Origin of the sequence: Arenibacter sp. P308M17, assembly GCF_003426735.1 — a bacterium.
Classification (GTDB): Bacteria; Bacteroidota; Bacteroidia; order Flavobacteriales; family Flavobacteriaceae; genus Arenibacter.
Genome location: NZ_QVON01000009.1, coordinates 115,344 through 173,014 on the forward strand (window position 1 = coordinate 115,344; position 57,671 = coordinate 173,014).

51 protein-coding genes (2 of these 51 cut by a window edge) are annotated in these 57,671 nt (G+C 41.0%); 18 read left to right on the forward strand and 33 right to left on the reverse strand.

Annotated elements, in window-relative coordinates:
* Together D0S24_RS18560 and D0S24_RS18565 are read right to left on the reverse strand one after the other, a co-directional pair.
* Positions 1-505, reverse strand: the 5' portion of a protein-coding gene (locus D0S24_RS18560) for an NTP transferase domain-containing protein (protein ID WP_117021329.1). 182 nt of this gene lie to the left of the window's left edge; 505 of the gene's 687 nt are visible here — the first part of the coding sequence; it begins with the start codon at positions 503-505; the stop codon falls past the left edge of the window.
* A 111-nt stretch (positions 506-616) separates the two neighbouring features.
* Positions 617-853: a hypothetical protein gene (locus tag D0S24_RS18565; protein ID WP_117021330.1), complete on the reverse strand. Its 237-nt coding sequence runs from the start codon at positions 851-853 to the stop codon at positions 617-619.
* Between the two features lie 63 nt (positions 854-916).
* Here D0S24_RS18565 and D0S24_RS18570 point away from each other — a divergent pair, with 63 nt between their 5' ends.
* The gene (locus tag D0S24_RS18570; protein ID WP_117021331.1) at positions 917-1,744 is read left to right on the forward strand and encodes a glycosyltransferase family 2 protein; all 828 of its coding nucleotides are present in this window, start codon (positions 917-919) and stop codon (positions 1,742-1,744) included.
* On the opposite strand, the gene D0S24_RS18575 is transcribed toward D0S24_RS18570, so the two are convergent.
* Positions 1,723-2,517: a glycosyltransferase family 2 protein gene (locus D0S24_RS18575; RefSeq protein WP_117021332.1), complete on the reverse strand. Its 795-nt coding sequence runs from the start codon at positions 2,515-2,517 to the stop codon at positions 1,723-1,725. The two genes, D0S24_RS18570 and D0S24_RS18575, sit on opposite strands and share 22 nt — an antisense overlap.
* A gap of 391 nt (positions 2,518-2,908) precedes the next feature.
* Between D0S24_RS18575 and D0S24_RS21260 the strand changes: the two genes are divergently transcribed.
* The gene (locus D0S24_RS21260; RefSeq protein ID WP_220377790.1) at positions 2,909-3,541 is read left to right on the forward strand and encodes an adenylyltransferase/cytidyltransferase family protein; all 633 of its coding nucleotides are present in this window, start codon (positions 2,909-2,911) and stop codon (positions 3,539-3,541) included.
* A 2-nt stretch (positions 3,542-3,543) separates the two neighbouring features.
* On the opposite strand, the gene D0S24_RS18585 is transcribed toward D0S24_RS21260, so the two are convergent.
* Both D0S24_RS18585 and D0S24_RS18590 read right to left on the reverse strand, forming a co-directional pair.
* Positions 3,544-4,077, reverse strand: coding sequence for a LicD family protein (locus D0S24_RS18585; RefSeq protein WP_181938141.1), 534 nt, complete (start codon positions 4,075-4,077; stop codon positions 3,544-3,546).
* A gap of 445 nt (positions 4,078-4,522) precedes the next feature.
* Positions 4,523-5,338, reverse strand: a complete 816-nt coding sequence (locus D0S24_RS18590) for a 2,3,4,5-tetrahydropyridine-2,6-dicarboxylate N-succinyltransferase (protein WP_117021334.1) — start codon at positions 5,336-5,338, stop codon at positions 4,523-4,525.
* 176 nt (positions 5,339-5,514) lie between these two features.
* On the opposite strand from D0S24_RS18590, the gene ruvX reads away from it, so the two are divergent.
* From ruvX to D0S24_RS18610, 4 genes are all read left to right on the forward strand, one after another.
* Complete coding sequence (gene ruvX, locus D0S24_RS18595; protein WP_117021395.1) at positions 5,515-5,928, forward strand: Holliday junction resolvase RuvX; 414 nt, start codon at positions 5,515-5,517, stop codon at positions 5,926-5,928.
* Between the two features lies 1 nt (position 5,929).
* Positions 5,930-6,520 (forward strand): peptide deformylase, encoded by a 591-nt coding sequence (def, locus tag D0S24_RS18600; RefSeq protein ID WP_117021335.1) that lies wholly within the window; start codon positions 5,930-5,932, stop codon positions 6,518-6,520.
* A gap of 57 nt (positions 6,521-6,577) precedes the next feature.
* Positions 6,578-7,006, forward strand: a complete 429-nt coding sequence (locus D0S24_RS18605) for a DUF5606 domain-containing protein (protein ID WP_117021336.1) — start codon at positions 6,578-6,580, stop codon at positions 7,004-7,006.
* Positions 7,007-7,202: 196 nt separating this feature from the next.
* Positions 7,203-9,782, forward strand: coding sequence for a prolyl oligopeptidase family serine peptidase (locus D0S24_RS18610; protein WP_251795832.1), 2,580 nt, complete (start codon positions 7,203-7,205; stop codon positions 9,780-9,782).
* A 266-nt stretch (positions 9,783-10,048) separates the two neighbouring features.
* Here the strand turns inward: D0S24_RS18610 and D0S24_RS18615 are convergent, their stop codons facing one another.
* The 6 genes from D0S24_RS18615 to D0S24_RS18645 form a co-directional block, all read right to left on the reverse strand.
* Positions 10,049-10,630 (reverse strand): hypothetical protein, encoded by a 582-nt coding sequence (locus tag D0S24_RS18615; RefSeq protein ID WP_147321480.1) that lies wholly within the window; start codon positions 10,628-10,630, stop codon positions 10,049-10,051.
* 1,170 nt (positions 10,631-11,800) lie between these two features.
* Positions 11,801-13,420 carry a family 20 glycosylhydrolase gene (locus D0S24_RS18625; protein ID WP_117021340.1) on the reverse strand — a complete coding sequence of 540 codons (1,620 nt, stop codon included), beginning with the start codon at positions 13,418-13,420 and terminating at the stop codon, positions 11,801-11,803.
* A gap of 50 nt (positions 13,421-13,470) precedes the next feature.
* The gene (locus D0S24_RS18630; RefSeq protein ID WP_251795833.1) at positions 13,471-14,115 is read right to left on the reverse strand and encodes a GDSL-type esterase/lipase family protein; all 645 of its coding nucleotides are present in this window, start codon (positions 14,113-14,115) and stop codon (positions 13,471-13,473) included.
* Positions 14,116-14,301: 186 nt separating this feature from the next.
* Positions 14,302-15,210: an SMP-30/gluconolactonase/LRE family protein gene (locus D0S24_RS18635; RefSeq protein ID WP_220377791.1), complete on the reverse strand. Its 909-nt coding sequence runs from the start codon at positions 15,208-15,210 to the stop codon at positions 14,302-14,304.
* Positions 15,211-15,330: 120 nt separating this feature from the next.
* Positions 15,331-16,356: a DUF3500 domain-containing protein gene (locus D0S24_RS18640; RefSeq protein WP_117021342.1), complete on the reverse strand. Its 1,026-nt coding sequence runs from the start codon at positions 16,354-16,356 to the stop codon at positions 15,331-15,333.
* Between the two features lie 53 nt (positions 16,357-16,409).
* Positions 16,410-17,900 carry a DUF5050 domain-containing protein gene (locus D0S24_RS18645; protein ID WP_117021343.1) on the reverse strand — a complete coding sequence of 497 codons (1,491 nt, stop codon included), beginning with the start codon at positions 17,898-17,900 and terminating at the stop codon, positions 16,410-16,412.
* Between the two features lie 106 nt (positions 17,901-18,006).
* Here D0S24_RS18645 and mazG point away from each other — a divergent pair, with 106 nt between their 5' ends.
* From mazG to D0S24_RS18665, 4 genes are all read left to right on the forward strand, one after another.
* Positions 18,007-18,780, forward strand: a complete 774-nt coding sequence (gene mazG, locus D0S24_RS18650; protein WP_117021344.1) for a nucleoside triphosphate pyrophosphohydrolase — start codon at positions 18,007-18,009, stop codon at positions 18,778-18,780.
* 87 nt (positions 18,781-18,867) lie between these two features.
* Positions 18,868-20,256: an MATE family efflux transporter gene (locus D0S24_RS18655; protein ID WP_117021345.1), complete on the forward strand. Its 1,389-nt coding sequence runs from the start codon at positions 18,868-18,870 to the stop codon at positions 20,254-20,256.
* Positions 20,257-20,329: 73 nt separating this feature from the next.
* Positions 20,330-20,557 (forward strand): hypothetical protein, encoded by a 228-nt coding sequence (locus D0S24_RS18660; RefSeq protein ID WP_111624748.1) that lies wholly within the window; start codon positions 20,330-20,332, stop codon positions 20,555-20,557.
* 3 nt (positions 20,558-20,560) lie between these two features.
* A complete protein-coding gene (locus tag D0S24_RS18665) occupies positions 20,561-21,130 on the forward strand; it encodes a phosphatase PAP2 family protein (RefSeq protein WP_117021346.1) in 570 nt (189 codons plus the stop codon).
* Between the two features lie 134 nt (positions 21,131-21,264).
* Here the strand turns inward: D0S24_RS18665 and D0S24_RS18670 are convergent, their stop codons facing one another.
* The 7 genes from D0S24_RS18670 to D0S24_RS18700 form a co-directional block, all read right to left on the reverse strand.
* Positions 21,265-21,945 (reverse strand): hypothetical protein, encoded by a 681-nt coding sequence (locus tag D0S24_RS18670; RefSeq protein ID WP_251795834.1) that lies wholly within the window; start codon positions 21,943-21,945, stop codon positions 21,265-21,267.
* Positions 21,942-23,585 carry a glycosyltransferase family 39 protein gene (locus tag D0S24_RS18675; RefSeq protein WP_117021348.1) on the reverse strand — a complete coding sequence of 548 codons (1,644 nt, stop codon included), beginning with the start codon at positions 23,583-23,585 and terminating at the stop codon, positions 21,942-21,944. Before D0S24_RS18675 ends, D0S24_RS18670 begins: the two co-directional genes overlap by 4 nt.
* The gene (locus D0S24_RS18680) at positions 23,566-24,204 is read right to left on the reverse strand and encodes a lipid-A-disaccharide synthase N-terminal domain-containing protein (RefSeq protein WP_117021349.1); all 639 of its coding nucleotides are present in this window, start codon (positions 24,202-24,204) and stop codon (positions 23,566-23,568) included. Before D0S24_RS18680 ends, D0S24_RS18675 begins: the two co-directional genes overlap by 20 nt.
* A complete protein-coding gene (locus tag D0S24_RS18685; RefSeq protein WP_117021350.1) occupies positions 24,205-24,918 on the reverse strand; it encodes a glycosyltransferase family 2 protein in 714 nt (237 codons plus the stop codon).
* 184 nt (positions 24,919-25,102) lie between these two features.
* Positions 25,103-26,137, reverse strand: a complete 1,035-nt coding sequence (meaB, locus tag D0S24_RS18690; RefSeq protein ID WP_251795835.1) for a methylmalonyl Co-A mutase-associated GTPase MeaB — start codon at positions 26,135-26,137, stop codon at positions 25,103-25,105.
* Between the two features lie 2 nt (positions 26,138-26,139).
* Positions 26,140-26,700 (reverse strand): DUF2911 domain-containing protein, encoded by a 561-nt coding sequence (locus tag D0S24_RS18695; RefSeq protein WP_117021352.1) that lies wholly within the window; start codon positions 26,698-26,700, stop codon positions 26,140-26,142.
* Between the two features lie 28 nt (positions 26,701-26,728).
* Positions 26,729-27,637, reverse strand: coding sequence for an aldose epimerase family protein (locus tag D0S24_RS18700; protein ID WP_117021353.1), 909 nt, complete (start codon positions 27,635-27,637; stop codon positions 26,729-26,731).
* 142 nt (positions 27,638-27,779) lie between these two features.
* Here D0S24_RS18700 and D0S24_RS18705 point away from each other — a divergent pair, with 142 nt between their 5' ends.
* From D0S24_RS18705 to D0S24_RS18715, 3 genes are read left to right on the forward strand one after another with little or no spacing between them, the layout of a single operon-like run.
* On the forward strand, positions 27,780-28,322 hold the full coding sequence (locus D0S24_RS18705; RefSeq protein ID WP_117021397.1) for an RNA polymerase sigma factor: 543 nt from the start codon (positions 27,780-27,782) through the stop codon (positions 28,320-28,322).
* A complete protein-coding gene (locus D0S24_RS18710; RefSeq protein ID WP_117021354.1) occupies positions 28,306-28,902 on the forward strand; it encodes a hypothetical protein in 597 nt (198 codons plus the stop codon). Before D0S24_RS18705 ends, D0S24_RS18710 begins: the two co-directional genes overlap by 17 nt.
* 35 nt (positions 28,903-28,937) lie before the next feature.
* Complete coding sequence (locus D0S24_RS18715) at positions 28,938-30,458, forward strand: hypothetical protein (RefSeq protein WP_117021355.1); 1,521 nt, start codon at positions 28,938-28,940, stop codon at positions 30,456-30,458.
* A 500-nt stretch (positions 30,459-30,958) separates the two neighbouring features.
* Here D0S24_RS18715 and D0S24_RS18720 read toward each other — a convergent pair whose 3' ends face one another.
* From D0S24_RS18720 to msrA, 3 genes are all read right to left on the reverse strand, one after another.
* The gene (locus D0S24_RS18720) at positions 30,959-32,287 is read right to left on the reverse strand and encodes a Gfo/Idh/MocA family protein (protein ID WP_117021356.1); all 1,329 of its coding nucleotides are present in this window, start codon (positions 32,285-32,287) and stop codon (positions 30,959-30,961) included.
* Positions 32,288-33,679, reverse strand: a complete 1,392-nt coding sequence (locus D0S24_RS18725) for a DUF1080 domain-containing protein (protein WP_117021357.1) — start codon at positions 33,677-33,679, stop codon at positions 32,288-32,290. It abuts the gene before it with no gap.
* A gap of 217 nt (positions 33,680-33,896) precedes the next feature.
* Complete coding sequence (gene msrA, locus D0S24_RS18730) at positions 33,897-34,562, reverse strand: peptide-methionine (S)-S-oxide reductase MsrA (protein WP_117021358.1); 666 nt, start codon at positions 34,560-34,562, stop codon at positions 33,897-33,899.
* Positions 34,563-35,162: 600 nt separating this feature from the next.
* Between msrA and D0S24_RS18735 the strand changes: the two genes are divergently transcribed.
* From D0S24_RS18735 to D0S24_RS18745, 3 genes are all read left to right on the forward strand, one after another.
* Positions 35,163-35,399 (forward strand): hypothetical protein, encoded by a 237-nt coding sequence (locus D0S24_RS18735; RefSeq protein WP_117021359.1) that lies wholly within the window; start codon positions 35,163-35,165, stop codon positions 35,397-35,399.
* 811 nt (positions 35,400-36,210) lie between these two features.
* A complete protein-coding gene (locus D0S24_RS18740) occupies positions 36,211-38,856 on the forward strand; it encodes a PAS domain S-box protein (protein WP_117021360.1) in 2,646 nt (881 codons plus the stop codon).
* Positions 38,857-38,862: 6 nt separating this feature from the next.
* Positions 38,863-39,279, forward strand: a complete 417-nt coding sequence (locus tag D0S24_RS18745; RefSeq protein ID WP_117021361.1) for a response regulator — start codon at positions 38,863-38,865, stop codon at positions 39,277-39,279.
* 336 nt (positions 39,280-39,615) lie between these two features.
* Here the strand turns inward: D0S24_RS18745 and acs are convergent, their stop codons facing one another.
* The 10 genes from acs to D0S24_RS18800 all read right to left on the reverse strand — a co-directional run bounded on the left by acs (position 39,616) and on the right by D0S24_RS18800 (position 54,590).
* A complete protein-coding gene (acs, locus tag D0S24_RS18750) occupies positions 39,616-41,523 on the reverse strand; it encodes an acetate--CoA ligase (protein ID WP_117021362.1) in 1,908 nt (635 codons plus the stop codon).
* 376 nt (positions 41,524-41,899) lie between these two features.
* On the reverse strand, positions 41,900-43,597 hold the full coding sequence (locus tag D0S24_RS18760) for a sodium:solute symporter family protein (RefSeq protein WP_117021364.1): 1,698 nt from the start codon (positions 43,595-43,597) through the stop codon (positions 41,900-41,902).
* Positions 43,598-43,696: 99 nt separating this feature from the next.
* Positions 43,697-43,957, reverse strand: a complete 261-nt coding sequence (locus tag D0S24_RS18765; RefSeq protein ID WP_103442245.1) for a DUF4212 domain-containing protein — start codon at positions 43,955-43,957, stop codon at positions 43,697-43,699.
* A 78-nt stretch (positions 43,958-44,035) separates the two neighbouring features.
* Positions 44,036-45,112: an anhydro-N-acetylmuramic acid kinase gene (locus tag D0S24_RS18770; RefSeq protein WP_117021365.1), complete on the reverse strand. Its 1,077-nt coding sequence runs from the start codon at positions 45,110-45,112 to the stop codon at positions 44,036-44,038.
* 45 nt (positions 45,113-45,157) lie between these two features.
* Positions 45,158-45,820, reverse strand: a complete 663-nt coding sequence (locus D0S24_RS18775; protein ID WP_117021366.1) for a bifunctional 2-polyprenyl-6-hydroxyphenol methylase/3-demethylubiquinol 3-O-methyltransferase UbiG — start codon at positions 45,818-45,820, stop codon at positions 45,158-45,160.
* Positions 45,821-45,825: 5 nt separating this feature from the next.
* Positions 45,826-47,391, reverse strand: a complete 1,566-nt coding sequence (locus tag D0S24_RS18780) for a glycoside hydrolase family 3 protein (RefSeq protein WP_251795836.1) — start codon at positions 47,389-47,391, stop codon at positions 45,826-45,828.
* Positions 47,381-48,655, reverse strand: a complete 1,275-nt coding sequence (locus D0S24_RS18785) for an MFS transporter (protein WP_117021367.1) — start codon at positions 48,653-48,655, stop codon at positions 47,381-47,383. Before D0S24_RS18785 ends, D0S24_RS18780 begins: the two co-directional genes overlap by 11 nt.
* Before the next feature lie 71 nt (positions 48,656-48,726).
* The gene (locus D0S24_RS18790; protein WP_117021368.1) at positions 48,727-50,241 is read right to left on the reverse strand and encodes a glycoside hydrolase family 10 protein; all 1,515 of its coding nucleotides are present in this window, start codon (positions 50,239-50,241) and stop codon (positions 48,727-48,729) included.
* A gap of 79 nt (positions 50,242-50,320) precedes the next feature.
* Positions 50,321-51,664, reverse strand: a complete 1,344-nt coding sequence (locus D0S24_RS18795) for a hypothetical protein (protein WP_117021369.1) — start codon at positions 51,662-51,664, stop codon at positions 50,321-50,323.
* Positions 51,665-51,680: 16 nt separating this feature from the next.
* Positions 51,681-54,590, reverse strand: coding sequence for a SusC/RagA family TonB-linked outer membrane protein (locus tag D0S24_RS18800; protein ID WP_258922841.1), 2,910 nt, complete (start codon positions 54,588-54,590; stop codon positions 51,681-51,683).
* 258 nt (positions 54,591-54,848) lie between these two features.
* Here D0S24_RS18800 and D0S24_RS18805 point away from each other — a divergent pair, with 258 nt between their 5' ends.
* Together D0S24_RS18805 and D0S24_RS18810 are read left to right on the forward strand one after the other, a co-directional pair.
* A complete protein-coding gene (locus D0S24_RS18805; protein ID WP_117021371.1) occupies positions 54,849-55,598 on the forward strand; it encodes a DeoR/GlpR family DNA-binding transcription regulator in 750 nt (249 codons plus the stop codon).
* 294 nt (positions 55,599-55,892) lie between these two features.
* A complete protein-coding gene (locus D0S24_RS18810) occupies positions 55,893-56,708 on the forward strand; it encodes an N-acetylmuramic acid 6-phosphate etherase (protein ID WP_117021372.1) in 816 nt (271 codons plus the stop codon).
* A 1-nt stretch (position 56,709) separates the two neighbouring features.
* Here the strand turns inward: D0S24_RS18810 and D0S24_RS18815 are convergent, their stop codons facing one another.
* Both D0S24_RS18815 and D0S24_RS18820 read right to left on the reverse strand, forming a co-directional pair.
* A complete protein-coding gene (locus D0S24_RS18815) occupies positions 56,710-57,114 on the reverse strand; it encodes a cytochrome c (RefSeq protein ID WP_117021373.1) in 405 nt (134 codons plus the stop codon).
* 144 nt (positions 57,115-57,258) lie between these two features.
* Positions 57,259-57,671, reverse strand: the end of a protein-coding gene (locus D0S24_RS18820; RefSeq protein WP_117021374.1) for a PQQ-dependent sugar dehydrogenase. Its footprint extends 709 nt past the window's final position; 413 of the gene's 1,122 nt are visible here — the last part of the coding sequence; its start codon lies beyond the right edge, outside the window; it ends in the stop codon at positions 57,259-57,261.

Consider the following 57,671-nt stretch of genomic DNA (forward strand, 5'->3'; position numbering starts at 1 on the left):
TATCCTTGGCCGCTATGAAATTTATTCCTACTGCTTCGCCCAATCCATTTTTTACCGTCTTGGACAATTTGTCGATAAAATTGTCCTTTAATGTGTATTTCACCTCTTCATCTGCCACTTTGTTAGTGTTTACCGCTACAAACGATTGATTTTTATCAATGTACGGTATAAGAACGGACAATAGGCTTACATCAAAAACAACATCGCCATTAAGCCAAAGCACGGATTTATCCCTGTTTTTCCTTAGGGCCTTTAAAAGGCTTTTGGAGGTATTGGTCTGATCAAAAAATGGATTGTATACATAAGTGAGTTCGGGAAAACGTTCCATTATTAAATCTTTTTTAAAGCCAACAACAACGTTGATGTTATCTATGTCAAAGGTTTCATCCAAATTGTTGACCTGCATCTCCATGATACATTTACCATTTTTTAAGGTTGTTAATGGTTTCGGGAATGGGTTTCCAAGTCGTGAGCCAATACCTGCTGCTAAAATGACAATTTTCATGAGTTTTTATTAATGTGTTGGCCCAAAAAATTGGACGGGTTATATAATTTTGTCCTTTGGAAATCTCCTTTGTAATAGGACAATCAACAATTATAATTTATAGGTAAAAAGCTATTCCCGGCATCGGATGGATAAAAAGGGATATTTTACCAAAAATTGTTTTTCTTTGAAAGAAAGCCTGTCCGCCAGTTTATTGGAACCAATTTTTATTTCCCTTTCGTAGAAATTCGTTGCATTGACCAGAACTAATTTACTGCCCGAATAGTATCTGTAATCTATTTTTAAACCGGTCTTTTTGGGGAGCAATTTAAGTTTCTTGATGAGTCCGAACAATAATTTTTTAACCATAATCTAATACAAAGATAAAGAAGGGCGTAAAGATATGTAAATAAAGGGTTATAATTTTGCTGAGTGGAGAACCCTATCCCTTCTATATCCGTTGTTGTAAGTACTTATAATTCCGAAGAATGGTTGGAAAAAGTGCTGTGGGGCTTTCATCAGCAAACATTTAAGGATTTTGAATTGGTCATTGCCGACGATGGTTCCGGACCAAAAACCCAAGAGTTGATCCATAAAATGTCCAACTGTATTTTTTATCCGTTGGTACATGTATGGCACGGGGACGATGGGTTTCAGAAATCCAAAATTTTGAACAAAGCACTAGGGGCCTGCAAGGCAGAGTATATTGTCATGACAGATGGGGATTGCATTCCAAGGGCAGATTTTTTGGAAGTACACCAACGGAACAGGGCCAAAGGGTATTTTATCTCCGGAGGGTACTGTAAACTACCGAGGAATATTTCCCGAAGCATTACCCTTGAAGATATTGAAAGGCAAAATTGTTTCAATATTAAATGGCTGGAATTACAGGGCTTGCCCAAGTTGTATAAAAACATAAAGCTAATGGCCAAGGGAAATGTCTCCAAGGTATATAATTCCTTGACCCCGACCAATGCTAGTTGGAACGGTCATAATTCTTCTGGATGGAAAAAGGATATTTTGGGGGTAAATGGCTTTGATGAGAGAATGCAATATGGGGGTCAGGACCGGGAACTGGGAGAACGCTTGTTCAATAGTGGCATTAAATCCAAACAATTGCGGTACAGTGCTATCTGCGTACATTTGGATCATACGAGAAGTTATAAGACCAAAGATTCGATTTTAAAAAATAAGGCCATTATAAAATTGGTAAAAAAGACAGGAAGTACTTGGACCGATTATGGCTTTACCAAAGAATAAGCAAGTTTTTCCCTTTTGCCCAGACGTTTTAGTTCCCTATACCTTTCAAAATCGCCCAAGGCATTCAAATAACAGATGGTAAGCCCTTTTTTTCCATCAAGTATTCCCAATCTAATGATGTAGTGGTTAAAAAATTTCCAAAAAGGCTTAAAGATCAATAGGAGGTAATTGAATTTTTTTTCTTTTTTATGGGCTTCCTTGGCCTTTAACCGTCCGTATTTTAACATTTTAAACTTATAATCTTCGTAATTTTTGTAGCAAAAGTGCATTAATTTCTGCTTCAATATTCCGGATGTACCCTTTACGATCAGGGTTTCATGAACTATTTTTTCCTTACAAAATTGTGCTTTACTTTTTCTAAAAAGACGATAATTTTTATCGGTTTGCCATCCACTAAAGCGCAGGCGACTGTTTTTGAACATAAACTTTCGGTAGAACCAATATGCGCAATGTTCAGAATCCTTTTTGGCCTTACATTTTATTTCATTCCTTAATTTATCAGTAACCACCTCATCGGCATCCAAGAATAGTACCCAATCATGTGACGCCTGTTTTAGGGCAAAGGATTTTTGGGCCGTGTAATTTTCAAATTCGTTTTGGATGACCTTTACCTTGGGGTGATTGTTCAAATATTCGTAGGTGCCATCCGTGCTATATGAATCCACTACGATAATTTCATCTGCGAATGCAATGGAATCGATACATTTTTCAATATACCCAATTTCATTATAAGTGATTATTAAGGCTGATATTCTTTCACTTTGATTTATCATGCAATCGTAATTTTTACCACTTATTAGATAGTATTAATAGAAATAGTTGCGTTGAAATCACTAAAATTTATAACGTTGTTACTTAATACATAACACTTAATATTTAATAATAGTATATCAAATTACAAGTTATTAACAAGGTAATTTCCTACAAAAGAATAACTAATATTCGTAAATACTTGAGGCTGTCGGGGTTTTCTAAAGGTGTATGGCAATCGAATGACAGAAGAGCCCGGTAACTTTAATTATTTATTTATGATTTTTTTAAGATAACTTTATAAATAAGTAGGTTCGCTTGGTCAATATATAAAAATTGGGTTATACGAAATTATGTCTGAAACCGTTTATTACCTTTACCTATTAATATACTAACAATTGGATAATCAATTATATGACTGAGGCCTATTTGTACATTCTAACTACTAAATACCCTAATTGGAACTTTGCCACCGATCCGGAAGATCGGGTAAAGTTATATGTAAGTTGTAAACGTGAAGCCGAAGATTCTTTGGAAGAAATGTTGGAGATTGTCAAAAATATCGGTCTTTTTTATGACAACAAGAATTATGTCATTAAACTTAAAATAGGGAATAACCTTGTTATAAAAGTAAAGGCATGTGAACAGGCCAAAAAGTATAATAAAATGTATACTTCAGGTTGTTTTGATATTTTTCATTATGGGCATCTTAACATCCTTAAAAGGTCAAAACTTATGTGCGACCATTTAATTGTTGGTGTTTCCACAGACGAACTTATTTTGAAGGAAAAGGGGAGACTGCCTACCATTCCCTTTAATGAAAGATTAAAGTTGGTCAAGGCCATTATTTATGTGGATGAGGTTATTCCCCAAACAGATAAAAATAAGCAACGCATAGTGGATGCGTATAATATAGATGCCATTTCGGTCGGGGACGATTGGAAGGGTAGATTCCCTCATACTACTTGTCCTGTGGAATATGTGGCCTATACAGATAGTGTTAGCAGTACAATTTTAAAAGGAATATTGGAATTGCAACCTGAGTGATATTAGGTAATTGCATTGTCATCTTTAAAGGTATTCCAATTTTTAACCTGTTTTTGCCAATCTCCATATCTATATGTTAGATATTCATCTGTCAAGGCCGGAATTTTATAGTCGAAATCGTTGAATTTAATATCTTTAAAGGTGAGGTAGAACTTGCTAGGAACCGATTTTGTGATATGGTTAATTTCCCAATAAGAATCCTCCTTAAATTGATATTTAATAAAAATATCCAGGCAAACAGATCCCTTCATTAGTCCAAAAAATCGTTTTTCCCTTATCTTGATCATTCTAACCGCTCCTTTTGTGAAATAATTATTGGTATTCCCAAAGCGCCTGGTCCTTACCCTGTACCCAGCTTTTTTTAATCCGGAATATAAACTGTCCAACTTATCCAATTGATCATGGTTAATGGATATATCAATATCATTGTCCCACGGCAATAGTCTGTTTTCCCTTATGATACCCAATAAGGTCCCGCCTTCCAACCAATAATCTATTTTACATTGGTCCAGAATTGCGGCAATATTTTTAAGCATTCTTTCTGCAATTACTTTATTTTTTCCTTCTAATGTGATGTTATAGGCCATGGTAAATGGTTACTTAGGATTATAAACCGGGAAGGTAACAGGTTTGGATGGATTATCCCCTTTTCGCTGTGATAGGTTTTTATTCCTTCCGAGACTGCAGAGTATGTGGTTTCTATTTTATGTTCATAATACTATTCCCCATTGCGATCTAAATTGAAATCGAACGGCATTTATAAGATAATATGCCTTATTGGTTTAGAGGGTACGTTCCCAACAAAAACGTTATAAGGCATATCAACTATTCCGTAGGTATTACACTCCTGTTTGTTGGCATTTCTTAACAGGATTTTTGGGTTAGGAAAAACATCCAATATTTTTAGGTATTCCCATATTTTCCCTGTCATTAACAATGCTGTTCCAAGAATCTACTGGAATGTTCCCAATTCTTTGGCATTTAAACCGCAACATCGTATTCCCTTAGGGCATCGTTTAGGGATGTTTTTTTGTTGGTACTCTCTTTTCTGGTCCCAATGATCAAGGCACAAGGCACCTGGTAGTCGCCAGCCGGAAATTTTTTGGTATAACTTCCCGGTATTACAACAGATCTTGCAGGTACCAAACCTTTTCTCTCCACAGGTCTCTCGCCCGTAACATCTATAATTTTTGTAGAGCCCGTAAGTACTACATTTGCTCCCAACACGGCCTCTCTTTCTACCCGTACCCCTTCCACAACAATACATCTGGATCCAATAAAGGCATTGTCCTCAATAATAACAGGGGCGGCCTGTAAAGGCTCCAAGACCCCGCCAATTCCTACTCCACCACTGAGGTGGACATTCTTTCCAATTTGTGCGCAACTGCCAACGGTAGCCCAAGTGTCTACCATGGTACCTTCATCCACGTAGGCACCAATATTTACATAACTGGGCATTAAAATAGTACCTGCGGAAATATAGGATCCGTGTCTGGCGACCGCATTGGGGACAACTCGAATTCCTTTTTCGGCATAACCTCTTTTAAGGGGCATTTTATCGTGATATTCAAAGATACCCGCCTCCAGGGTTTCCATTTTTTGTATCGGAAAATATAGTACCACTGCCTTTTTTACCCATTCATTGATCTGCCATCCATCCGTGGTCGGTTCTGCACAGCGCAGTTTGCCGTTATCCAAAAGATCGATGACCTCCCGTATGGCGGTTTGCGTTGGTATTTCTTTAAGTAGATCTCGGTTCTCCCAAGCGGTTTCTATTGTGTTTCTTAGTTCTTTCACGGGTTTAATATTTTGTAATTATTGTATAATAAATGAATTATAAAAAGCGGGGCGCATATAACCGCTCGTTTCATCTTTAAGAATTCATATTTTGGCAAATATAAGGGCTAGCAGCTAATTAACCTTTTGTTTTTGCACTTATAACAATTTATCCTTTATTTTTGCCAAAAAAATGTGTGGGAAGGATTGTAGCATTGGATTATGGTAAGGTTCGAACGGGGATTGCCGTAACCGACGAATTGCAAATAATTGCCTCTGGCCTTACTACTGTTGATACAAAGGAACTTTTGAATTTTCTAAGGAAGTTTGTCCAAGAGGAGAAGGTAGAAAAATTTGTGGTCGGGGAACCAAAGCAAATGAACAATCTTCCATCCGAATCCGAGGAATTGATCAAACCTTTTTTGAGGACTTTGGAGGGTGTTTTTCCAAAGATACCGGTAGAGCGACAGGACGAGCGCTTTACTTCTAAAATGGCATTTCAAACTATGATAGATAGTGGCCTTAATAAAAAACAAAGAAGGAATAAGGCCTTGGTCGATGAAATTAGCGCCACAATAATCCTTCAGGCGTATTTAAATAGAAAACAGTAGTATGATATTACCTATAGTTGCTTATGGAGACCCGGTACTTAGGAAAGTAGCGGATGATATAGACAAGGATTTTCCAAAATTTGAAGAACTGTTGGCCAATATGTGGGAGACCATGTACAATGCCAATGGTGTAGGTCTGGCCGCACCCCAAATTGGGCTGCCCATTAGGTTGTTTTTAGTGGATACCACTCCATTTGGTGATGATGAAGAGCTTTCGGAAGACGAGCAAAATACATTAAAAAGTTTTAAGAAAGTGTTTGTCAATGCACGTATAGAGGAAGAAACCGGAACTGAATGGGCCTTTAACGAAGGATGCCTCAGTATACCCGATGTACGGGAAGACGTTTTAAGAAAGGATACTATTACCTTAACCTATATGGATGAGAATTTTAAATCCTACACGGAAACCTTTAATGGTCTTTTGGCCAGGGTCATCCAACATGAATATGACCATATAGAGGGAATCTTGTTCACCGATAAATTATCTACCCTAAAAAAACGCCTTTTAAAAGGTAAGTTGGCCAATATTTCCAAGGGAAAGATAAAGGTGGAATACAGAATGCGCTTTCCCAACATGAAAAAAGCACGTTAAAACTATTTCTATTATAAACAAAAAGTAGCATATTTGCCATTGAAACTAAAATAACAGATGGGTTTAAATAAAATATTATCGATTGCAGGTAAGCCTGGACTTTTTAAATTATTGACGCAGACGCGTTCGGGATTTGTAGCCGAATCCTTATTGGATGGTAAAAAAGTTACCGTAAGTTTTAAGAACAGTGTTAGTGTCCTGTCCGAGATTGCCATCTATACATTGGAAGAGGAAGTGCCGTTGAAAGTGGTGTTCGAAAAGATCAAGGAAAAGGAAGATGGTGGAAAAACCTCTGTGAACCATAAGGAGGATAAGATAAAATTGGAGGAATATTTGTTTGAGGTACTTCCCAATTATGATGAAGATAGGGTCTATGCCAGTGATATTAAAAAGATTATCCAATGGTATAATTTATTGCATGAGCATGGTATAACGGAGTTCGAGGATGAGGAGGAAAAAGAAGAGGCTTCCAAGGAAACAAAATAGATACAATATTAATTTATTTACAAATTATAGAACCTTCGTTTTCGAAGGTTTTTTTGGGTCCATATCTTTCGTAGTAATGGCCCTTTGATAAAATTATTCCCCATTTGGCTTCGGGTTTGTGTTGTTGGTCTAAATTGTTGGGCAGCGGCCTACAAATTGTGGAAATTAAAATTCCAATTCATTATTCAGTTTTATTATGGCTAAATTATACAAAAAAAGCGCTGCTGTTTTATTAATGTTCATGGTCCTTCCCATTGCACTTATCGGGCAACAACGTACCGGAAATATCGTGGAATATTTTGGCAAGGAAAAAGTGGAGGACATCCATGAAGGAAAGGTAATCCATATATTTAACAAGGCCCTGGCCTTGACCATTCCAAGTTTCGGGTTTGAATCCTCCTCATTTCCTGAAGACCCTGTTTTTGACAAGTTTCTGATGAATCCCGATGTCCAGGTAAGGGAGGGTGAAGTTTTTGATATAGATCCCTTTGGAAAGGAATTAAAATGGAACGCCATAGCGGTTGACAGTACCAACAGTTTTTCGGGCAGGGACCTCAGGTCGGGCTACGTATACCTTAACTATAAATCAGTTTCTGAAAAAACGGTTTTGTTCGAAGCTTCCGGACATTCTTTGGCTTCCCTTAACGGTTACCCATATGAGGGCGACCACTATGATTTTGGCTGGAACCTTATCCCTTTGAAGTTGCAAAAGGGGAATAATATTTTTGTTTTAAAGGTCGGACGTTTCCCAAGGATCCGGGCACGGTTGCTGGAGCCTAAGGCCGAGGTTCAATTTACTACCCGTGATGTAACGGTTCCCGATCTTTTAACAGGGGAGAATATGGAATATATGGCAGCCATAAGAGTTGTCAACGCTTCCGATAGGTGGATCAGGAAATACGCTATTCAGGCTACCGTCAACGGCAGGGAGCTTACAACAAAAGTTACCGATATTCCGCCTTTATCGATCTCTAAGATTCCATTTTCCATTCCCTCGTCCACCTTGGATACTTCTCTAGAAAAAGTGAATGTTGATCTCCGATTGTTACAAAGTAACGGAGTGCAGGTGGCTAACGAAACCTTAACTTTAAACATAAAATCGAAGAATAAGCACCACAAAAGAACATTTATAAGCGATATAGATAAAAGTGTTCAGTATTACAGCGTTGCGCCGGACAAAAATGGGCAAACCGAGGGCGGAGCCCTTTTCCTTTCGGTTCATGGAGCTTCGGTAGAGGCCGTAAACCAGGCAAATGCCTATAAACAAAAGGATTGGGGCAACTTGGTTGCACCAACCAATAGGAGGCCCTTTGGATTTGCTTGGGAGGATTGGGGAAGATTGGACGCCTTGGAAGTACTGGCGGACAGCAAACGGATATATAAACCGGACAATAGCAAAATTTATCTAACAGGGCATTCCATGGGCGGGCATGGTACATGGTATTTAGGTGCCACATATCCGGACCATTTTGCAGCCATAGCACCATGTGCCGGATACCCCGATCTGTTATTGTACCGTGGAAGTAGGTCCAAAAGACTTCAGGAAATGACAGAGGAACAACGAATGCGGTACGGGATTGGCCCTAAAATGTTCGAACGCCTAACCCAGGAGCATGTACCCACGGCAGTTGAAAAAATGGTCGAAAGAGCGGGGAATCCGAGCAGAACCCTAAAATTGATCCGAAATTATCTGCATCATGGAGTATATGTACTGCACGGCGAAAAGGATAATGTGGTTCCTACCTATATAGCCCGTGACATGAGGGAGCGATTGGGGAAATTTCATCCGGATTTTACTTATTACGAGTATCCCGGCGGTACGCATTGGTATGGCGACCACAGTGTGGATTGGGAACCCATTTTCAATCTTTTTAAGAAACGGACGATTCCCGAGGTAAAGGATATAAAAAAATTGGAGTTCAGTACAGGATCCCCCGGAGTTTCTTCGTCTTCACATTTTATCTCCATCCATCAGCAACAAATACCTTTTGAAATTAGTTCCTTTGATTTTTCCTGGGATACCATTTTTAAAATCGACACCAAAAATGTGTCCTTGTTGGAGGTGGATTTTTCTCAATTGCCTGAAGAAATCAATAGTATCGAGCTTAATGGTAAGGAGATCAAAATCCCATCAAGGGGGGATACTTTTTTTAAGGAAAGGGATGGGGAGTGGAATATGGTGTCCAAACCGTCTTTGGAAGAAAAAGGTCCCCATAGATATGGAGGGTTCAAGGATGCCTTTAGAAATGATGTGGTGTTCGTATATGCAACCAAAGGTTCCAAGGCGGAGAACGATTGGTATTACAATAAGGCCAGGTTTGATGCCGATACCTTCTGGTACAAGGCCAATGGGAACATTGAATTGGTGGCGGATACCAACTTTTCCCCTAAGGACTATCCCGACCAAAATGTTATTGTTTATGGTAACAGGTCCAATAATGCGGCATGGGACAAACTATTGAAAAATAGTCCGGTCCAAGTATCGGACAATACATTGAATTTTGGAAACAGAAGTCTGTCCGGAGGCAATTGGGGGCTTTATTTTATATTTCCCAGGACCGATAGTGATATTGCCAGTGTTGGAGTTGTATCGGCAACGGGGGAGAAGGGAATGAAAGCGGCCTATGCCAACCATTATTTAGTGAACGGAACCACCTTTCCGGATGTATTGCTCTTTGACGAAACTGTTTTGGTGAACGGAACTTCTGCCATTAAATGCGCTGGGTTCTTCGGAAATGACTGGACAATTGATAAGGGTGATTTTGAATGGAAATAGTGTTTTATTAATGTAGCAATTTAGCAATGTAACAATGGGCTAATGTTACAATTTGAAACTTTGTCGATTTGAAGATTTGATAATTTGAAGATTTGATAATATTGTAAGTATACCACTAAGATAAAGCCTGTACTTCCGCTGGGAGGGTACAGGCTTTTTTGTAAAGGGGATGTAATATGCCCTTAAACATTTATCCCCGGATTTTTTGTTATTGAATCTTCGATTTCTGTCGGTATGAAGAATTTTAAAATAGGACTTTAATACGTTCAATATCTGGGAACATTAAATTCCCCATCGGTTATTATGACCTCTTTGGTGAGGATGGGTTGTCCTGTACTTGTATCGTAATTTGAAAGTATACCTGAAAATGTACCCTGTATGTTGTCTTCAGAAATCTTGTCATATCTTATTTTTGCATTCTTGTAAAGTTGGGTCGAGATAATGTTTTTACTTGTAACAAACATGGTCTTCACCATATCCGTATATCCCATTGAAAAAATGAGGTCCGGGACGGTGCTATCCGGGGCCTCAATGTTGGTGTAGGTAATATTGGTCGTAACTTCGGCACTATTGCCTATATATATGACCAATCTGTTGGTTTGGCCCGAATCTAGAATATTTGCAGCACCGAATACCTGCATGCCATAAGATTCGCTATTGGAATCGTATTCATAAATACCCGTAAGGTTGATCTGTGTCTCTGGTTTAAAGGGATAATCTATTTGTGTACCATCCAACTTATAACGGAAATAGTACTTTGAAGTATTTTCATCATTTGGGCTATCATCGGACGAACAGGCTTGAAAAAGAAAAATCAATGGGAGCAAAAGGCTGTAATGGTATTTCATAGAGAATGGCTTATGTGTGAATGGAATCGGTGTTGTGGTTATTCTTTGCTCTGTTTCCCTTTTATCGATAAATATCCTATGGTTTGATCAAAGCTATCCGAAGGGCCAACGGGCTTAGGGGCCATTTTTTGAAAATGTACTGCAAACCCTGAGGATCGATTTGTTTGGGTGGGTAAAAAAGTCGGATATATTCTGAGTATCCATCTTGAAGGGTATTTTTATTTCAAAAATAATAATCATAAGGTTGGGATGAAATCTCGGATGATTAACTGTAGGCGGCAATTTATTTTATGTTGGAAACCAATGATTTTTTGTCAGAATAAATATCTACATAAGAAAAGCGGTCTTGTATTGTTTATGCCGTTAATGTTGCGGAGGATCTGGATATCGAAAATATATAGGTTCCGCCCCTAATGATTCAACCATTTATAGAAAACAGTATTTAGCAAAGCTGTAGTAGATGATGAAGAACATTGTACCAGAAGATAGGTGGCCAATTTGTGAGGGGAACAACCCAAAAAAAGACAAGTATCCCGTACAATCTTAAAGATGTATGTCTCTAATACCTAACATCTACTAAGTGGCTTCGACTACCCTCAATCCCTTAACTTTAAACTTTGTAACTTCTATCCCCTCCGTTTTTTAATTATGGTATTAAATTTTTTCTACCCTTTAACTCCCCCTCCTTGGGAGGGGGTTGGGGGGAGGACTGTCACTGTTAACTGCCAACTCCATTTGAACATTGAAACTTGCAACTTCCACCCCTTCCGTCTTCTCCTACGTCGAAGCCACCTTCCCCTTTCCAGTGGAAGGAGCTTTTATTGGCTCTAACCGTTAATTGTGATCCTGCCACTGTCTACTGTGAAGACCAATTAATTCCAATACTCAATACGATGTACTCAAAGAAGATTCTAACATCCAATACGTTAAATTTCAAAGTTGCAATGTTGAAAGTTGCAATGTTGAAAGTTGCAATGTTAAAAGTTGCAGTGTTGAAAGTTGCAATGTTAAATGTTAAAAGTTGTATCTAAACATCTCAATTCTAACATCTAGTAACTAATATCTAGCATCTAGTATCTCCATTCAAGCATCTCAATTCTAGTATCTCAATTCTAAAATCTAACATCTAGTATCTATTATCTAGCCTTCGTTTCGCCTCCTTATCCAAAATCAGTCCTTATCGATGGTTTTGTAGGTGTACTTGCTTTTTTTCCAATCAATGAGTTCCGAAGGGTAGTACTTTACATTCATTTTATCCAAATAGGGTGCCTGGTTGCCCAACCTTAGCTTGTAATTTTCCCAACTCCTATTTTCTTCTGTGCTCCAGCTAAGTTCGGAATAACCGATCATCCTGGGAAATGCCAAATATTCCAACTCGTCCATACTGCTAATGGTCTCCGACCATAATGGGGCTTCAACCCCCAAAATATGATCCTTATTTATTCCCTGTACATATCTTTCAGGTGTCCAGACATATCCTGTATCCACAGGAATATACCCCGCCCAATGAAGTCCGTGTTTGGAAAGGCTGTCATACTGCATATCCAAATAGGCCTTTTTGCCTGGGGACAATATAATTTTGAGCCCCTTTTCCACAGCCAATTTGGCATTTTCTTCATTGGACCAAAACTGGGCAATGGCAGTGGTATCTATATCGGCGTGCACAATTTCATCCCATCCTATCATTATTTTACCGTACTTCTTAACAATTTTGTCCACTTTGGAAACAAAATGGATAAAATCCTTTTTCTTGGTAACATGGCTTTCATCACCACCGGCATGGAAATATGGTCCTGGCGTAATGGCCGATATTTCCCTAACAACATCATCTATAAAGGCATATACCGTATCCTTACGTGTGTCGAAGGTGCTAAACCCAACTTCCGTTCCGGTATAAATTTTAGGTGTTTTTCCGTTTCCGTTCAATATGGGATACGAAACCGATGCGGCATTGGTATGCCCGGGCATATCTATTTCAGGAACTATGGTGATAAAATGTTTGGCGGCATAGGCTACTATATCCTTATAATCCTCTTGGGTATAAAAACCACCTGGGCCACCACCAACTTCTGAACTTCCCCCAATTTCTGTAAGCTTGGGCCATGATTTAATTTCTATTCTCCAGCCCTGATCATCTGCAAGGTGCAGGTGTAGGGTATTAATTTTGTAATAGGCCAAAATGTCTATATACTTCTTAACATCTTCTACGCTAAAGAAGTGACGGGCAACATCCAACATGGCCCCCCTATATTCAAAATTGGGATGGTCTGTTATCTTTCCGGTAGGAATCAACCACATTTTATTTTCGGATAGGGTATCATTACTGGTCTCCGGAATAATTTGCCTTATGGTCTGTATCCCCCTAAAGGCCCCTTCGGCCGTTTTTGCATTAAGGATAATGGAGTCTTGGGTTATGTACAGGCCGTAACCTTCCTTGGATGAAAAAGAGGTGCTGTCTGACTGATTTATAAAAATGATCCGTTGAGAGGTAGCCTTGTTTGTTGAATTTACGGGCAGGTCCAAATTGATCTGCCATTTTATCTTTTCGGATAGAAATTCACCAACCTCAGCAAAGCCCGCAGCATTTTCAGAGGTATAGATGATGGTGTTTTTATCCAGACCAAAGGCGCTGTTGGTAGGCGTTATCTTTAAAGGTTTTGGAATTAAATTTTCCTTGGTCAGGTCGGTTGCCGGAAAATTGATGACTTTCTTTTTTTCCTGTTGACAAGCTATGAAAGCGACAAAGGCGGTAAATACTAACAATGATTTAAAAAGAATTGATTTTTTCATGTGGATGGATGGATTGTATTGATATTACTTGTTAGTTCCTATTTTTAGCTTCAATTCATAAAGGGTTCTATGGCCAAATACCAAAGGTTGTATCCTTTATAGTTCATGTGGAGCCCATCATTTAAAAAGATGTCCTTTCTTAGCTGTTTACCATCCATCATCACATCCCATACATTGGCAAACTCCAAGGAAGTGTCCTTTTTGCAAAGTTGTTTAAACTGTCTGTTCAATCTTTTGTATTTTCTTTTTAAATGCCATCTGGCGATACTTGGTTTTGCTGCAATTATCACCACTTGGGTTCCGTTATCTTTTTCCCTTATTTTATCTATTATTTGGCGAGTGGTCGCTATTATATCTTTGGTTCTTTTCTTGGAGGCAATATCATTATCACCCTCGTAGATAAATACTTTTTTTGGGTTATATTGCAGTATGAGCTCGTTATGGTACCGGTAAAGATCGGAAGATTGGGATCCTCCAAAACCCGAGTTGATAATTTGGTGATCAGGAAACATGGCTTCCAAATTTTTCCACATTCTGATACTGGAACTACCTGTAAATACTATAGTTTCCTTGGAGGAATCCCAAAGGGAATCGTACTTTTTCTGTATGGCCATCACCTCCTTCCGAAAGGCCGGGGCTTCTTGGCCATAACTAAGGAAAGTCAAACAAAGGAATACAAAAGTGAGTTTTTTCAATGTTGTTAAATTAAAGGTGTAAAATAAAACTTTAAATGTTGCCGACAAATAATTTTCGACCTGGAACATGGGTTGTTCGCTAACGGTAAAATTACGTCTTCCTTGGCATTATCTGTTATTTTTTGTCAATACCATTTACAATGTAAGAAATTAGCCTCAATGGAAAACCCTTACGGACCTACTATATTACCTAACTCCCTTTACCTTCATCTCCAGGGTATACAAAGAATTCATGGCCGTAATGAAAAGGGTCTGCTGGTCTTTGCCTCCAAAGGTAACATTGGCCGTCCACTTCTGGTCTATAGGAATATGAAGTATTTGTTCCCCTTTGGGATTAAAGATGGTAACGCCATCCCCAGTAAGATAAACATTGCCTTGGTCGTCCATAGTCATTCCGTCAGATCCCATATTGGCAAATAGGGTCTTATTACCAAGACTGGCATCGGGATTTATGGTATACGAATAGGTTTTTTTATCGCCTATGTCCGAGACGTACAATAAGGAGCCGTCCTTATTACCAATAATGCCATTTGGCCTTACATAATCATTTGCCATGATGACTACATCCTGTTTCCCTTGCGGTAGATAATACACATTTTCTTTTTCCAAATCCTGTTCTGTCCTGGCCCAATACGATCTTTTATAGAATGGGTCGGTAAAGTAAATACCTCCCTTGGGGTCTACCCAAAGGTCGTTGGGCCCATTTAATTTTTTGCCTTCAAAATCATCGATCAGAACGGTTACATTTTTTTGGGAATCTATTCGCCACAGTTGATTTTTTTCATCGGCACAGGCCAAAAGATGGCCTTCTTGGTCAAAATAGAGTCCGTTGGCCCTTCCAGAAGGTTCCATATAAACAGATACGGTATTATCCTTGGCGGACCATTTTAGTATACGATCGTTGGGTTGGTCCGTAAAGAACACATCCCCATTGGGGGCCATGGCCGGGCCTTCGGTAAAAGCATAATCTGCCGCTACCAATTGTACTTTTGCGTTCTTGGCGATCAGGGCAGTGGGAAGGGATTTACAGGAAAGAAAAAGTAGCATCATACCAGTGAAAACGGTGATCAATGACAGATTGGATTTAATACGCATTGGTTCTCTTGGTTTATGGTTTGATGAAGTAATTATTCAGTATAAATTTTCCGATCGCCACATTTTCAAACTGACTCATTTTCAAATTGATTTATATCCAAATTGTATCCATTGGTATACTTATTTGTGATCTTTTTCATAGTGGGCCTTTAATACATCCTCCCCGTAATCATTGGTCAGATCCCTTACTACGGTATGTACATGGTTGGCATCGTTCTGGGTGTTGTCATATTCAATGAGCAACATAGGGCCCTGAATCCGGAAATAATGTCCTTTTCCGGGCTGCATGCTTCCGGCCCAAGCAAATTTTAAGCGGTCTATACCCGCTTTGTGTATTTTATCCCTAAATTCTTCGGCAAATCCATGCTCGTAATTGTTGATGTACAGGTCCAGAAGTTCCATAAAGATCTTTTTCTGATTTTGGGACAGGTCCGTATAGGGGATTCCCAAGGACTCCAATGCCCCTACCTTTCTTTTGGTCGTAGTAACGATATCGTGAGGGGCGACATCTGTAAATATTACAGTCTTTAATTGTTCCCCGGTCATGGAGTGCAGCAGTGAAAACCCTAATTGCGCTTCTTTCCTCAATACTTCCCTGCCCTTGTATTCCGTACTTCTTACAATGCCTGGGTTGGTCCCAAAAAAAGTAGGGGTAGCAGAACTTATAATTCCATCGGTGGAGGTGAAATTTAAGGAAAGATGGTGGCCTTCAAATCGCCATCCCCAGGCTTGGTCCTTGGAGGGATTGCCAAAAATACAAAAGTGATAATTTAGCGGATCACGTCTGGGCCTACCATCGGGCATTTTATCGGCATCATTATTTTCTATGATCCGCAGCACTTTTTCCAATTCCATAATTTCCTGGGACTTGCGAAAACCTTCCTCGCTCAGGGAGGCCCTAAGCAGGTCCAGCGCAGCCTTTTTTTGTACCTCGTTAAAATCATGGAAGGTGGCACCTTCCCTTGAAATAGGTACGTAATTCATATTAAGGCGTTCCGTATCCTCTAAGGAAAATAGGGTCTTGGCCTTTATTTCTTCAGATAGGCTGTTAATAAAATCATTGGCCTTTTGCAGTACGTTCTGAGCGGGCAGTATTCCAAAAAGGAATAAAAATAAAGTAAGTAATACTATTTTTCTTGATGTCATTTTAGGTGTTATTCTACTTGTTGGTTTATAATTATCAAAGGGGTCATTGATTTTTATTTTAGTCGATAGCTCACGAACGCCAAACGGCTGCTATCGGGAGACCATGAGGGTACGTTTATGGTTCCCTGCCCTCCGAACAATTTGGCTATGGTCCTGATTTCCTTGGTCTCAAGATCCATCAATCGGAGCATTACGTCTTTATTTGGGGGATGCAAATCTGCTGGAATATCCGGTTCAAAGGAAATATAGACCAACCATTTTCCATCAGGGGATGGATGTGGAAACCAATCATGGTACTTATCCGTGGTGAGCTGTTCCTGATCGCTTCCGTTGGTCTTCATACGCCATAGCTGCATGGTACCACTTCGGGAAGAATTAAAGTAGATGTATTTTCCATCGGGAGAGTAATCCGGTCCGTCATCATTTCCTTCGGCGGTGGTCAATCTGGTTTCCTCCCCTCCATTAACGGGAATGGTATAAATATCGTAGTTCCCATTTCGCTCTGCGCAATAGGCCAATGTGCTGCCATCCGGGGACCATCCGTGCCAGTAGGAAGGTCCTGTGGGAGTTATTTTTTTGGGTACCCCGCCTTCAATGGGAAGGGTATAGATCAATGACCTTCCTATCTCTGTTCCATCACTTATGACCAACATCTTGCCATCTGGTGAAATGCCGTGGTCATTGTTGATTTTTTTCGCAAAATCTGTGGGGATAAGTTCGGGATTGCCCCCTTCTACAGGAATTTGGTATAGTTGCCCTGTGCTATTGTATAGCAACTTTTTACCGTCCATTGTCCAATTTGGTGCTTCCAAACGATTTTTGGAATGGAGGATTATCTGTCTGTCCCAGGTGGCTATGGGAATAATTTCGAGGGTACTTTCCAATTTTTTAAGCGAGTCAGGCTTTGCTTCTAAATTTTCCAATACTACTTTGGTGAATTTGGCAGTTTCCACAACCTCGTTGTTATGGGAACAAACACCAAGCCCTACATAGAAGGGCGCTTTAAACGGCACTTTAATGGCTCCGCCGGACGCTATTAATTCTCCCCCAACTTTGGCAAGGGACATATAGAGATAGTCGCCCACCTTATCAATTCGGATCCGTTGTGGGGATTTGATGTTCGACTTCAGTTCCCGCGTGATATCCCCATCCGTTTCCCGATATTGTATAGCGGTCATGCCATCGCCATGAACGGCCACATCGGCATAGGCCGAGCCGGGATCCAAACTTTGGCGGATAATCAAACAGGCCTTTCTATGTGGATCCACCCCTTTGCCCAACCATTCAATATCGGCTGCTAGGGCAACATCCCCGGACATTTTTTTCCACACATAATGCAGCTGATCGTTATTGGACCACATATTGGTCCCGCTAGCGGAAATGGTATATGAACTATCGGTGGGGTTGAATTGAAGGGACCCCTTATGCTTTACTGCGCCAATATCTCCATGGCCTTGGAATATTCCAATATTCCGTTGAATTGCCCATGACATAAGTACGGTGCCTATCGCGACAGTTAGCAAAATAATTTTTTTATGGTCCATAATCGGCCGGGTCGTTTAACCAAGGTACTAAAGTTAGCTAAAAAACTCGGAACAAGCCATAGTTGGAACCATATAGACTTCGTATTTTTGCCCAAAAGCGAAGCTTATGAACTCTCGGGAATCCCAATTAAAAGCCTTTGATAGGCTGCTTACAATAATGGATGAATTGCGGGCCCAATGTCCTTGGGATAAAAAGCAGACCATGCAAACACTACGGCACCTGACCATTGAGGAAACTTATGAATTGGGAGATGCGATTCTGGAAAATGATCTGGAGGAAATAAAAAAGGAATTGGGGGATGTTCTCCTGCATATTGTTTTTTATGCCAAAATAGGAAGCGAAACCGGGCATTTCGACATAGCCGACGTTAGCAACCAAATCTGTGATAAGCTCATTAACAGGCACCCTCATATCTATGGGGATGTAGTGGTGGAAAATGAAGAGGAGGTGAAGCAGAATTGGGAAAAAATAAAACTAAAAGAGGGTAAAAAAAGTGTTCTGGAAGGCGTACCCAATGGACTCCCTGCCTTGGTAAAGGCCAACCGTATACAGGATAAGGTGGCCGGAGTGGGGTTCGACTGGGAAAAGCCGGAACAGGTTTGGGAAAAAGTACAGGAAGAATTGGAAGAATTTCAATATGAAGTTAAGCAGGGCAATGGGGACGCTATGGAGTCCGAGTTTGGGGATGTGCTGTTTTCTATGGTAAATTATGCACGTTTTTTGAACATAAATCCTGAAAACGCCCTGGAACGTACCAATAAGAAGTTCTTAAAACGATTTCAATATTTGGAAAACAGGGCCAAGGAACAGGGCAAGGCCATAAAGGATATGACCTTGGCGGAAATGGATGTTTTTTGGGAGGAGTCCAAAACCCAATAGAAAGCTTTCATTTTTCATAAATTTTCCATTATTCCCAAGAAAAAGAGTGGGGATAATATATATTTGCCCCTTCAAAAGTAAAGCGTTTTGTTACATAAATATACAAGGGAGTTTCGTTACAACCTATCCCTTTCCTTTCCCGTAATTCTAGGTATGCTCGGGCATTCCTTTGTACAGTTTGCCGACAATGTTATGGTGGGGCAATTGGGTACGGCAGAATTGGCCGCGGTTTCCTTGGGCAATAGTTTTGTGTTCATAGCCATGTCCTTGGGAATAGGCTTTTCTACGTCTATAACCCCGTTGGTAGCCGAGGCCGATGGGGCGGGCAATGTGGCTGCTGGTAAAAGCGCACTTAAGCACGGTCTATTATTGTGCACCATTATGGGAATTTCGCTTTTTGGGATAATATTGTTGGCCAAGCCGCTCATGTACCTAATGAAACAACCTCCTGAAGTGGTGGAATTGGCCATGCCCTATTTGGATTTAGTGGCATTTTCTTTGGTTCCTTTAATTATATACCAGGCTTTTAAGCAATTCTCCGAAGGCCTGTCCCAGACCAAGTATCCCATGTATGCCACGGTAATTGCAAATTTTGTAAATATTCTATTGAATTACCTTTTAATTTTTGGTTCCTGGGGCTTTCCTAAAATGGGAATCGTGGGGGCAGCCTGGGGAACATTGATTTCCCGTATTATTATGGTCATTTTTCTTTGGGTACTGCTGAAGAACAAAAAGAAATTTCACGACTATGTTACCGGATTCAACTTTAGGGACATAGAGAAAAGGGTCATGAAGAAAATCCTTGATCTCGGATTTCCTTCGGCCTTACAGATGTTTTTTGAGGTAGCCATTTTTACGGCAGCAGTTTGGTTAAGTGGTGTTTTGGGGAAAAATTCCCAAGCGGCCAACCAAATCGCCTTAAACTTGAGCAGTATGACCTTTATGGTAGGAATGGGACTGGGCGTGGCGGCTATGATCCGTGTGGGAAATCAAAAGGGATTAATGGACTTTAAAGAATTAAGGCGAATTGCACAGTCTATTTTTCTGCTCACCTTGCTATTGGAAATTGTTTTTGCGGTATCTTTTGTTGTTTTGAACAACTTTCTGCCAACAATTTATTTGGATCTAGGGGATGCCAACAATCTGGCAGATAACTTGGAGGTGATCAAGATGGCGGCAGAACTAATTTTGGTCGCGGCCGTGTTTCAAATTTCGGATGGTCTACAGGTGGTGGTATTGGGGGCGTTAAGAGGGCTGCAGGATGTTAGGATACCCACTATGATTACCTTTGTCGCCTATTGGATAATAGGCTTTCCCATTAGTTTTTATCTGGGACTCTACACGTCTTTGCAGAGTATCGGGATATGGATCGGTCTATTGTCCGGACTTACGGCATCTGCCATAATGTTGTATATTCGATTTAATTATCTGACCAAGAAACTAATTGCCCAAAGTGGATTGGAGGATATTGATTGACATTTAGGCAAGGCGGTATCTCCCGGGATGGGATAGTTTTGTGGATATCGATAATTATATAAAAAGTTGTTTTATGGAATTTCCAAAATTTTTATTAGGGGATAATACGGATTATCCAACGGCTATTTTTGTAGTACATACGGAATACCCCAGGTTTATAATCAACCTGGAAAACGATGAGGTAGAGTGGCTGGAAGATTTTACCCAGGAGGACGAAAAGGAGCTGGAGGCCGAGGCAGAGAATTTAATTGAACAGGCTACGGCTTTCTATGATCGGGAAATTTCTCGTTACGAAGAATAGCCTATGCTGGACCAATTGATACATTACGATAAGGAATTGTTTCTGTTCCTAAATAATTTGGGCAGTGCCAAGTGGGACGGTTTTTGGCTTTTCATGACCAATAAATGGAGTTCCGTTCCCCTTTATGGGCTGTTGGCATTTTTAACCTATAGGGCATTCGGTCCCAAACGCCTTTTAATGGCCATAGTGGCTATTGCACTGCTCGTTCTTGTAACGGACCAATTGGCCAATTTTTTTAAGTATGGGGTGCAACGGTTGAGACCCTGCCATGATAGCGGGATAATCGATCTGATGCGCTTGGTGAAAAGTTCCTGTGGCGGAAAATATGGCTATTTCTCCGCCCATGCCGCCAATTCCTTTGCCGTAGCCATTTTTTTTGCCACCTTGTTACGGACAAAGTACAAATATATAGGTCTGTTGCTAATGGTGTGGGCATCTGTGGTTGCTTATAGTAGGATATATATTGGGGTGCATTTTCCCTTGGATGTGCTTACTGGAACCCTAATTGGCACTTTTTTGGGAGGATTATTTTTGAAGCTCTTTCTAAAGGCCGTTTCCAAATACACTCCCTGATCCAGGAATCCAATTCAGGTTGGTCTTATTTTTACTTACCCTTTTTTGTCAACTGCATAAAGCATACAGCCAACATATCATCCACTCCTTGGCAAGGAATTCCATTTCATTCCAACACCCCCTTGCCCATTAGTTTAGTTAGACGTTTCCCGCTCAAAAATTTCCTTGTTCAGCGGACCTAGAAAAATAAGGAAAAAGATGGCCCCGAATGCCAATTCGTACACTTCCCATTTTCGGCTCGCCGGATTAAGGGCAACAAAAACGGTTGCCACTAAAAAGGCGATGGTATGATGCCATTTTACAATGGGTACTGCAAATTTGTTGGCCAAATCCTTAAACCAATTGTATTTTCTGAAGAGAACAGGGGTAATAATAAGGTAAATGAACATTACCAAGAACAACAATTGGCTAAAGATGATTTTGTTTATTTTTTTTTCACCTACCACCAAATTATGAAGGTTGGTTTCGCCCTGGGCGTTGTTTTCTATAAAAAATTCGCTGGATTCCACTCCGAAGATTCGTTGTCCCCATGAAATTTCTTCTCCTGAAGCAAAAAGGAACAAGACCACAAACAGGAAGGTTCCCAGTTTCCACCATATTTTTTTGCTGCGCCATAACTTTATTAGGTGGTATAGGGAAAGTAAAAAAATGCCAAATAGCATTATGGCGGTTCCCCATTCAACCGGGCCGTCTTCCTGGGCATAATTAACATCAAAATAGATATCGTCCATTAGCCCTATATAAAGACCGAACAATACAATTGCCAATACAATGCCGTATCCTATTTTTTCAATTTTGGAAAAGATATTCATCATCGCTTTTGAACTATATATAAATTACTTATCAAACGGTTCCTATGTCCCTTGCTCCCGGGATCGGCATTATGGTTTAAATCGTATACGGTTTTTAGCGTATAGCTATATTCCGGGTCAAAGATACGTTTAAATTCATTTTCATCCGTCGGAATTACCAGCACGCCAAATTTTTCCCCGTCGGGTATTGTGATTTCCTCTTCCCCTTTAAGTACAGGAATTCCGGCACCATAGTCCCAAAGCATCTCCGGGGAAATTTCTCCAAAGCAATAGATGTTTAAACCATCTTTCTGTGCTACTTCCCGTAAGGGCGAAATACTTTTGTACACCGAATTTTTGTCCATAGCTCCCATAAGCGGCATCGCCAATAATTTTATGGCAGCAATTAGGGCTATAGTGAGCAGGAAACAGCCATACAGATCACTCTTTCTTAATTTAATAAAAAGTAAGACACCTATAACGAAGAGTCCAAGGGAAGAAAGGATATAATAACCCCATAGGCCGTTTAAACCATCCTTAAGAAGAAAATATACAATAAACGGATAGGCCATACCAATAAGCGCTACAAGGGAAAAGTGGAAATATACTGGAATTTTTTCCTTAGGGCTTAGGGAATTCTTAAAATTATGTATGATGTATTCCAAATAAAATCCTGTATTCAGGGCGAGTGGAATTAAAACGGGCACCAGGTACCTGGCTTTTTTTTCAGGAATGATAGACAGTAGAATTACGGAAAAAATAGTCCATAGCAGGGTAAGTTGGTAGGTCTTTTTATTACTTACCCTATTTTTAAGATAGGGATATAGTAAACTTACCAAAGCTGGAAGGGACCATATGCCGCTTTGCACAAAGAAGCTCCAATAATAATAGAAGGGGCGCACATTGTAGCTGGACCAATTGGCAGTTTCCTTTTTGGTTATTGACAAAAAAGCGTCGGGATCGGCCAGCCGAACATAAAGGAACCACCATAGTCCAATAACCGTAGCCAATAGGATCATGACCAGTAGCGGAACGTATTTCCTATAAATACCAAAGCCCTTAAATTTATATACAGACCCATAGGCCAAGAGAAAAGGGAGTAGAAGTGCATATAATGAAACAGGTCCCTTACTCATAAAGGAAAGGCCTATAAAGAGTCCGGCAAGTAGACCGTTCTTCCATTTGTTGTCCGGAAAGCTAAAAAAACCATATAAAAAATAGATGGCTATCAACATAAATCCGTGGGTATATATATCCCATGGAGCTTCAATGGTAATTACAATAATATAAAAAGAGCTTAATAAAATTAGGGCATTAATAAGTGCAAGCAATTTATTGTTCCATAATTTCAAGGATAACAAATATCCCATATATCCTAAAATTATGGCCATTAACATAGTTGGTAGCCGAAGTGCGGCTATATTTTCCAAACCAAAAGCTAATCCAAAGAGCGCAGTGATCCAACTTGGCAAAGGGGGTTTTTCATATCTTGGCATTTCGTTCAAGGTGGTCAGCAGCCAATTGCCCTCGGTAATCATTTCCCTTGCCGTAATGAAATTTCTGGCTTCCATGATAGTAACGGGAACAACGTTCAAATGAAAAAGAAAAATGGAGGTTCCCGCCAAGAAGATCAGGGCAATGGGATTATTTTTCAACCAGGTCATGCTCTTGATTTTTAAGGATAAACAGATTTCTTAAATAGACGATCAATCCCAATGAATGGCCCGCAAATAGTACCGGGTCTTTCCTGAAAATAGCATAGGTAAGAATCAAGGAGGCCCCAATTAAACTTAACAGCCAAAAACCAAAGGGAAGACTGGAGGCGTTCTTTTTCTCGGAATATATCCATTGGTATACAAACCGAAAGGTGAAAATAACCTGGGCTATACTGCCCAACAAAAGCAACCAGATAGGAATATTTTCATTGCTGAAGAATTGCCTTAGGTCGTAGGTATTGTTATTGTATCCATAAACTATAATTATCAATGGGAAAACCCATAGGAAAATCCTAAATGCCCTTGGCAATTTGGTCCATTCACCTTGTAACTGGATGTTGCGGATATAGATAAAATAGGTAAGGGCCTGTCCCAACATTATGGCAAAATCGTTGCGCAACCATCCGTAGACGAACAATAGAAATGAAGCCAATAGACTTAGTTGCCAAAAGAGTCTGGGGGTAATTACTTTTTTGCTCTTTTCCGAAAGTACCCATTGCACCAACATTCTACTGGAAAACAGAATTTGGGCAATAAAGCCAATTGCATAAACCATCCAATCTGCCATTTACCCTATTTTATCTACTTGGTAGTTAATATATTTCTTCTTCATCCATAAATAGGCAAAACAATCCATAAGTGGTCCCAATAACCTGTTCCAAAGGCCAAATTTTGCGGTTCCGGCCATTCGTGGAAAATGGCGAATCGGAATTTGCACAATGCTTCCATTTTGTAGTAGGATCATGGCGGGTAAAAACCGATGTAAACCTTTGAACATAGGAATTCTTTTGGCATAATCCGTTTTTATTACTTTCAGCGGACAGCCGGTATCGTCCATGCCGTCTTGCGTAAATGCACGGCGTATGCCATTGGCGATCGTGGAAGATGCATTTTTTACAAAAGAATCCTTTCTGTCTGCCCGTACCCCGGTAACCAGGTCGTATTGGCCTATATATTCCAGGAGAAGGTTAAAGTCTTCAGGGGATGTCTGTAGGTCAGAATCTATATAGCCTACCAGAGGGGTATTGGCATAGTCAAAACCGGCTTTGATGGCCGCACTCAATCCTTTATTATCGACAAATTTCACAAAACCAAAAGTTTCGTTTCTCTGGCAAATGGCTTCTATCAATTCTTGGCTCCTATCTTTTGAACCATCATTAACGAACAGTACTTTCGCCTTTTTTGTACAAATGGTCATGTAGTCCTTAAGCTCCTTTTCAACACGTTCCAAATTATCTTCTTCATTATAGACAGGAATAATTATGGTGAATTCGTAATTCATTTTATGCAGGGATAAGTGCTTTTGTGGTTAAAATTTTGGGCCAAAGATAATCAACTTTGTCCACCTATGTTACATTGGATCGCACATCTTATTGTAGGCTAGCAATTGGTACGGCTACATAATATGTATGGCAAAGGGTAGCTTATACATTTTGTAATTATTCTTCAGGTACCACATGTAAAAATTAGGGTTTCTTGGCCAGACCTAATAACTTTTCCGCGGCCTTGAACGGGGAAATTTTTCCCTCTACCACCAATTCTGTCATTTGGTCCAGATGGATTTTCACCTTTTTATTCTGATAAAATTGTTGTTTCAGCTGGTCCTCAATGGTCTGTAACAACCAGAATTTGTTCTGTGTTCTTCTCTTTGCCATTATTCCTTCCAGGCCAGGTTTATCGTCAATATAGGTCTTTATAATTTCCCATATTTCCGATATTCCCGTTTTCTGAATTGCGGAACAGCTGAGTATTTTTGGGGTCCATCCATTTTCTTTTGGAGCAAAAAGGTGCAGGGCTTTGGTAAATTCAATTTTGGCCAAGTGGGCCTGTTCCACATTGTTGCCATCGGCCTTATTGATTACAATGGCATCTGCCATTTCCATGATGCCCCTTTTAATTCCCTGTAGTGCATCACCTGCCCCGGCCAATTTCAACAATAAAAAAAAATCTACCATTCCATGTACCGCGGTCTCACTTTGGCCTACCCCGACCGTTTCCACTAAGATGGTGTCGAAGCCGGCAGCTTCGCAGAGGATTATGGTTTCTCGGGTTTTACGTGCCACCCCTCCCAAAGAATGGCCAGAGGGGGAGGGGCGGATGTAGGCATTCTTATCCTTCACCAATTCCCCCATACGGGTTTTGTCGCCCAAAATACTACCCTTGCTTATACTGCTGGAAGGATCTACCGCCAGTACGGCCACCTTTTTTCCCAAGGCCGTAAGGAAGGTACCGAAAGTTTCGATAAAGGTACTTTTGCCTACTCCGGGAACACCGGTTATACCAATCCGTAAACTTTTACCACTATGGGGCAGGCATTGGCCGATAATTTCATTGGATTTTTGAAAATGGGCACTGTTGGCACTTTCCACCAATGTAATTGCCCTGGCCAAGGTGGCTATGTCGCCGCTTAAAATACCTTGTACCAACTCTGATGTGGTCGGACTCTTTTTTCTAAAAGCTTTGGGATTACTATTTCTGTCCTTGTTTTTATTGGTGGCCAAAACTATTTCTTAATAGGAAGGCTTAGCTTGGTCTTGTCCCAGGCAAGACTAAGGTAAAGCTGTTCGTTTTCCTCAAAATCTATGGATAGGCTTTCAATGGGTTGCGATAATTGCCGTACCGGAGTGCTTACTTCTAAAACATCGGCATCGGCATTTCTACTTGTATTTTTCCCTCCACTAAAGATTGTCACTCCCCAATCGGGGATTTCGCTATTGAAAATAAAGGTCCAGGTCTCTTTACCGGGGATGGTCCATAGGGAATAGGTACCGGCGGGCAAACTTTTGCCGCCAACACTGATGTTGCTGCCGGTAGTAAAAGTGGTAGGTTCATTGGCGCCGGTCCTCCATACTACATTATAGGGTACCAATGCGCCAAAAATTTCACGACCCTTCTTAAAGGGACTACTGTAATTTACTTGTAGATCCATTCCATTCTTACCATAAGTGGCCGTTTTTTCCGGGCTAATCTTTTTGGTCTGTTCCTTTAGATAGGGCCTTCCAAATAAAAAGAAGGCCAATGCCAACACTACAACAACTGCCAGGAACCATTTAAGAAATTTCATATCCTCGGTTTTACTTGGTTTAAGGGTTCTAATTTACGAAACTAAACCTAAATTCGGTTTCATTGTAATAGGTTTCTCCGGGTTGCAAAATACTATTGGGAAAGTGTGGCTGGTTGGGAGCGTCCGGAAAATTCTGTGTTTCAAAACAGATGGCAGCAAACGCAGCAGGAGTATAGACCACCACGCCCGGTTGATTGGTCTTCACCTTCATGGACAAACCGGATCTTTCGGAAGCCAATTCGATGCCTTTTTCCAAGTTAGGATTTATGGCAAACGGAGTATCCAATCGTACTTGGCCAATTTTTTTCATCTCCAGGAAATCGTATTTGGAATTTAAAACGGAAACTATTTTTCCAGTAGGAAGTAGTTTGTCATCCGTTTCCAAGTACTCGGGGCAAGGCAACCGTAGGTTCCATTGGTCTATGGTATCTGCACCATCCAGGTTAAAATAGGAATGGTTGGTCAAGTTTACCGGCGTGGCCTTATCCGTAACGGCTTCATGAATTATGAACAAGGATGGGCCGACCAATTTATAGGTCACCGTAGATTTTAAGTTGCCAGGATAGCCTTCTTCCAAATCCTGGCTTAGGTAACTTAGTTTTACAAACGGATTTTCCCCGTCCTGTACTTGCTCTATGGTCCAATACCTCTTTCCAAAGCCCTTTTGTCCACCATGGAGATGCACCCCATCCCTGGAATAAATGGGATAGTGGACCTTGTTGATTTCAAAACCGTTATTGGATATTCTTCCGGCATAACGGCCTATACAGGCACCAAGGGCCTTGTTGTCCGTTAAATATTTTTCAGGTTCCTCCAAGCCCACCACCACATTGATGTCCATGACATCCTTATTTTTTAATATCAATTTTTGTATGATGGCACCGTAGTCCAGTACGGTCATGGTGATGAAACTATTTTTAATTGTAACTTGATTCAAGATAGCATTTTTTAAGATTTAAGATAAAAATACTATTTTTTGCAACATTACAATCATTCCGTCGTCCTTTAGGTAATTGGGATTTATCAGGAATGATTTAAATGTAACCAAACCTTCCCAACAACAACAGAAACTGGCCAAAATGTTTCAGACTGATACGGTAGAACAATGTAAACGTAATGATCGCAAAGCGCAATTGGAACTGTACAATCAATATTGTCAGGGCATGTACTGTGTGGCGATGCGATTTTTAAGAAATCCCGACGATGCGGAAGATGTGGTACAGGAATCATTTATCAAGGCCTTTCAAAAAATGGATCAGTACAAGGGAGAAGTAACCTTTGGGGCTTGGTTAAAAAGGATAGTGGTAAACAAGAGTATCGATTTTTTAAAATCGAAAAAAATCAATACCGTGGAATTGAATGAAGGGTATATGCATGTTGTGGAAGATGAAGATTGGTCGGTAGAGGACAAGGTCACCGTGGAAGAGGTAATCCATGCCATTACAGGGTTGCCGGATAAGTATAGGTATGTGGTGCAATTGTTTCTGGTAGAAGGGTACGATCACAGCGAGATATCCGAAATATTGGATATTAGTTATTCTACTTGTAGGACAAGGTTATTAAGGGGTAAAGGACAATTAAAGGAACTATTAAAATCGAACAACTATGTCGCAAGATCTTAGGGATATGTTCAGGAATTCCGATGCGGAAATAGAGCTATCAATGAAGGCTGGCCATGAACAGCGTTTTTTAAAAAGAATGGAAGGGGAACTACCGGTTTCCAAGGGTCTTTCTTTCCCTTGGTTCAAAATTGCCGCTGCTATCATAATTCTTATTGGCTTGGGGGCCTACATTTTTGTGCCATGGAATGGACAGGAAGCTGTGGAGGCTACCATAGTTGAAAAGGATAAACCCATGCCCGAGGAAAAAGGGATTTCCCTAGGGGATCTTTCCCCGGATTTAAAGAAGGTGGAGGATTATTATATGGTAAGCATAAATCTGGAATTATCACAATTGGAAATTTCCGATAGGAACAAAACCCTAATAGATAGTTATATGGAACGCTTGGAGGAATTGAATAAAGAGTATAAAAAGTTGAATGGGGAATTAAACGCAATTGGCCCCAACGACCAGACCATAACCGCCTTGATAAAAAATCTACAACTAAGATTGCAGCTGTTGTACAAACTGAGGGATAAGTTAAAGGAATTGCAAACCCATGGTATGCAAGCGGATAAGGATACTTTGATTAGGAGTGTCTGAGAAGACGAAATATTAAACTAAAATACATTGTACAGATGAAAACGATATTGAAAAAGACAGGACTTATTACGGGGATAATGGTATTGTTGTGTACCAGTGCTATTTGGGGGCAAAAAAAGACCAAAACCTTCCATGAGAATTTTAATGTATCCAGCGATGTGGTACTGGAAGTAAACACCAGTTACGCCGATATTGAATTTGAAACATGGAACAAGAATCAAGTGGATATTTCTGCAGTGGTGGAATTGGAGGATGTCTCCGAGGAGGAAGCGGACAGCTATTTTAAAAAGGAACCTATAAAAATAGTAGGAAATAGTAAGAATATAAGTATCAGTACAGCATCTGGGCACCGGGAGTTCCTAACTTACAATGCCGAAGATATTGATATCGATATTGATTTTTTGGATCAATTTAATGGGGCAGGGGGAGCCCAAACCATAGCACCATTGGTGGAGCTACCAGAACTTCCGGAAATGATGGAAATGCCCCCACTTCCCCCAATGAATATACAACCATTTGATTATGAGTCCTATAAAAAGGATGGGGAAGCCTATTTAAAGGAATGGAAGAAAGAATTTGATAAGGGTTTTGGTAAGGATTATGAAAGAAAAATGGAAGAATGGAGCAAGCGTATGGATTTAAAGCGGGCCGAGATCGATAAAAGGAGAATGGAAATGGAGAGGAAGAGGGAACAGGCCCAACAAGACCGATTGCAGCGATTGCAAGAGATACAAACCCAAAGAATGGAAATCCATGAAAAAGAGCAAGAACAAATGGCCAGATCCATAACTTCCGGGAAACAGTTGAAGGTAAGTAAGAACGATAGGAATGCCATAGCGATAAAGGTCGATTCCGCAAAGAGGACCAGTAATGAAATTATTGTGTTGGACCTGGCCCGGCAAAATGCTCCCAATGTGTTCTATTCCATAAAAAAGGGAGGGGACAAAAATGTAAAGGTCAAGAAAACGATAAAAATAAAATTGCCGAAGTCTACCAAAATTAAAATGAACGTAAGGCATGGGGAAGTTATCCTTGCCGAAAACACAAAGAATCTAAGTGCTACTTTATCCTATTCCAGTTTGTTGGCAACGACCATTGATGGCGATAAGACGTTTATAGATGCTTCCTATTCCCCTGTAAGTGTGCAAAAATGGAATTATGGTCAATTAAAAGCGGATTATTCGGATAAGGTAGATATCAAGGAAGTTGAAAACCTGACGTTAAGCGCTACTTTTTCCGATATCAATATTGATAACCTATTAAATAGGGCCTTTATAAAAAATAGCTTTGGTCCCTTGGCCATTAATGCCATTTCCAAGGATTTTACCAATTTGGATATCAACCTGCAAAACGCCGAATTCCGTTGTACCCTGCCCAAGACCGCATTTAACATTACAGTAAATGGCAGCAATTCCGAATTGGTCTACCCAAAGGAACTGTATATGGTAAAAACAAAAAATGGATATAATACCTTGAACAAGGGATATCATATAAACAAGGGTAGTGGCAAGTCCGTTATTATTAATTCCAAATTTACAGAAGTTGTTCTAAAGTAATGGGAATTGTTATTTATAACTAAACTCCTTCTGTTGGTAGAAAGCTTTAAACGTGAATTCGACATAAAAGTAATTGCAAGACATTGATTTCGTGTAAATTCAATAATTGCTACTGTCTCCTCGAGCGGAGTCGAGAGGTTATTTTGACAGTTATATCTTTAAATTGAGGTCTCGACTGCGCTCGACCGGACAAAATTATCATATATAACTGCTTTTTGCCAACTGTGGACTTCCATAGTTTATGGAAATTTATCCGGATAACCATCGGGAGCGGGCCTGCCGGTAAAGGCAGGATTTTTTAGTACATGATAAAAAATAGTTTTTCGTCATCGCGAGGTACGAAGCGATCTGTCGCCCATTGGGCAGATTGCTTCACTTTGTTCGCAATGACATATTTTTATGCTCTGATCGATTTTTGACTTGTACTTAACCTTTAATAAATAATACAGCGGGGGATTTATATAGAAAATCCCCCGCTGTATGTCATTTAATCCAACAAATTATAATTTAGGCTCCCAGCCATTTTGGTATTCCCTTTTCCAATAGGACATGGCTTCATCGTCATTTTTAACCTTTCCTGTGGTTGTGTTGATGTGAATGGTCCTACCAACATCCTGGGCAATATTCCCTAAATGACACAGCATGGTAGAAATACTGGCGTCGTTGATATCCGAATTCAGGGAAGTATCCTGACGGATGGCACTAAAGAAATTATGTATGTGATTTACATCCAAACCACCCATACCCATTGTATTGGTGGTAGCACTTTTTACCCCTTCCTCAACTTTCTTTATTAGACTACCATCCAGATTATACAGGTTGTAATCGTTTCTGCTAAGGGTAATCATTCCTTTGCTACCATAAATGGTAACCCCTCTTCCGGGCTGCTCCGGTTTAATTAAACCACGGCTATGTCCGGTCCAGGTAATAAATTTATCGTTATCAAATGTGTAGGTTACCTGTTGGTTGTCCACAAATTCCCAATCGTCCTTGAAGGTGTATTTCCCTCCAAAGGAGGTTACACTATTGGGCAGGTCCACGCTCAATGCCCAACGGCAAATATCAATTTCATGGGTACCATTGTTGTGTATTTCCCCTGTGCCCCAAGTACGGAACCAATGCCAGTTGTAAGGGTGCACATTGTCCCTGTAAGATTCCCTAGGTGCGGGACCCTGCCATAAATCCCAGTCCAATGTGTTTGGCACCTCTATTTTATTCCCAATTCCAATGGATCCCCTATTACTGGAATAATAGGCCTCGCCTTTATAGACGTCTCCAATGATTCCCTCCCGGATCTCTTTAACGGCCAATGCAGAACTTTGGGAAGAACGTTGCTGGTTTCCCATTTGCACTTTTTTGCCATATTTCTTCTGTGCGGCTACCAGAAGCTCGTTTTCGTGCGGATTGTGGCTACATGGTTTTTCTACATACACATGTTTTCCTGCCTGTAGGGCCATGATGGCCATGGGAGCATGCCAATGTTCCGGGGTGGCTATAAATACGGCATCTACCTTCTTGTCTTCCAAAACTTTTCTAAAGTCTTTTTCCACTTTGGGGACATAACCGATATTCTCTTTGCACCAAACATTGTGTTCCTCCAGAATTTTATCGTCCACATCACAACTATAAAGGATTTTGGCATTGGGGTCCTGGTTTATGGCCACGAAGTGGGCCTTGGCCCTGCTTCTCACCCCTATTACGGCTACATTAATTTTGTCATTGGCCCCTAAAATATTGCTGTAGCCCATACTTGGCATAACCAATCCTACCAAGCTGAGTGCCGCACTGCCTGCTGCTGTTTTTTTAATAAAATCTCTTCTAGTTTTCATTTATTCGCTTTTGTTTATGCTTTTAATTTTGATGTTTTTAAAAGAAACCCTATCCCCATGATCTTGAAGAAGGATGTGTCCTTGGTCCCCTTCGCCAAAATTCGGCCATTTTACGTATTTACTTTCGGATACCAATTTTCGATAGGCCTCACTTTTTCTCTCATATTCCAAAACTTTGGTGCCGTTTAACCAATGTTCAACATGGTTGTTGATAGATATGATATGTGCAGTATTCCATTCCCCGATAGGGTTAATGGGTTTGTTGGGGTCTGCCTGAATAAGATCGTACAATGAAGCTACCGTTCTACTGCCCTCGTGATTGCCCAATTTGGCATCCGGGTGACGGGCATCGTCCAAAATTTGGTATTCCAGACCAATGGAAGACCCTGGCCCTTTATTAAGGTCGGTATTTACGTAATACTTTATTCCACTGTTGGCTCCTTCCGTAAGTTTAAAATCTACTTTTAATTCGAAATCCCCATATAGTGCGGTGGTAACAATATCTCCCCCTGCTGCGGATTCTTCACCACCGGATGGCAATACGGTAAGGACACCATCCGCAATTTCCCATCCGGACTCGGGAAAATCATCCAATCGGGCCCCACGCCATCCAGTGGTGGTTTCACCGTCCCAGAGAAGTTTCCAGTTATCCTTTTCTTCGCCCACGGTAAGCTTGTTTTTGGTAATTATTGGGGTTAGGGGCGATTTTCTGGAATAGGTTTCCAGGTTGTCCGTAAGTATTTTAATGTTTTTCCAAACTATTTGGGTTCCTTCGTTTTTGTCCTTGCCTATACCGTGTACCTGTAGCGCAATAAAACCGCTAGCCGTTTTATCATCTATTAGATATGCTGCGGGGACCTCGTTTATCCAAGTTTTTATGGTATCCCCTATGGCTTCTATCCGGTAATGGTTCCAATCGTTCTGTTTAAAGGCCTGCTGCGCCTTTGGGTTGCCGTCCAAAGGATTTAACCAACCCCTTCTGCCCTCGTCATATATACCGGCACTCCAAGCCCTATCCGAGGGGTCTATTTCGATCTGGTATCCGTGTACCTTGCCGTCCTTGTAGGTTGGAATGCTATTGCTTCTGATCTGGATCCCTGAATTCATGGATGGATCTACCTTATAATCCAATTCCAAAATGAAATCCCCATACATTTTGTTGGTAGCCATAAAGGAGTTGGGAGTATTGTGAACAGTGGTTCCAACAATGGTGCCGTCCACAACATCGTATTTGGCCACCCCCCCTTTTTGGCTCCAACCGTTGAAGGACTTACCATCGAACAAATCTGCCCAAGGTGTGGTGTCCTTTTCCGTTTCTGCACAACCTATCAATAAGAATGCCAATAGAAGTATGGAGAATAGGGTAGGTGGTATTTTTGACTTTAATTCCATTTTTTAATCTTATTTTTTATATGTGGACTTGAAAGGTATAAAAAAGTGATTAAAAATTGTCCTATTGTACTAAAATTAGCCTTTTTGTTAAATTGATAATCTACCATAAAAAAGGCCGACACACCTATTGTGGTCGGCCCAATTATTTATAAATAGTTCCTATGTTCCCCTAGATAATGGCCTTCGAGAAAAGACCCAATACCTTGAAAGGTTAAAATTAATGCACCCCTTCCTTTAACAATTCAGGAAATTTAGCTTTAAATCGTTTCAGTCGAGGTATGGATACATTTCGGATATAGGAATTGTTGGGATTGTTTTTTTCATAATCCTGGTGGTAGTCCTCTGCGTCATAAAAAATGGCAAAGGGTTTTACTTCCGTGACTATAGGGGCGGAATAGACTTTTTCTTTCTGGAGTTGGGAAATGTAGTCGTTTATTATTTTCTTTTCGGAACCATTTGTGTAAAAGGCTATGGACCGGTACTGGGCACCCTTGTCCGGCCCCTGCCTGTTTAAGGTAGTGGGGTCATGGGAGCCAAAAAATACCTTTACCAAGGTTTCAAAAGAAACAACTTTTGGGTCATAATAGATTTCTACGGCCTCGGCGTGGGTGGTACGCCCATAACCCACGTCCTCATAGGTAGGGTTTTTTTCCTTACCGCCAGAATAACCGGAAATCACTTCCTGAACTCCTTTTACACTTTCAAAAATGGCCTCCACACACCAAAAGCATCCACTGGCAAAATAGGCGGTTTCGTATTGTTGAAACCCATTTTCTGAAAGATCCGCTATTATTTCATGCTTTTGTTCCGATTTGGTTTTGGATTGACAGCTGATTGCGGTAAACCCCAAGATAGTGAAGAGGGTAATCTGTAATAGTTTCATCTGTTTATATTTATTGTTTTTTATCGGTCAGACCTGCCCGACTTCTTCGTTCAGGCGGGTGTAATATCCACGCAATCATTTTCGGTGGGTTTGAAAATTTTGCTAATGGATATTTCATAGATACATTTCTTAATATTAGTATGTTATTTCCTTTATCGTGCCGGCTTATGTTTTCAAAATGTTACAAATTCTATAATCCTGTCCTTATAAAGATAGAACAGTTTTACCAAAAATTAGTATAAAAAGTACGCTATCCTTTTAGTGTCCGTAAACCAAGAATACTTACGGGAATTCGGCTTAAAAGTTTTAAAATTTCATTTTATATGCGGAATTGCCTGCCGAAATGCATCTAAAAATGCGCTGTGATAATTACTACAAATACGGAATGAATCCTGTATTTGCTCTCAAATTCCTGTAGGAATTACCGATTAAACACCAATAATATCGATTAGTGATTTTTAAACGGTTCTTCACTTGTCGAGCATTTTTCACACTTTATCGGAAGATTTGTCAGATACCGAAAAATAGGGGGTTTTGAACGATTTGTGACCCGTTAAGGGGTCCGTGTGGCGTTAAATTTACATAACAAAACAACATATCATGAAAACGCTTTTAACTTTAATTTTTGTTCTTTTTATCGGAATGGCTGCACAGGCAAACAATGTGGGGCAGGAAACGAAAGTAGAGACCGTTACCATGGGTATTGTTACTGTTCTTAATAATAAAGTTTCCGTTAAAACCGAAAACAAAGTAGCCCGTTTGTACATGTTCAAAAATTCAAGGATCAAAAAGGAATTGTCTTTTACCACAAAAATGAACAAGGCAAAATTGGCCTAATCCTATTAATTACCTATAAACGGTACATCCAATTATAGCATTCCATATTTTTTGTAATTTGGCTCTTTTGTATAAAGTTAAGGGTTGCCGAATAGGCCTTGAGTCCAATAATATAAAAGAGTTCCAGTGTTAACTAGGGATCATGACTAATGGTTGTGTTTAAGCAAATATTGTTGTCAGTCTATAAAGGAAGAATTCTACATTTTTCAATCCCTTCCGTATTCTCCTCCTTTGGTCGGAGAATCCACCTTCCCTTAACCAAGGGAAGGAGCTTTTACTTGCCGTATTAGGTAATGGTCTGGACATTAAGGCTAGATACTGTACCGACCTTGGACTTTTTCCTAAAAATGCCGTCCAGTTTCTAGACTCTGGGTAATGCTTAACTAAGTTGGGCCTTTAAATTCCCCACTATTGTATAGACTTCGCCCTTAATCATAAAAGGTGAAATTTAGTAGGATAAATATTTTACCTAATTACTTCAATCTTAAGATTTCCGGATAGCCGTGCCTTGGGGATAATTGCCCATAGCGCCTATGATCTTTTGGCTTTTGTGGCAACACTCTTACAATCGTTATATTAATAAGGATATATGCTTGGTCCTCTTCGTTTTATAAAGGAAAAATAAACTAAATTTAACAATTGGAAATTAACATTTAAAAGAGGGTACTTGAAATCCAAGATTACACGCATCTGTTCTTAACCCTTGGTTGTTAAAGTGAAAGATTGTTGGAACTTCCTACAAGATGCACATTAGGTAGGGCTATAAAATTTAACCTTTAGAAATTTTTCCATAAATAATAAGTAGTTGAATATGTATAAAAATGCTTCGGAACTACGTGAACAGTATAATAAGATCTTTATTGAACAGGCACCAACGGCTATTGCTATGTTGGACAAGGATATGCGATATATTGCGGTATCCCAACGTTGGATCAGGGATTATAAAATGGAAGGAAAGGAAATTATAGGCCGTTCGCACTATGATATATTTCCGGAAATAGGGGAGCAATGGAAACTGAACCATCAGAAATGCCTTAACGGAGCCATTGATATTTGCGAGGAGGCACCATTTAAGCGTGCCGATGGAACAATACAATGGATCTATTGGGATGTACGTCCTTGGTATGTTGCGGAGGGGGAGATAGGAGGTTTGCTCATGCATACCGGGGATATCACTCCTCAGAAGGAAAGGGAAAAGGAAAGGAACCGCATGTTGGATATTTTGGATAAGACCAGTGAAGTAGCCCGTTTGGGGATATGGGAAGTGGATTTGAAAACGAACGGCGTTTATTGGAGTCCGGTTGTTTGCGAAATACATGGGGTAACAGAAAATTTTCGGCCAAGTCTATCAACTGCCCTAAATTTTTATAAGGAAGGTGCAAGTAGGAATGTTATGCAAAAGTCGCTGGAAAAGGCCATTACACTTGGACTCCCGTATGATGTAGAAGTAGAACTTGTGACCGCCAAAGGAAAAACCATATGGGTACGGACTGTTGGTAACGGTGAATTTGAGGAAGGGGAATGTGTGCGACTTTACGGGATATTCCAGGACATAAGCCATAGAAAATTTTCCGAAATGGCACTTAACAAGGCAAATGCCGAAATAAAGGCCATATTCAATTCCAAGACCATTGCGATAATTACTACCAATGATAAAGGGGTTATAAATCATTTCAATTATGGTGCTGAATATTTATTGGGTTATTCGGCATCTGAAATTATCGGCACAAAAGTACCTAGTGTATTTACTTTGATGGAGGAGGTTGAGAGGTTTAGGAAGGATATGTCCCAAAAATATGGAATGGATCCATTAAAAGGGTTGGCGGAAAATAATGATTTTGATATTAGGGAATGGACTTATATTAGAAAAGATGGGACTAAAATTACGGTTCAGGTAACTATCTCGGCCATTAAAAATGCAGATGGGGAGATAATTGGGTCATTAAGTGTAGCATCCGATATTACGGCCACTAAAAAAGCAGAGAACGAGTTATTGCGAAAAAACCAGGTTTTGAATTTTGCGGAACGCCTTACAATGATCGGGAACTGGCAATGGAATACCATTACAGATCAGGTTAGTTGGTCTGCCAACCTTTATAAAATCTTTGGATTGGATGCAGGGCAACAGGAACTGACCTACGATACTTATTTTTCCTTCGTACATCCCGAGGATAAGGAATTGGTGACCAATCATGTTCAGATGGCCATTAAGGAGAAAAGCTTCCCGGACCTCATACATCGCATTCAATTGAGGGATGGAACGGTAAAAAATATACAGCTTTTGGCAGAAATTATGACCAATGATATAGGGGAGGTAATCGAGTTGATAGGTAGCTGTCAGGATATAACGGAGCAGCGGATGGCGGAGAAAAAATTTCGTGGACTGTTGGAGTCGGCTCCTGATGCCATGGTGATTACCGATGAGCAGGGAAGAATTAATATGATCAACAGGCAGGCGGAAAAATTATTTGGTTACAGCGTTCAGGAATTAACAGGGAAACCCATGGCAAAACTAATTCCTGATGATGTGATAGCTGCTAATTCCGAGGATTCCAAGGCTTTCCTATTTAATTCCCAAATAGGGGAGTTGGGGGAAGGAAAGGAGTTGGTAGGAATAAAGAAAAGCGGAAGGCCTATACCGATACAGATCAGTCGTAGCCCCCTTAAAACGGAAGAAGGCGTATTGGTGTCGACCGCTATCCGCGACATCAGCGCTCAAAAAGCGTCCGAACGCAAGATTCTGGAAGCAAAGGAAAGTTTGGAAATATTCTCCAAGAAATTGGTGACTAAGAATAAACAACTTGCTGACTTTAATCAAATTACATCCCATAATTTAAGAGCCCCCGTCAGTAACCTGAATTCCCTTTTAGGGTTTTATAAACATGCCCAAAGTGATGGGGAACGCAATGATCTGTTTCAAAAATTTGAAACAGTTATCAATCACCTTACATTAACGCTCAATACCCTGGTAGAGGCTTTAAATATCAAGAAAGATAATGAAGTGGATACGCTGGAGGAAATTGAATTTAATTCAGTAATGGTCAAGACACAGGAAATTCTATCCGGTGAAATTATGAGGACCGGGGCTGTAATTGAAAGCGATTTTACAAAACTTCCAAAAATTGCATATAATAAAATTTATTTGGAGAGTATTTTTCTTAACTTGGTAGGAAATGCCCTGAAATACAGGAGTACGGTTAGAGTGCCTAAAATATATGTAACCTCCGGAATTGCAAATGGTAAAAAATATTTGAAGGTTTCGGACAATGGGCAAGGGATCAATTTAAAAAGGCATGGCCATAAATTGTTTGGATTGAACAAGGTCTTCCATAGGCACCCCGATGCCAAGGGAATTGGTCTTTTCCTTACCAAAATGCAGGTAGAGGCTTATGGCGGGTCAATTTCGGCCAAAAGTGAAGTAAATGTGGGTACCACCTTCAATATTAATTTTAATTAGATTGTTATGAACAGTTCCATAAATGTTTGTATTGTCGACGATGACGACATATATCGATTTACAATGATCAAAACTTTGAGATCACTAAAGTTGACAAATAAGATCAAGGTATTTTCTGATGGAGAGGAGGCCTTGGACTTTATGTTGGACAACCTGCATAATGACAAGGAACTTCCGGATGTAATTTTTTTGGATATCGATATGCCTATAATGGACGGATTTGAGTTCATGGAGGAATATGTAAAGCTAAAACCTAAGCTGGGCAAGAAAATAACTATATATATGGTGTCCTCATCCGTAGATCCTGTGGATATTGATAGAGCCAAGAAAATAAGCGAAATTACAGATTATATTATAAAGCCTATAACCCAGGACCAATTAACCTATATTATTCAGGAATTTGTCGGTGACGGAGGCATATAATTTATTTGGCAATGAACAATTAACAATGTACAGTGAACAATGGTAAGGTGTTAAAACAACGCGGGTTCTACTGATATTTAATTGTTAATGAGTTGTTTGTGATAATTTTGTTCGGTGGAGACCCAAGAAATTTTATCCCGTTCCAAAACCCTGCCTTTGCCGTGTATGTAATTTTATTGCATATATATGCCCGCATTAGTGATTGCAGCGGCATCCTTTTTTAGGACAAAGGGGAAAAATTAAAAATGGTTAAGAGATGTTGGACATAAAAAAGATATAGCGGAAAGCACGGCCACTTTATGTTTTTCCATAAAGTGGCAATGCCCCACTGACCAATTATAGCACGTTGTCCTTAATTTCCTCTACTACCTCGGGGTTTAAGAGGGTACTGATATCGCCTAAATTGTCCATGTCCCTACTGGCAATTTTCCGCAGTATCCGTCTCATAATCTTGCCCGAACGGGTCTTTGGCAGGCCGGAAGTAAACTGTATCTTATCCAACTTGGCTATAGGGCCAATGTGTTCTGTAATGATCTGGTTTATTTCGTTCCTCAAATTATCATGGTTACGGGATTCCCCTGTCTCCTTAAGGATTACATAGCCATACAGTGCATTGCCCTTAATATCGTGCGGGAAGCCAACGATGGCCGATTCTGCCACTGCCGGATGTTCGTTTATGGCATCCTCGATTGGGGCCGTACCCAGGTTATGGCCGGATACTATGATTACGTCATCTACGCGGCCCGTAATTCTGTAGTACCCCACCTCGTCCCTGAGAGCGCCATCCCCGGAAAAGTATTTGTTGGGAAAGGCCGAGAAATAGGTGTCCTTATACCTTTCGTGATTGCCCCAAATGGTCCTCGCCATTCCCGGCCAAGGGAACTTTATGCACAGTCGGCCCTCTACCTGGTTGCCTTTGAGTTCATTGCCCTGTTCGTCCATTAGTGCAGGTTGTATCCCTATAAAGGGCAGGGTGGCATAGGTGGGCTTGGTGGGTGTTACATAAGGGATGGGCGTTATCATAATGCCCCCCGTTTCTGTTTGCCACCACGTGTCTACAATGGGACTATTCTTTTTTCCTATGACATCATTGTACCAGTGCCAGGCTTCCTCATTGATGGGTTCCCCAACGGAGCCCAATACTTTTAAGGAGGATAGGTCGTGGTTTTCGGCAAAGGATATATTCTGTTTTGCCAATGCCCTTATAGCCGTTGGGGCGGTATAGAATTGGTTTACCTTGTGTTTTTCCACGATTTCCCAAAACCTTCCGAAATCCGGGTAACTCGGCACCCCCTCGAACATCAGGGTAGTGGCACCGTTGGCCAAAGGCCCGTAAACAATATAGCTATGACCGGTAACCCAGCCTATATCGGCAGTACACCAATACACATCGTTTTCGGTGTATTGAAAAACATTCTTAAAAGTATAGGCGGTGTACACCAAATATCCAGCGGTAGTATGTACCATTCCCTTGGGTTTTCCGGTAGATCCGGAAGTATACAAAATGAACAAAGGGTCCTCGGCATCCATAATTTCGGGGACACAGTCCAAATAGGCATCTTCCAATAATGGTTGTAGCCATTTGTCCCGGCCTTCCTTCATATTAATTTTTGCATTGGTGCGGTTCACTACCAAAACGGTTTCAACACCGGGACAATCTACCAGTCCTTCATCCACAATTCCTTTTAGGTCAATGGATTTGGAACCCCTGTAAGAACCATCTGAAGTTATGACCAATTTACAATCACTGTCATTGATACGTGTAGCCAAGGCGGTAGATGAAAAGCCTGCAAATACTACGGAATGTATGGCTCCAATCCGGGCACAGGCAAGAAGGGCAATGGACAGTTCCGGGATCATGGGCAGGTATATGCACACCCGATCTCCCTTTTTAATGCCTTGGTCCTTTAATACATTGGCCAATTTACACACCCGTTCGTGCAGTTGGCGGTAGGTAATGTGTTGGGCTTCCTCCTCAGGATCATTGGGCTCAAAAATAATGGCCGTTTTATCTCCCCTGGTGAGTAAATGCCGGTCTATACAGTTTTCCGTAATATTCAGTTGTGCCCCTTCGAACCATTTTACCTCGGGCTTTTCAAAATCCCAACTTAGCACATTGTCCCACTTTTTTCTCCATAAAAAATGTTCTTCGGCCACTTCTCCCCAGAAATTTTCCGGCTCCCTTACCGATTTTCGATACACTTGATAATACTCTTCTAAATGCTTAATGTGATAATTGCTCATCGTGTTTTTAAAATTTCTATAAATTTATATAAATCATCCCTAAATGGAAGGCTTCATTCCATGATTTTACTCGATAATCGAGATTTAATTGCTCCGACGCTTGCCCGCCAGTGCCGTTCGGACGGGCCCGCCCGTGCCGTTCAGGCGGGCGTCGAAATCAAACTTGAATTTCCTTTCAATGACTCGTGGGCCTGCCTTTGTCGGCAGACAGGCTTGCCCCGAGGTAGTTTACTAGTAAAAGACTATTTTTTTGAGAAACAGTTAAAACCGTTGCCGTCAAAATTAGGTATTCCTATTCCTGGGGTCAAACCGGTCACTACACCAAAATGATAGTTGTTGTTTTTGCAATTTATTGTGCTTTAGTGTATTAAAAGATTTAGTGGTCCACTGCCTCGGCTGCACCACTTGGAATCCTAATGTTCTCCACTATTTCCTGAACATTTTCCGGGGGGGCTGGTGTAAATCTATTGATCACCAATGCCACAATAAAGTTGATGATCATGGCCACGGTACCAAAGCCTTCCGGGGAAATGCCAAACCACCATTCCGACTTATCGGGAATTTCGCCCAACCAGCCCAACTTGAATTTGGCCATATAGAACAGCATTAGGCTGATTCCTACTACCATACCGCCAATGGCGCCCTCCTTGTTCATTTTTTTGTAAAAAATGCCCAGAACAATGGCAGGGAAGAATGAGGCTGCCGCCAGTCCAAAGGCAAGGGCCACCACTGCCGCCACAAATCCCGGAGGGTGTATCCCAAAATATCCGGCAATTATCACTGCCACGGTAGCTGCGCCCCTTGCAGCCCAAAGCTCCCCTTTTTCAGAGATATTGGGTTTAAAAACTTTCTTGATCAGGTCATGGGAAACAGAGGAAGAGATGACCAACAACAATCCAGCCGCGGTACTGAGGGCAGCGGCCAAGCCACCTGCCGCCACCAAGGCAATTACCCAGGCCGGAAGATCGGCAATTTCTGGATTGGCCAGCACCATAATATCATTATCTACCGTTAATTCGTTCTTATCCTTATCGGCTACATATTGAATAATGCCATCCTTGTTCTTGTCTTCGAATCCCAATAAACCGGTTTCCTCCCAATTCTTAAACCAAAGGGGCATTAAGCTGTATTCTTTATTACTGACGGTATTTATTAAATTCATTTTGGCAAAAACGGATACCGCCGGGGCGGTAGTGTACAGAATGGCAATGAGCAACAATGCCAGTCCGGCCGATTTCCGGGCGTCTTTGACCCTTTTTACGGTAAAGAACCTAACAATAACATGGGGCAATCCTGCCGTCCCTACCATAAGGGCCAAAGTTATGGCAAAGACATCGATGACGGATTTGGAACCATCCGTGTATTCGGCAAAGCCCAGCTCTGTAGAGAGCCCGTTTAACCGATCCATAAGAAAGGTACCCGAACCATCGTTAAGTGTGGATCCCATACCCAGTTGTGGTATAGGGTTGCCCGTCATTTGAAAGGAAATAAAAATGGCAGGGACCATAAAAGCGAATATCAGCACACAGTATTGTGCCACCTGTGTATAGGTAATTCCTTTCATGCCTCCCAATACGGCATAAAAGAGCACGATCACCATTCCTATAATTACCCCGGTATTAATGTCTACCTGCAAAAATCGGGAGAATACCACTCCTACACCTCGCATTTGTCCGGCAACATAGGTAAAGGATACGATCAATGCGCAGAATACGGCCACCATACGAGCGGTGTTGGAATAATAGCGGTCCCCAATAAAATCGGGTACCGTAAACTTTCCAAATTTTCTCAGATAGGGGGCAAGTAGCAAGGCCAACAGTACGTAGCCTCCGGTCCATCCCATTAGGTATACGGAGCCGTCATAGCCAGCAAAGGCAATAATACCGGCCATGGAGATAAAGGAGGCCGCGGACATCCAGTCGGCCGCAGTGGCCATTCCATTTGCCAGGGGCGACACCCCTCCACCGGCCACATAAAACTCTTTTGTTGATCCTGCCCTGGACCAAATGGCGATTCCTATATACAGGGCAAAGGTGATTCCTACTAGAAGGTACGTCCAGACTTGAACACTCATATTTTATGGTTTTTGGTTGATATTGCGGATTGTATAAATTGGTGATCCGGAGGGAAGCCCCCATATGGTTCTGTAACTATGTCGGAAAAATAAAAGTGGTTATTCGTTGTAACCGTATTTTTTGTCCAACTTGTTCATGAGGCGAACATAAACAAATATTAGAACTACAAAGACGTAGATGGATCCCTGCTGTGCAAACCAAAACCCCAACTTAAAACCTCCTATTTTTATAGTATTCAGGGCATCTTTAAATAATATCCCGGCCCCGAACGAAACTGCAAACCATATGGATAATAGAATAAATAGATAGCGCACATTTTCCTTCCAATAGGCTGTTGCCTTTTTTTGTTTTTCGCTCATTATATCTTTGGTTTAGTAAAGCGGCAATAATTAAGTAACCAAGATAAGGTTTTGATTTAATATACCAAACGATATTTGTTAGGCCGGTAAATAAATTACCCCCCCGAAAGAATCCTTTTTGGCCCCTGTAACGGAGCTGAGGCAATTAATTTTCTCTTCATCCCTTAAGACGCCCATAAGCGCAAAAACAAGGGCCTCTTTAAATTCGATCAAGGTCTTGGAGGGCAGGACAACCTTAATTTCCGCTCCAAGTTTTTCCTGTAAACAATCCGTTAAAAAAGAGTTCAGGGCCCCGCCGCCGGTAACAAATAAGCTCTTTTTTGTTTTATTCCTTTGGCCTTTTACCTGAAGGGAGATCTGATCGCAAATATGATGAACGGCGGTATGCAGTAAATTTTCAATTCGGTCCCCGGTACCTTCAACAATGGGGACTACTTTGTCTATAAACCATTCGAAACCAATAGATTTTGGAAAGGGCAATTTGTAGAATTCCAGGTCGTTGAGTTGGTCCAACATGCCCTGGTTTATCTTTCCGGTCCTTGCCAGATCACCTCCTTTGTCATAATCGAGGTCTATTTTTTTTGTAATATGGTTTAGGACCATATTTGCCAAGCCTATATCATACGCCAATCTTCTGCCATTTTGTTCAAAGGAAATATTGCTGATCCCGCCCAGATTTAGGCAAAAATCGTAACTGTCAAAAAAGAGTTGATCGCCAATAGGTACCAAAGGTGCTCCCTGTCCGCCCAAGGCCACATCGTTGGTCCGGAAATCGCAGATTACCTTTGTGGCACTCGCGTTGGCCAAATGTTGGCCGGAACCTATTTGAAAGGTGAGTCCATTTTGGGGCTGGTGATGGGTGGTATGGCCGTGGCTGGCAATAAAATCCACTTCCAATGCATGCGCTTTAATAAAATTATTGGCCTGCAGTCCCAGCCAGCTACCATAGGAATTGTGGAATTGTAGCAATTGGTCTGCCGGCAGGTAAATGGAGTTTTTAAGCTTTGTCTGCATTTCATCGCTATAGGGAATGCTCTGCGTTTGTTTAATCTCAAAATCCCAACCCGTGGGCGTTTCCCATATATGGCAGTAGGCCAGGTCCAATCCGTCCAATGAGGTGCCGGACATTAGCCCAATGATTTTATATATTTTCATCTTTAGTTCTTTAATGTTTTTATGGTTCAAAGTAATGGACCCGATCTATTCGGACAATATAAAGATCACCGACAAAGGTTTATTTCCATCGTTGGTCACTTCCTGTAATTGGTGCAATTGGAGTCCCGCTTTTTTGAATACGGATATCCAGGATTCAAAAGTACGGGCATACCAAGCATGGCCATCCGTAAAATTGCCGGGAAGTCCTTTCCAGGAATCACCTATCCATTGGCTTTTATACTCCATGTTATTTTGCATTAGGAAAAAGGGGTGAAGGGTCTGTACAGCGATATAGCCATTTTCAGATAGCGCGTTTTTTACTTGCTTCAGGAGTTGGCCCAGGCCTTCTTTTTGATAAAGGCAGAAGTTGAAAACAGCAGCGTCATAGGGGGCTTCCGGGATGGGGTTTCCCAATATAATGTCTTCGTAGGACATTTGATAATAGGTGCCTCCTCCTTTTTTTTTCGCATTTTCCAATAATTGGGGAATGGCATCCAGGCCTACCGTGGATTTACCCATGGCACCTAGACTTCGTGTAAGCCAGCCCTCCCCACAGCCAATATCCAAAACTTTAATGGCAGGAGAATTGCCAATGAGCTGTAATATGGCCCTATTGGTGAATTTTCTGGATTCAATATCGGCATTGTCGATTACCTTGATCCATTCGAGGGCATTTATATTCCATGATTTGATAATGTTATTCTCCATTGTTTTTATCGCTCTTTTGGATTAATGGTAACGGGCAATGTTCCTTTGGCTTTGTTTTTACCTGTGAAATGTGCCAGGGCATTCTCTTGAAATTCTATGAAATTTTGATACCCCAATACCACTGCTTTGGCGGTCTTATACTCAATGAGGTTTAGTACATATGGGTTTCCAAATACATATAGGATTACCTTCTTTGTTTTTAACAAGTGCTGCAGCTGCAGAAGCTCCTCGGTCTTAAGGTCAAAATTGTTCTGCGGTTTGACTTTTGGTGGATAAAGGACAATTAAAACATTGTGCTCATTTTTAGGTCGCTCCATGGCGATTTTGGAGGCCGCTTTCACAAAGGTGTTATTGGTAGATTCCCCTAGGGAGAGGCAAGTAAAGCCTTCATTTATAAAGTCGGTAATAATACTATCGCTCCCCGTCAATAAAGTAAGGCTTTCCTTGGCCAACCGTTGGTTCAATATAGTGGTTTCCTCTCGGTCTGTAGGAGGTAGGGAAAGGGATGCAAAGGCTTTCTCCTTTAATTTCCATACCCTTTTAAAGCTTTCTTCTATTTCACCGGGCGCTGCATTATGTATTATTTTTTGAATGCCTTCCTCTGTGTTCTCTGCAAAGCAAAGGATATCATTGCCCGCATCAAACGCACGCCATTCCAGTTCCCCTTTTTCGGAAAACATTTTGCTTACGCTATGCATGTTCAAGGCATCGGATATGACTATACCAGTAAAATTTAATTCCTTACGTAAGAGGCCTTGAATGATGGATTTGGAGATGGTGGCCGGAGTACCTTTGCCTTTATCCAGGGTGGGGATGGATAAATGACCTACCATAACGCTATCCACTCCACTATTTATGGATTCCCTAAAGGGATAAAGTTCGTTTTCCATCAAAGCTTCTTTGGATTTATTAATGACTGGAAGGCCAAGATGGGAATCCGTAGCCGTATCACCGTGTCCGGGAAAATGTTTGATACAACTTAAAACACCAACGCTTTGGGTACCCTTTATAAATGCCAGTGCTTTTTGGGCTACATTCAATTTGTCCTCCCCAAATGAGCGGTAACCGATTACGGGATTGTTGGGGTTGTTGTTAATGTCCACTACTGGGGCCAAATTCCAATGAATACCAGCCTGTCTGCAATCAATGCCTATTTGTTGACCTACTTTGAAAATTAAGTCCTCCCTGTTGTGGACTGCCCCCAGGGTGATGGCATAGGGATACTGCGGCGTATTTTCAACGCGCATTGCCAAGCCCCATTCGGCATCGATACTTATGAGCAACGGATATTTTGCGGCATTTTGGTATCTTTCAATTAGGCTCTTTAGTGTGGTCAGGCTTTGTTGGTTATAAATAATTTTCTTTTTCCCTTCAAAATTGGTAGCGGCACTGGCCCTGCTATGAAAGAAACAAAGGCCACCAATGTGGTATTTTCCAATGAGCGCTTCCAATCTCCGGATTTCTTCTTCGGTATCATTGATAAAAGCGGCCGGCATAAACAATTGGCCCACTTTTTCTTTTAGGACAAGCTGAATAGTAGCCGTAGTATAGGGCGCAATTTTAAACATCATGGGTATTGGTCTTTTTACCGTAATCGGCAGGATATTCAATATATTTTAAGAGGAACAGTGCGGGTAGGGCCGCAATGACCACCCAAACGAAAAAGCCGCCATATCCGAGCCATTCCTGGATATAACCACTGGCCATTCCCGGCAGCATCATTCCCAGGGCCATAAATCCGGTGGCAATGGCATAGTGGGAAGTTTTTGAAATTCCTTCCGCAATATAGATCAGGAAGATCAGAAAGGCAGCAAATCCAAAGCCGTACCCAAACTGTTCCAACACCACTGTTACTACAACGGCCACAATGCTGGTGGTTTTTGTCAAGGCCAAAAAGGCGTACATGGCATTGGGCAGATTTAGGGACAAGACCATGGGCAACATCCATTTTTTTAATCCATCCTTGGAAATAAGGATGCCACCGAGGATCCCTCCCAAGGATAACATTATTACTCCCACAGTTCCGTAAATGGTCCCTACCGCCTCGGTAGAATATTCCAGTCCGCCCGCTGAGGTTTTGTCCAGCAAAAAAGGGGCGGCCATTTTTACCAATTGGGATTCCCCAAGACGATAACTTAAAATAAAGGCCAGGGCGATTCCGATATTCGGCTTCTTAAAAAAGGAAATGAACACCTCCAAAAATCCTTCAGGTTTTACTTGGACAATGGCTTGGGAGGATTCAAATTTTGGAGCGACAAAAAAGTTGGCCACCGTCAATGTCAACATTAAAATGGCAGCGGCGATCATGGTAACGGACCATGCTTTGGTGTTGTCCCCATAATAATTTTCCAGAAATCCGGCGAGGATAACTATGAGTCCTTGACCGGTAATCATTGCAAGGCGGTAGAAGGTACTCCGCATGCCTACAAAGAAGGCCTGTTTTTTTTCTGTGAGGCCCAACATATAATATCCGTCCGATGCAATATCGTTGGTTGCCGAGGCAAAAGCAGCCATCCAAAAACACGCCAAAGTGGTGGTAAAAAAAATGGAAGTTGGAAGGGTCAAGCCCACTCCAAGAATGGCGAGGGAAATGATCAGCTGCATGCTCAGGAACCATTTTCGTTTGGTGCCATTGAGATCTACAAACGGACTCCAGAGAGGTTTTAAAACCCATGGAAGATATAACCAACTGGTGTATAAACCAATATCTGAGTTATTGATACCCAGTTTTTTATACATTATTACCGAAACTGTAACTACAAGTACGTACGGAATGCCTTGTGTAAAGTATAAAACAGGAACCCATGCCCATGCCCACTTGTCTTTTTGAATCATTTTGCCTGCACTTTATTTGCTAAAATTGATTTTATATTGTTTATGATGAAGATATAAAATCTTCCGTTGCTTTAATTTATACGGATAATTTTAGGCCTGCTTTCCTGTCCAAAATTATTTATAAATGATAAGGCCAAAATTTTCTTTCCTTTGAATTTCGATGGGTCAAAACTAAAATTTCCCGACTCGGATAACGGTATTTTTGACACTAGATTATCGGTGTTTTCCAGGTTTAATTTGGATTCTTTTTTAGCTACATATACCAGGGCATAACTTAAATTTTGTCTTTCCTGGGGCGGTATGCTGAAGTATAGAATTCCCTCTTTTTCTTCAAACCGGGTTTCGACTATCCTATTTTGGAATACGTTTATTGGTAATGGTGGGCTAGGGGGCAGGGCCATCTTGTGGTAGTATTTTTTCTTCAATATTCTAAGCACATCCTCCTTGTTGGACATAAGGGATTTGGCACTAAAAAATACATTGCCGATTACATTTTTATTTTCTCTGGCGAATTTTAGTTGGTTGGGAAGTTCTTTTTTCCTGTCCCAGGCCCTGTCACTGTTGTTTCTTATTTTATATGGCCCGTTGCCAATATACAGATTGGTATTGTGGCTGTTTTTAGACCACCAGTCCACTATCTTTTTATGGGATGCTGCGGGCAGGTCCATGCTCCAATAGACTTGGGGCACCAAATAGTCTATCCAGCCATTTTTCATCCATAACAAAGGATCGGCGTATAGATCCTCATAAGTGGTCTGTCCGGCTTTGGTATCCGATCCCCTTGGATCGGTACTGTTGTTTTTCCATACCCCGAACGGACTTATGCCGAACTGTACCCAGGGTTTTTTACTTTTTATGGTATTATGGACCTTTTGCACCAAACTATCAATATTGCTCCTACGCCAATCTTCCAAAGATTGTTGCGGTAGGGCGTATTTGATATAGGTTTCCCTGTCTTCAAAGGTTTCACCGGTTATCTTGTAGGGATAGAAGTAATCGTCAAAATGTACGGCATCTATATCGTAATTGGTTACTACTTCGGCTATGATATCGGTTAGGTGCTGTTGCACTTCCGGTAATCCGGGATTGTAATAATATTTTTTTCCATATTTCAACATCCAGTCGGGATGTTGGTAGTAATCATGGTCTTCGCTCAATATTTCCAGTTTTTCATCAAACGTCGCCCGGTAGGGGTTAAGCCAAGCATGAAACTCCATCCCCCTGGCATGTGCTTCCTGTACCATCCATTCCATAGGGTCGTAATAAGGTTGTGGGGCTATCCCTTCGTTGCCGGTCAAAAATCTGGACCATGGTGCGTATTGGGAAGGATAAAAGGCATCCCCGGCGGCCCTGATCTGGACAATTACGGCATTAAAATTCAGATTTTCATAAAAATCAAGGATTTTCAGGTAGTCCTGTTTCTGTTTTTCAATATCATCCAACCCATTTTTCGGCCAGTCGATATTGACTACGGTGGCTATCCAGACTCCCCTCAATTCATGCTTGGGTGTTGGTATGGAAGATTGGAATACCGAGCAGGAGGAAGTAAGGACCAATGAAAGTAATATGAAAATTCTTTTGAACATATGGGATTGAGCGTTGAAATAAAAGGCCTAGCATTTTAACATAAATGTAGGCCTTTTGTAAACTAAAACAACATTTCCTTTAAATTGTTGGATCGGCCGGAGTATTGCTATTGTTGTCCCTCTCGGTGTTTGGATAGGGATAAAAGTTTCTATTCCTTTCATCCGTAAACACTTTGGCACTTGTGCTGGGCTCAGGTCGCTCAAATCTTCTACTGTCCTCCAAGCTGGTTCCGGTTAGGAACAGCTCCAATCTACGATTAAGGTATACTTCGTCCAAGAGGGCATCAACGGACATATCTCCGGTATATGAAGCAATATTGGCATTAAGGCCAAAAACGTCGTCATTATCCGTTCTAACATTGTCTATTGCGGTTACTGCCGCAGTCATATCAACTGAAGTTTTTCTAAGATTGGCCTCGGCAATAATTAGATTCATTTCGTCCGGTAAATAAACTGGAATGGATTCGGTTCCATCTTCCATATCAAAGAAACCCGCAAGATCTTCAATGGGCAATTGATTTAAGTTCATTTCATCCAATGATACCAGGTAGAAATCAATTCGCCCATCCTCTGGGTCTATTGAAAAGGAATTGGGCAAGCCGAAGTTGTCCCTAGGTTTAAAATTGGGAACGCCGTTTTGAAAGACCCTGCTCCAGACCGGATTTAGGTTCTGTGAATCATAGGTGAATACGGAGGCAACGGATTGGTCTACAGAACCGGCGGCCGTTATGGCGTCCTCGTAATTACCTGCAAATAAATTGTACCTGGCCGACATGGCCTTTAAGGTATTATCCAAATCTATATTCCCTCTTAATATCTCGGAACTGAACTCTTCGGATATTGGGTTGGACGAAATTAGGTTTTGAGCCTCATTAATTAAGGCAACTGCAGTGTTGTATGCCTCTGTTCTGGATACGAATGCAGCATCCCCATCCTGGCCGATAGCTACAATTACTTGTTCGTAGTTCTGGGCCAAACTACCTATGGCCATGGCCTTAAATAAATTGGCGTAGGCTACCAATCCACTTTTGGTACCATCCTCGATACTAAGATCGGGTGCACTTTTTGCAATATCCTCCGAAATCGACATTACCCGAAGCATAGTAGACCAGAGTCCGACTATATTGGAAGTGGAATTGGGGATGTCCCCACCGTCCTCAAGATCGATCATGTTCTGAAAGGTAGTGGTAATACCTGCCTCTCTAGTGGTTACTGCAGGAGTTTCAACGATCCATCTAAGACCGGTAGTGGAATACAATTGTTGCATGCCTATGGTTGCTGCCAATATGCCTTCCCTGGAAGAAAAGACCTGAGCGTCCGTAGCGGCATTGGGATTGTCAAAATCGGTTTCGCAAGATGATATTACCAAGACGGTCATCAATAGTGCAATAGCCTTTATGTTCATATTCAAATATTTTTTCATTGTTGTTGTTTTTAAGTTAGAAACTAACATTTACTCCAAATTGATACGTTTTAGGGATGGGAACTGTAGCGAAATCAAACCCTCTTACCCCATTGCTTTGCCCTGCGGCACTTACTTCTGGATCCCACCCGGAATAATTGTCCCATGAAACCAGGTTTCTACCTACCAAACTCAATGCTACATTGTCTATAATGTCCCATTTTGGTTTAAAGTTATAGCTCAGGCTTACCTCCCTTAACTTAACAAAGGATCCATCTTCCACAAACTCTTCAAAGATATTGGCCTGTGCCCCACCGTAGCCCTTGGGAAGGTTTCCCAACAATTCTTGACCCACATTATATCCACCACCAAACAATACATTGTCCATCAATCTGCGGTTCCAGTTGAATACTTCATAGCCCTGAACAGCATCAAACTGCACTCTTAAAGAAAAATCCTTATAAGTAATTTCATTGATCAGGGAACCAAACCAATCTGGATTGGGGTCGCCCAATACTTTGGACGATTCGCCATCCTCAGTAGTACCTCTAAAAGGATATCCATTGGCGTCCAGGGCTATGGTCCCATCTTCGTTTCTAGCGTAAAACTCCCTATAGAAAACACCTAAAGACTCCCCTTCTATTACATAGTTGGTGGAGAAACTGCCATCAAGGGTTAGTCGCCCTCCTCCTGCTACGTTGGTAACCTCATTCTTGTTTTTGGAGAAAGAAGCGGTCACGTCCCATGAAAAGTTTTCATTTTTAATGGGTGCGGCCATAAGAAGTACTTCTATCCCTTTATTTTCCAAATTTCCTACGTTTTCGAACCTCGAGCTAAAACCACTTGATGGTGCCAATACCCTTGGAAGCAATAGATCGGTCACTTTTTGATGGTAATACGAAAACTCTAGGCCTAAGCGGTTGTTGAGAAAACCTGCATCAAAACCCAATTCAATTTCATCCTGTCTTTCGGGTTTTAGGTTTTCATTTCCTTGAGCGGTCGAGGGGATAAGACTTACCGCCCCACCAATGGCTGACGGCGTATATACTGAAAATCTGTCAAAGGCACCCAATGCGGTAAGGTTACCGGCCTGTCCCCATGAAGTCCTTAATTTAAAGGAATTAAAAGTGTCTGAAAAGGTATCTTTCCAAAAATCCTCATCGGATAGAACGTAAGAGGCGCTGGCCTTAAAATAAAGTTGATTGCGCTCATCCTTACCGAAAGTTGAAGCCCCGTCCATTCTTACGGCCCCGTTTATGTAAAGTTTGTCCATGAAGGAAAACGATTGTTGCAGGAAAGCTCCCCAGTATGATATCTGTGATCTAGTCTCTCCTTGTTCCAATAAACTACCTCCAGTTGCCGTTTGCACCACAGGAGGAAGTCCGGTTGCACTAATGCCTACCCTGTCCCTTTCTTCGTATTGCCAAGATCCGCCGGCGGTGGTGGTGGAGTTCACGCTATCCGATATATCCGTTCTGTAAGTTATATTAAGGTCACTGTTGTATTGAAAACTGTTTAAATCGGATCTTCTAGCAAATCCATCGGGTAGGGTGGAAGTATTATTGATTGGGATAAAGGCAGTGGCGGATTGGTTGTAATAATCCATTCCCAGGGTATATTTTGCGGAAAGATGCTCATTGAATTTACCATCCAAGGCAATGCTGGTGATAAAACGATTGGTTTTTTGTCCAAAATCGAAACGGTCCACCGCTTCCAAAGGGTTGGTTCTCGCCACCAAGGGAGAGGTTATAGGGTAAACTCCGGAAGCATCAGGAGTTGGATCTATGGAATTATCGCTGAACAAGAACCCTGTAATGGAACCATAGGCAGAATTGATCCCTCCATTGGGAACGTCGTTGCTTATACTTCTAACGTAGTTGAAACCTCCGGTGATATCCAGCCAATCAAATGCCTTTTGGGTAATGTTGGCCTTAAAGCCATAACGTTTAAAGTCGGTATTCTTTACAATACCTTCATTGTCCAAGTGTGAGGCCGAAAGAAAATAGGAGGTCTTCCCATTTCCGCCATTTACCGAAAAGTAATTCTCCAGTCCGGAACCAGTATCGAAAATAACATCTTGTAAATCATATCGCTCTGCTGCAACTGTAGCCAAATTATTTCTATCAGTGGCCACTTCCCATGCTAGGGGAACGGTATTGTAATCTATTTTTTTTCTAAGCTCGTTAAGCTTGGTATTTGTCATAAAAGTAAATTTTGGCTCCCCACTTTTACCTTTTTTGGTGAAAATTTGAACTACCCCGTTGCTTGCTCTCGAACCGTATATTGCCGCTGCCGCTGCACCCTTTATAATTTCTATTTTTTCAATATCGTTGGGGTTAAGATCGGCAAGCCTGTTCTGGGAATTTCCTCCCAAATCTATGAGTTCGTTACTGGAATTGCTGACTATGATGCCATCCACAATATAAAGGGGATCGGAACTACCTGCAATGGTGCTTGGCCCCCTAAGTCTTATACTGATGCCTCCAGCCGGGTCTCCGGAATTTTGTTGTACCAGGGCACCGGAAACTTTTCCGGCAATGGCCTGATCTACCTGGGTGGCGCCATTATTGGTCAAATCTTCCGATTTTACTGAGGATATGGCGTTTCCCAAAGATCTTTTATTGGCCCCTGTCCCTGTCCCGGTAACCACCACTTCGTCCAGACTTAAAAGGTCCTCCACTAGTACAATATCCTGAGTGATATTGTTGCCCGAGGCAGTGAAGGATATTTTTTGAGTGCTAAAACCAAGATAGCTAGCGGTTAGGGAATAATCCCCGTTCTCCAAATCAGCCTTAAAGCTGTAGTTTCCATCAAAATCCGAAACCGCCCCAAAAGAAGTATTTGCAATAAATACAGAGGCTCCGGCAATTGGTATCCCAGAACCGCTTTCGGTTACGTTTCCACTGATTGTAATTGGGGATTGTTGCCCAAATACATTTGTACTCATTACCAAAAGTAGCCATAGGAATAAATGGCTTGGCAATTTTCCTCTAATTGTTTGAAATTTTTTCATCGGCTTTTAGAGTTAATTTTTAGTGAATTAAATTAGAAATAGAGTAATTGTTATTCTCAAAAATATGCAAAAAACCGCAACTCTTGCAATAATTTGCAATATATTGCATTAATTTTTGAAATTGTTAGCTTTATGAGGATTGTTTGCAGTATTTTGCTAATATTGAGAATATTCTGTTAATATGATAATTTTATGTTAAAAGCCGAGAGACAACAAGTAATCCTAAACGAGGTTAGAATCCATAATAGGGTTTTATTCACGGATATTGCCGAACTATTGAGTGTTTCGGTAGATACCATTCGCCGTGATATTAAGGAGCTCAGTGCCGTAAAAAAATTAAAAAAGGTACATGGCGGGGCCATTTCATTAGGTTTTAACAATTACCATGTTGAAAATCAAGAGATCTATGCCCTTGAGAGTAAGTCGCGCATTGCCAAAAAGGCAATAACCCTGATCAAGAGTGGACAGGTCGTACTTTTAAGTGGGGGAACCACTAATATGGAAATTGCAAGGATGATTCCGCCCCATTTGAAAATTACCTGTTTTACACCCAGTTTACCGGTGGCCGTTCAATTAATGGCCAAATCGGATGTGGAAGTAATATTGGTAGGTGGAAAGTTATCCAAGGATTCGCAAATTGCCATTGGGGGCTGCGCTATAAACATGTTGAACGATATTAAAGTGGATATCTGCTTTTTGGGTATCAATTCTATTGACAGATTAAACGGGGTGACCGATTTTGACTGGGATGTTGTTCAAATGAAAAAGGCTATGATTAATGCCTCCAAAAAAATCGTTGCCCCTTCAATTTCCGAGAAATTACATTCTACACAGCGGTTCAGGATATGTGACTTGGATACTATCGATGTTTTAATTACCGAATTGGATCCAGAGGATGATAAATTAAAGGATTTTAGGGAAACCAATATGATATTGTTATAAAATATGTAAATGTTGGTCCTTTGTAAATTTTTAAATGGTCTTAATTTTATTAATAATCGCAGTAAGTTTTGGATAAGGTTCAAAAGTAAAATTTCATAAGTTTGCCATTATATTCTGAGTATACTTTGACTTGTGAAACAGTGGTTAGTTTAAATAAAAAATTATTTCCAAATGAATAACAGGAGTAATGGCTTAATTTAATGAAATTACTGAGTTGATCATCCTATTCAAGTATTCTATGTTTAGTTTAAACCAATTAATAATTCTATCTAAATCAAATACCGACCATAAAATATGTCCGACTACCTAAAGATTACCGAATTACCATCAAAATATACCGATTTGGAATTGATGGATACCGCAACGATCCTTAAAAATATGAATAAGGAGGACCAATTGATTGCCGATGCGGTAGCCTTGGTCATACCTGAAGTGACCAAATTGGTGGATGCCCTGAAGGAAAGATTCGACAAGGGGGGCAGATTATTTTATATAGGTGCCGGCACCAGTGGCCGTTTGGGTGTGCTTGACGCTTCGGAAATTCCGCCCACTTTTGGGTTGTCGCACGATCATGTCATTGGATTGATAGCAGGTGGGGATGTGGCCATCAGAAAGGCCGTTGAGAATGCAGAGGACAATACCGTTCAGGCCTGGAAGGATTTGGAAGCTTTTGATATAACTAAGAACGATACCGTGGTGGGAATTGCCGCATCGGGCACTACACCTTATGTTATTGGAGGGGTAAAGGCCGCCGCCGCACATGGATTGTTGACCGCATGTATCACCAATAATCCGGGATCTCCCCTTACCCAAGTTGTGGAAATACCTATTGCTGTAAATGTAGGGCCGGAATTTCTTACCGGAAGTACGCGGATGAAAAGCGGAACATCTCAAAAGCTGGTGCTCAACATGATTTCCACGGCCCTAATGATCAGGATCGGGAGGGTAAAAGGGAATAAAATGGTAAATATGCAGCTTACCAATGAAAAGTTGGTAGACCGCGGCACCCGGTATTTGGTAGAGGAGTTAAATATAGATTATACCGAGGCCGAAAAATTATTAAAGAAATACGGTTCCGTAAAGAATGCCATAGACGCCAGAAGGGGATAGATTATTTATGGACATTCATGGACACTTCCTCCTCGGTTACCATGCTGTCGCTTTTATTGCCCCATGAATTCAGGATATAGTTCATTACATCTGCAATTTCCCCATCTTCCAATCCCATTGGTGGCATAATGTTGTCATAGGTCAGCCCATTGACCAATATAGGGCCTTGTTGGCCGTATTTTATACCCCTTATACTTTCTTCCCTTTTGTTCATTAAAAAATCAGATTTGGCCAATGGCGGGAATGTTTTTTCCACGCCTTCCCCATTGGCCATATGGCAATTTATACAGAAGTCGGAATAAATATCCCCACCTCTTTGGATACTTTCTTCCAATTCCTTGTCCTGGAACAAAAAAAGGGCCAGTAAGGAAATGGACAAAATATAGGTTATAAGCAAGAGTTTCATCTGTTACTTTTTATTGTTTTTAATCGGTCAGATGTAATGCCTTGATTATCATGTCGTCCCGATAATTATCGGGAGGTTTGATAAATCTCCATTGGGCATTTCATAGATTATTCTTTAAGTTGCTGAGGTGTAAGGAAAAAGATGTTATTTTTTTGGTACCAGTTTATAGATCCCCTTCCCTTCCACTGCAACATATATAAAACCATCAGGAGCTTGTCTTACGTCTCGTACACGTCCCAGGTCGGGCATTAATTTTTCCCTATAAACAACCTTATTGCCCTTTAGTTCCAGTCTTTCCAAGTATTGAAATTTTAGGGAACCTACGAGTAAATTGCCTTTCCATTCCGGATATTTGTCAGAGGTTACAAAAGCCATTCCACTAGGGGCAATGGACGGTACCCAGTAATGTACGGGTTGTTCCATGCCTTCCATTTCGGTTTTGTCCGTTATGGGCGTACCACTATAATTGATGCCATAGGTAATTACCGGCCATCCATAATTCTTACCCTTTTCAATGATATTGATTTCGTCCCCGCCCTGTGGCCCGTGTTCATTGT

Excerpts from the sequence above, each read along its gene's own strand:
- D0S24_RS18565 (WP_117021330.1), bottom strand. The coding sequence starts at position 853 with ATGGTTAAAAAATTATTGTTCGGACTCATCAAGAAACTTAAATTGCTC.
- D0S24_RS18575 (WP_117021332.1), bottom strand. The coding sequence starts at position 2,517 with ATGATAAATCAAAGTGAAAGAATATCAGCCTTAATAATCACTTATAAT.
- D0S24_RS21260 (WP_220377790.1), top strand. The coding sequence starts at position 2,909 with ATGACTGAGGCCTATTTGTACATTCTAACTACTAAATACCCTAATTGG.
- D0S24_RS18585 (WP_181938141.1), bottom strand. The coding sequence starts at position 4,077 with ATGCTTAAAAATATTGCCGCAATTCTGGACCAATGTAAAATAGATTAT.
- def (WP_117021335.1), top strand. The coding sequence starts at position 5,930 with ATGATATTACCTATAGTTGCTTATGGAGACCCGGTACTTAGGAAAGTA.
- D0S24_RS18605 (WP_117021336.1), top strand. The coding sequence starts at position 6,578 with ATGGGTTTAAATAAAATATTATCGATTGCAGGTAAGCCTGGACTTTTT.
- D0S24_RS18610 (WP_251795832.1), top strand. The coding sequence starts at position 7,203 with ATGGCTAAATTATACAAAAAAAGCGCTGCTGTTTTATTAATGTTCATG.
- D0S24_RS18615 (WP_147321480.1), bottom strand. The coding sequence starts at position 10,630 with ATGAAATACCATTACAGCCTTTTGCTCCCATTGATTTTTCTTTTTCAA.
- D0S24_RS18625 (WP_117021340.1), bottom strand. The coding sequence starts at position 13,420 with ATGAAAAAATCAATTCTTTTTAAATCATTGTTAGTATTTACCGCCTTT.
- D0S24_RS18635 (WP_220377791.1), bottom strand. The coding sequence starts at position 15,210 with ATGCGTATTAAATCCAATCTGTCATTGATCACCGTTTTCACTGGTATG.
- D0S24_RS18640 (WP_117021342.1), bottom strand. The coding sequence starts at position 16,356 with ATGACATCAAGAAAAATAGTATTACTTACTTTATTTTTATTCCTTTTT.
- D0S24_RS18645 (WP_117021343.1), bottom strand. The coding sequence starts at position 17,900 with ATGGACCATAAAAAAATTATTTTGCTAACTGTCGCGATAGGCACCGTA.
- mazG (WP_117021344.1), top strand. The coding sequence starts at position 18,007 with ATGAACTCTCGGGAATCCCAATTAAAAGCCTTTGATAGGCTGCTTACA.
- D0S24_RS18660 (WP_111624748.1), top strand. The coding sequence starts at position 20,330 with ATGGAATTTCCAAAATTTTTATTAGGGGATAATACGGATTATCCAACG.
- D0S24_RS18665 (WP_117021346.1), top strand. The coding sequence starts at position 20,561 with ATGCTGGACCAATTGATACATTACGATAAGGAATTGTTTCTGTTCCTA.
- D0S24_RS18670 (WP_251795834.1), bottom strand. The coding sequence starts at position 21,945 with ATGATGAATATCTTTTCCAAAATTGAAAAAATAGGATACGGCATTGTA.
- D0S24_RS18675 (WP_117021348.1), bottom strand. The coding sequence starts at position 23,585 with ATGACCTGGTTGAAAAATAATCCCATTGCCCTGATCTTCTTGGCGGGA.
- D0S24_RS18680 (WP_117021349.1), bottom strand. The coding sequence starts at position 24,204 with ATGGCAGATTGGATGGTTTATGCAATTGGCTTTATTGCCCAAATTCTG.
- D0S24_RS18685 (WP_117021350.1), bottom strand. The coding sequence starts at position 24,918 with ATGAATTACGAATTCACCATAATTATTCCTGTCTATAATGAAGAAGAT.
- D0S24_RS18695 (WP_117021352.1), bottom strand. The coding sequence starts at position 26,700 with ATGAAATTTCTTAAATGGTTCCTGGCAGTTGTTGTAGTGTTGGCATTG.
- D0S24_RS18705 (WP_117021397.1), top strand. The coding sequence starts at position 27,780 with ATGTTTCAGACTGATACGGTAGAACAATGTAAACGTAATGATCGCAAA.
- D0S24_RS18710 (WP_117021354.1), top strand. The coding sequence starts at position 28,306 with ATGTCGCAAGATCTTAGGGATATGTTCAGGAATTCCGATGCGGAAATA.
- D0S24_RS18715 (WP_117021355.1), top strand. The coding sequence starts at position 28,938 with ATGAAAACGATATTGAAAAAGACAGGACTTATTACGGGGATAATGGTA.
- D0S24_RS18720 (WP_117021356.1), bottom strand. The coding sequence starts at position 32,287 with ATGAAAACTAGAAGAGATTTTATTAAAAAAACAGCAGCAGGCAGTGCG.
- D0S24_RS18725 (WP_117021357.1), bottom strand. The coding sequence starts at position 33,679 with ATGGAATTAAAGTCAAAAATACCACCTACCCTATTCTCCATACTTCTA.
- msrA (WP_117021358.1), bottom strand. The coding sequence starts at position 34,562 with ATGAAACTATTACAGATTACCCTCTTCACTATCTTGGGGTTTACCGCA.
- D0S24_RS18735 (WP_117021359.1), top strand. The coding sequence starts at position 35,163 with ATGAAAACGCTTTTAACTTTAATTTTTGTTCTTTTTATCGGAATGGCT.
- D0S24_RS18740 (WP_117021360.1), top strand. The coding sequence starts at position 36,211 with ATGTATAAAAATGCTTCGGAACTACGTGAACAGTATAATAAGATCTTT.
- D0S24_RS18745 (WP_117021361.1), top strand. The coding sequence starts at position 38,863 with ATGAACAGTTCCATAAATGTTTGTATTGTCGACGATGACGACATATAT.
- acs (WP_117021362.1), bottom strand. The coding sequence starts at position 41,523 with ATGAGCAATTATCACATTAAGCATTTAGAAGAGTATTATCAAGTGTAT.
- D0S24_RS18760 (WP_117021364.1), bottom strand. The coding sequence starts at position 43,597 with ATGAGTGTTCAAGTCTGGACGTACCTTCTAGTAGGAATCACCTTTGCC.
- D0S24_RS18765 (WP_103442245.1), bottom strand. The coding sequence starts at position 43,957 with ATGAGCGAAAAACAAAAAAAGGCAACAGCCTATTGGAAGGAAAATGTG.
- D0S24_RS18770 (WP_117021365.1), bottom strand. The coding sequence starts at position 45,112 with ATGAAAATATATAAAATCATTGGGCTAATGTCCGGCACCTCATTGGAC.
- D0S24_RS18775 (WP_117021366.1), bottom strand. The coding sequence starts at position 45,820 with ATGGAGAATAACATTATCAAATCATGGAATATAAATGCCCTCGAATGG.
- D0S24_RS18780 (WP_251795836.1), bottom strand. The coding sequence starts at position 47,391 with ATGATGTTTAAAATTGCGCCCTATACTACGGCTACTATTCAGCTTGTC.
- D0S24_RS18785 (WP_117021367.1), bottom strand. The coding sequence starts at position 48,655 with ATGATTCAAAAAGACAAGTGGGCATGGGCATGGGTTCCTGTTTTATAC.
- D0S24_RS18790 (WP_117021368.1), bottom strand. The coding sequence starts at position 50,241 with ATGTTCAAAAGAATTTTCATATTACTTTCATTGGTCCTTACTTCCTCC.
- D0S24_RS18795 (WP_117021369.1), bottom strand. The coding sequence starts at position 51,664 with ATGAAAAAATATTTGAATATGAACATAAAGGCTATTGCACTATTGATG.
- D0S24_RS18800 (WP_258922841.1), bottom strand. The coding sequence starts at position 54,590 with ATGAGTACAAATGTATTTGGGCAACAATCCCCAATTACAATCAGTGGA.
- D0S24_RS18805 (WP_117021371.1), top strand. The coding sequence starts at position 54,849 with ATGTTAAAAGCCGAGAGACAACAAGTAATCCTAAACGAGGTTAGAATC.
- D0S24_RS18810 (WP_117021372.1), top strand. The coding sequence starts at position 55,893 with ATGTCCGACTACCTAAAGATTACCGAATTACCATCAAAATATACCGAT.
- D0S24_RS18815 (WP_117021373.1), bottom strand. The coding sequence starts at position 57,114 with ATGAAACTCTTGCTTATAACCTATATTTTGTCCATTTCCTTACTGGCC.